We start from the raw sequence: 57399 nt of genomic DNA on the forward strand, positions 1-57399 counted from the left end.
CGCAGGTTCTGCTTCTGCAATCCCAGCAGCGGGACTGTTGTTCCGGCCATGGCCCGTCCTCAGTGTTATAGGTCGACTGTTTACAGTTGGTAGTCGTCTGATGATACGGCAGAAAGCACGGCTCCGGCGGGGACCGGTGCCGTGCTTTCTGAATTATTGCCGGCCACCGCAGGCGGTCAGCTGAGTTCGGCCAGGACCTTTGCCACGATGCGGTCAACGGCCAGGCCATATCGGTCATGCAGGGTGGGCAGGGCGCCGGCGTCGAGGAACTGATCCGGCAGCGCCACGGGAACCACGCGCTTGCCCACTCCGGCGGTGACGACGGCGGAGGCCACCGTTTCGAACAGGCCGCCGATCACAGAGTGGTTTTCCAGCGTGACGGCGAGGCGGTCGGTGTTGATCTCGGCGAGGACCGTCGCGGCGTCGAACGGCTTGATGGTGGGGGCATGGACGACGGCGACGTCCACGTTGTGCGCGGCCAGCGCCTCGGCCGCCTGAAGCGCACGCATGGTCATAAGTCCGCTGGAGATGAAGACGACGTCATTGCCCCCGCGCAGGACTTTCGCCTTGCCGAGTTCGAACGTGTAGTCGTACTCGTCCAGGACGGTAGGGACGTTGCCGCGCAGCAGGCGCAGGTAGGTGGGCCCTTCGATGGCCGCCAGCTGGGGGACGGCTTGTTCGATGTCGAGGGAGTCGCACGGGTCCACGATGGTCAGGTTGGGCATGCCGCGGAAGATCGCCATGTCCTCAGTGGCCTGGTGGCTGGGGCCGTAGCCGGTGGTCAGTCCGGGAAGGCCGCCGACGATGTTGACGTTGAGGTTCGGTTCGGCGGCGTCCAGGCACAGGAAGTCGTACGCGCGCCGCGCGGCGAACACGGAGTACGTGGACGCGAACGGGACCAGGCCCGTCTCGGCCAGGCCGGCCGCGGCGCCGAAGAGCAACTGCTCGGCCATGCCCATCTGGAAGAACCTCTCGGGGAAGGCCTGGGCGAAGATGTGCATGTCCGTGTACTTGCCCAGGTCCGCGGTCAGTCCCACGATCTTGTGGTTCTCCTGCGCGGCCTTGACCAGGGCGTGCCCGAACGGCGCGGATGCGGTCTTCTGGCCCGGGTCCGCGAAGGAAGCGATCATCGCCGAGGTCTTCAGCTTCGGCTTGGCGGCTGTGGTGGTGTCGGGGGCCTCGGTTGTGGTGCTCATGCTGAAGCCTTTCCTTCGTAGCCGGCGGTGAGTTGTTCGCGGCAGGTCTGCCATTCGTGTTCTTCGATGCGCATGAAGTGCGCCTTTTCGCGGTCCTCGAGCAGCGGAACGCCGCGGCCCACCTTCGTGTCGCACAGGATCACGGAGGGTCGTCCGAGGGCGGCGGCCTGGGCGGCGGCGTTGTCGAACGCGGCCAGCAGGGCGCCGACGTCGTTCCCGTCCACGCGCTGTGTGTACCAGCCGAACGCCTCCCACTTTTCGGTGACGGGCTCCGTGCGGAGCACGGTGTCGGTCTTGCCGTCGGCCTGCAGGGCGTTGATGTCGACCATGGCGGTGAGGTTGCCGAGCTGGTGGTGGTGTGCGCCCATCGCCGCCTCCCACGTGGAACCCTCATCGAGTTCTCCGTCGGAGAGGAAGTTGTAGACTCGGGCGTCCGAATCCTGGTACCGCAGGCCCAGGGCGGCGCCGACGGCGATGGAGAGGCCGTGGCCGAGCGAGCCGCCGGAGATCTCCATGCCGGGCGTGTAGGTGGACATCCCGGACATCGGCAGCCGGGAATTGTCCGAGCCGTAGGTCTCCAGTTCCGTGACGGGGATGATCCCTGCCTCGGCGAGGGCCGCGTAGTGGCCGATCGCGTAGTGCCCGGTGGAGAGCAGGAACCGGTCCCGCCCGTCCCATTCGGGGTCGGCGGCCCGGAACCGGAGCTGGTCCGCATAGACAACTGCCAGCATGTCCGCCGCGCCGAGGGCCTGGCCGACATAGCCCTGGCCCTGGACCTCGCCCATGTTCAGGGCGTGGTGCCGGATCCGGAACGCGGCCCCCTCGACCCGTTCAAGGCGTTCTGCCCCAATGTCGAAGGCCTTGCCTTCGGTTGCTTTTTCCTGTGTGAGAACCACAATTCTGCCTTTCAAGAGTGACGTGATGAGTTTGCGGGAGGCCTGCGACGGCGTCCGGGACGGTTCGGTCCTATGCGCTCACGTGGGCGGGGGTGCTTTTGGTGGCCTCGTCCGCGAGCTGGCGTTCGCGCTTGCCCCAGGTTTCCCGGGTGGCGAGGGCGGCCCAGAGTCCGATGGCGGCGTAGGTGCCGAAGAGCAATGCCGGGCCTATCCAGCCGAAGCTGACGAACAGCAGGGTGGTGATGAACGGGGTGAAGCCGGAGATCGTGGCCGAGATCTGGTAGGCCAGCGAGGCGCCGGAGGCGCGGGTCTTGGCCTGGAAGAGCTCCGGGAACCAGGCGCCCTGGGCGCCGGCGAGCGAGTTCTGGCAAACGGCGTAGGAGATCACGAGGGTGGCGATGATGAAGATGAACAGGCCGGTGTTGACCAGGAGGAACATCGGCACGGCGAACGCCACCGCGAAGGCGCAGGACCAGATGTAGAGCGGGCGCCGGCCGATCCTGTCAGTCAGGCGGGCCCAGGCCTGCGTGGCGAAGATGCCGATCGCGGAAGCAATGCACAGCGCCACGAGGGTCTGGGTCTTGTCGGCCAGGTGCTGGCTGTTCAGGTAGGAAATCATGTACGTGATGGACACGGCATAGCCTGCGGTCTCGGCGATGCGGAGGCCGATGCCCTTGACGATGTTGCGCCAGTCGGTCTTGAGGACCTCCGTGATGGGCGACCTCACGAGCTCGCCGCTGTCCTTGACCTCGTCGAAGACCGGGGACTCCGGAACCTTGGAGCGGATGATCAGGCCGACGACGACCAGCACGATGCTGGCGAGGAACGGAATGCGCCAAGCGAGTTCGCCGCCGAGCTGGACGCTGAAGAGGAACACCAGGTTGGCCAGCAGCAGCCCGACCGGGAAGCCGGCCTGGACCATTCCGGTGTACTTGCCCTTGGACTTCCACGGCGCGTGCTCGTAGCTCATCAGGATGGCGCCGCCCCACTCCGCGCCGAAGGCCAGGCCCTGGACGATCCGGACGAACACCAGCAAAGCAGGAGCCATCAGGCCGACCTGGCCGTACGTGGGAAGCAGGCCGATCACGAAGGTGGCGACGCCCATCAGGATCAGGGAGGCCACCAGGACGGGCTTGCGGCCGACCTTGTCACCGAGGTGGCCGCCGATGATCCCGCCGATCGGGCGGGCCGCGAAGCCGACGCCGAGGGTGGCGAAGGCAGCCAGGGTACCCGTCACCGGATCGCCGGTGGGGAAAAACGCGGTGCCGAAGTACAGGGCCGCGGCCGTGCCGAATCCAATGAAGTCGTACGTTTCGATGACCGCGCCGACGCTGGAGCCGATCGCGACGCGCCGGGCCTCCTTCGTGCCATGCACCGGGCCCTGCATGCTGAGAGCTTCGTTGCTCATGAGTTTTCGTCCCTTTCGATGAGCGAGGGCACCTGGCTCCAACGCTGTCGACTGTTAACACACCTGACTCGAACAATAGTGACGCAGGTCATGGTCGATGTCAACAGTCGATGTTGAGGGTTGACTGTCGACAATCATCGGGCATACAGTGATTCGCATCACCCTGCAGATCAAGACGATCAACGCCGTTGCTCAACTGGCCACCGGCGGATCGCCCTGTAGGCCCGGCAACGCAAACCCCACGTTTTCCAACAAGGAGCATCATGAGCCACACCGTCCAACGCACCGCCGTCCTTACCGGGGCGACCTCCGAGCGAGGCATCGGCATTACCACTGCCCGCCGCTACGCCAGCCAGGGATGGGCGGTCGTGATTCTGGACCTCGATGGCGAGAAGTCTGCCAAGGTCGCCGCAGAAATCGGCAACGAATTCGACGTCCCCGCCTTCGGCCACGAAATCGACGTCGCCAACGAAGCCTCCGTCATCAACGCCCAGGCCGCAGTAGCGGCCGAAGTCAATCAGGGCAGCCTTCCCCCGGTGGGTGCCCTGGCCAACATCGCAGGCATCACCTCCCCGGTCCCGTTCCTCGACACCACCCTTGAGCTCTGGCACAAAATCATGGACGTCAACGCCACCGGCACCTACCTCGTGACCAAGGCGTTCCTGCCGGACATGATTGCCAACGGCTGGGGCCGAATCGTAAACATGTCCTCTGTCTCCGCGCAGCGTGGCGGGGGTGTGTTCGGCAAGGTTCCCTACTCCGCCGCGAAGGCCGCCATCCTTGGCTTCACCAAAGCACTCGCCCGCGAACTCGGCGCCACGGGCGTCACCATCAACGCCATCACCCCCGGGGCCGTTGACACCAACATCCGCGTCGGCAGCACTGAGGAACAGGAAGCCGCCATCAACGCCGGCATCCCCCTTGGCCGAAACGCCACCACCGAAGAAGTGGCAGCAGTCATCACCTTCCTGTCCTCCCAGGACTCCGCTTACCTCACCGGCACCACCATCGACATCAACGGTGGAAGTCACCTCCACTAACGGGTCCCGGCGCCCACAGGAGCCTGCCATGACAAGTGGCTTTTCAAAGGTCTCTCAGATTCACCAAAAAACCGTGGCCGGTTCCCGCGACGTCCACTCCGGCCGTACGAGGAAATCCCCGTACCAGGCGCCGGAAACGAGGTTCGGAGATAGTTGCTGACCCATACCCCTACCATGACTGGAGTCGGCTGGTCGGGACACCGGTGGAAATCCGTAAGGACTTCTCAGTGGTCCGGGCAGGAATTGTTGACGATGTCATGCCCGATTCTTCCGCACTGTGGCTGGCTCCCGACAGCAGCAAAGGACGAGAACTTTTCGCCGCAGCGGAAGGCTACCAAGTGTGGATCCAGCCCCAGAAACTCGACGGAAAGCTTTGCTACAAATTGGCGGCGGAACACCTTCCGCCGCCTACCACCTAAGTCCTACGCCAAACCAGACCGCCGAGAACCGGTCTCATCCGTTCCGCCGCTCACGCCAACCCATGGCCAACGTCTCGGTGACTGCTCGCACCTTGACGGGGACTCATTTCCGGGCGGACAGTCGAGCAGAACCAGATCGTACTCCCCCGCGACGCTGGCAAGCAGTTTGGCCAGGGCCAGCTGGGCAGCGTCTCGGTCCTTCTGGGCTTTGGCTCCAAGGAATGCCGCGGCATCGTCGAGATGGGGGCCACCGGCAAATGACATCAAGGTTGGCTCGGACGCCGGTCAGCAGGTCGGGTTGTTCCCCGAAACGCAGCGAAGCCGCACGCATTGCCGCGCCGGCGCCCCTACGCCGGCGAGCTTCTACCCAGGGAATACCAGAGGTCAGCATCGAAACACGGCTGATTTCGGCTGATCGACGCTGAAACGTCGGGTTCATCCGCTAACGAAAAAACCCCGCCGTTCCCGTGTAAACACTGGGAACTGCGGGGTTCTAGCTGGTGGCTCCGACCGGCGTCGATCCGGTGACCTTTCGATTTTCAGTCGAACGCTCTACCAACTGAGCTACAGAGCCTAGGTGACGCGTCACCTTGACAGCCGGAACTTCTTCCGGCAATCAGAGCGACCCTGACGGGACTTGAACCCGCGACCTCCGCCGTGACAGGGCGGCGCGCTAACCAACTGCGCTACAGGGCCTTGCTTGTTTACTGCTAGTTTCTTGCTGTTTGCGGTATCGCTACCGCAATTTTTCAAGGCCTTTAGCCTACCAGACTTTTTCATCCGGCTTGACCCGTTCCTTGCGTACCCCCAACGGGATTCGAACCCGTGCCGCCGCCGTGAAAGGGCGGTGTCCTAGGCCGCTAGACGATGGGGGCCAGGACGCCATCCGGTTGAGCACATCAGGGCAAAAATTAAGGGCCGAAGCCTTTCGTTTTTGTCCTCGCGGGTTCCTCCGAACTGGACTATAAAACTATAAGGGCAGACCCCCGGTTTATCCAAAATCAGCCTTCCCGCCGCTGCAAGGGCCGGGCAAGATGGACTGATGGATGCCGTTGCCGCCCTCAATGAGATCGCGTTCTGGCTGGAACGCGAACTGGCCCCCACCTTCAAGATCCAGGCGTTCCGCAAGGCAGCCGCGGTGATCGGCGCCCTGGAGCCGGACGAGGTCGCGGCGCGGGCGCGCAACGGCAGGCTGAAGAGCATGAAAGGGATCGGGGACAGAACCTTCGACGTCATCAGCCAGGCGGTCGACGGCGGCGTACCCGACTACCTTGAGGGACTGCGGCAACGCGGGGAGCAGCCCCTCGCGAACGGCGGCGCCGAACTCCGCTCCGCCCTGCGCGGGGACCTGCACAGCCACAGTGACTGGTCCGACGGCGGGTCCCCGATCGGGCTCATGGCGGACGCCGCCCGCACGCTGGGCCGGGACTACCTTGCCCTGACGGACCACTCCCCCAGCCTCAAGATCGCCAACGGCCTGAGCACCGAACGCCTGCGGGAACAGCTGGACGTAGTCGGGGCGATCAACGGGGACGGCGGGGGCTTGCGTCTTCTGGCCGGGATCGAGGTGGACATCCTGGAGGACGGCACCCTGGACCAGACCGCGGACATGCTGGACCGACTGGACATCGTGGTGGCGAGCGTCCACTCCAAGCTGCGCTCCGACCGGCGCACGATGACCGAGCGGATGCTGGGCGCCATCCACGACCCGCATACGAACATCCTCGGCCACTGCACCGGCCGGCTGGTGCAGGGGTCCAGGGGAACGCGGCCGCCGTCCGCATTCGACGCCGAGCGGGTGTTCGCGGCGTGCGCGGAGAATGATGTCGCCGTCGAAATCAACTCCCGGCCCGAACGGCAGGACCCGCCGGACGAGCTGATCCGGCTGGCTCTCGAAGCCGGTTGCCTTTTCAGCATCGACAGTGACGCCCATGCGCCGGGCCAGCTGGATTTCCTGCAGTACGGCGCCGAGCGCGCGGCCGCGAACGGCGTGCCCGCCGGGCGGACTGTCACCACCTGGCCCCTGGACCGGCTGCTGGAGTGGTCCGGGCGCGGGAAATAGCGGCCGGGCACGTACCCTGGGCGCCGTGGGCGCCGCGTCCTAACCGTTGCCCGCCTGCGGCTGGCCCGGGGCCGGTGCCGGCTGTTGGGCCTCGGGCCGCCACGGCGTGAGCGTGGGCAGCCAGCGCGGGACGTTGCCGCGGTACTCCGCGTAGGCCGCACCGAACTTCCGCGTCAGCGCGGGCTCCTCGTACAGCCGGACGAAGGCCACCACCGGCACCGCGCCGATGCCCAGGGCAGCAAAGAGCTTCGGCTGGCCCAGCAGCAGTCCCTGCCCTGCGACGGCCGCCGCAATGGACACGTACATCGGATTCCGCACATAACGGTAGAGCCCGCCGACCACCAGCTGCCTGGGCGGGGCAAATGGCGCGGGGGTTCCGATGCCCTCCACGGCGAAATGCACGAAGGAGTTCGCGATCACCGCCGCGCCCGCGCCGATCAGCAGGGCGCCCGTGAGCCGCGCCGGCGCCCCGCCGGGGACCGGGGCCTTCACTTCCCAGCGGGTCAGGAGCCACGGCACCAGGGCGGCGGCCGTTGCGGGGGCAACCGCGAAGGCGGCTGTACCGATGGCGGCAAGCTTTCTCTCGCGGGCCGAAGCTGAGGATGCTGTCATACCAGCCATGGTGAACCCGTCACACCGGGCGGGCAAGGGCCCACCGGCCGCGGACCGGCGCTCGGAGTCAGGTGACCAGCAGCCCTGCCAGGGTGAACATCACGACGGCGATCCCGGCGTCGAGCACCCGCCATGCGGCCCGCCGCCGGAACAGCGAGGTCAGGAACCGCGCGCCGGCGCCGAGGGCCGTGAACCAGGCGATGCTTCCAAGACCGGCTCCGGCGGCGAACCACCAGCGCCCGGACTCGCCCTGGGCCGCCGCGAGGGAGCCGAGCAGCAGCACCGTGTCCAGATAGACGTGCGGATTAAGCCAGGTGAAGGCCAGGCACGTGCCAAGGACGGCCGCCCGGCTGCCGGCCGGCTTGTCACCGGGATGGTCCATCTGCTCCCCGCGGACCGCGCGGCTGGCGGCGAGCGCCCCGTAGGCGAAGAGGAAGGCGGCGCCGGCCCAGCGGATCACCACGAGGGCCCCCGGCGCCCGGTCCAGGAGGACGCCGATGCCCGCGACGCCCAGCACGATGAGCACCAGGTCAGAGACTGCGCAGACCGCCACCACCAGGGCAACGTGCGAACGCTGGATGCCCTGGCGGAGCACAAACGCGTTCTGCGCGCCGATCGCGACGATGAGGGACAGTCCGGCAGAGAGGCCGGAGAACAGGGGCAGGATCACCACTCCACGGTAGGCGCCCGATCAAGATGAAACCAGTTAAAGATTCTCCTGGTGCATAAGATGAGCTAATGATCGATATTTCACCCGAGCAGGCCCGGACGCTGGCCGCGATCATCACCCACGGAAGCTTCGACGCCGCGGCCGCCCACCTGTCCGTGACGCCCTCGGCCGTCAGCCAGCGGATCCGCGCCCTCGAGGCCGCCGTCGGCCGGCCGGTTCTGACCCGGGTCCGGCCGGCAGGGCTCACGGAGTCCGGCCAGGCGGTGGTGCGGTTCGCCCGGCAGCTGGAACTGCTTTCCGCGGACCTCGCCGAGGAGCTCCAGCCGGACGAGCCCCAGGGGCGAACGCGCCTGACGCTGGTGATCAACAGCGATTCGCTGCACACCTGGGCGCTGGCCGGCCTGGCGGCGGCCGGCGACACCGTCCAGCTGGAGATCCTGCGCGAAGACCAGGAGCACTCGCTGGACCTGCTGCGCGCCGGCGCAGCTGCGGCCGCCATCACGGCCACCGCCAAACCGGCTGCCGGCTGCATCTCCCGCCGGCTCGGCGTCATGCGCTATCTGCCGGTCTGTACGCCGGCCTTCGCCGCAGCCTGGTTCGGCCGCGGGGCAGCGGAAGAAGGGCTGGCGACGGCCCCCGTGATCGTCTTCGACCGCAAGGACGACCTGCAGGACCGGTACCTGCGGCGGGTCAGCCGAAACCTCCAGCCGCCGCGGCACTATGTGCCCGCGGCCCACGAATTTGGCGAAGCCATCCGGCTGGGCATGGGCTGGGGCATGATGCCCGAGATCGAAATCGGCGAAGACCTCGGGAGCGGCACGCTCGAGACGCTCGCTACCCGCGGGCAGGTGGACGTCACCCTCTACTGGCAGCAATGGCGGCGCGGCTCGGCGGCGCTGGCCGGCGTCGCGGGCGCCGTCCAGGCGGCGGCACGCGTCCTCCGCTGAGGCGCTGCCGTACCCCCCGACGGGACCTTGGCCGCAGCCTTAGCCGCAACTTTGGCGGTAAACCGCGGAGACGTGGCCGATTTCCGCCAGTACTGACCGCGCGGGAACGGTTAGATTGGCAGCATGGCAACAACCGAAACAGGCTCACCGCGCCCGGACACCACACGGCCGGCCGGGGCACATGACGTGCCCTCCCAGGCGGCCACCCCCGCCCCCGCATCCGCACCGCTCGAGCCGAACAGCCCGCCGCGCCCGATCGCCTCAAGGCAGCCGGCTCCGATCAGCCGGCTCGGCATCGCCGCCGTCGTGGTCACCGTGGTCCTCTGGGCCTCCGCGTTCGTGGGCATCCGGGCCGTAGGCCCGAGCTTCTCCCCCGGCGCCCTGACCCTAGGACGGCTCTCGGTCGCCGCCGTCGTGCTGGGCCTCCTGGTGGTGCCGAAGCTCAGGGGACTGCCCCGGGGCCGCGAATGGTGGCCTATCCTGGGCTACGGCGTCATGTGGTTCGGCGGCTACAACGTCGCGCTGAACGCCGCCGAACACATGCTCGACGCCGGCACGGCCGCCCTCCTGATCAACGTCAACCCCATCCTGGTCGCCGTGATGGCCGGCGTGATCCTGAAGGAAGGGTTCCCGCGCTGGCTGATCATCGGCAGCCTGATCGCGTTCGGCGGCGTTGCCGTGATCGCCCTCGGTTCCGGCCAGCGGTCGACGGCGGACGTGGCCGGTGTGCTGCTGTGCCTGCTCGCTGCGGCGCTGGCGGCCGTGAGCGTGATCGTCCAAAAGCCGGTGCTCCGCAAGTTCCCGGCCGCCCAGGCCACGTGGTTCGGCATCATGGTGGGCGCCGTCTGCTGCCTGCCGTTCAGCGGCCAGCTGGTCACCGAACTGCAGGCCGCACCCCTGCCGGCCACGCTGGGCCTGGTCTATCTGGGCATCTTCCCCACCGCGATCGCGTTCACCACCTGGGCTTACGCGCTCTCCCTGATTGACGCGGGGCGCCTCGCCGCCACCACCTATCTGGTTCCGGGCACCACCATCTTGATCTCCTGGCTGGTACTCGGCGAGATTCCGACCATCTGGGGCCTGGTGGGCGGCGTGATCTGCCTGGTCGGCGTGGGGCTGACCCGTCGCCGGTCCCGCTAAGGGTTTCCCGATGCCTTCATCCCTCCCGCCCGGCCTGCCCATCGTTCCGGACCGCGGGGACGGCGGTGACGGCGGCGACGGCCGAGACGCGGAGGCTGGACCGTTCCCCGTGTCCGAGGCGGATTTCGAGGCGGCCGTGAGCGACGCCCTGGAACGGATCCCGCCGGAGCTGGCGGACACGATGGACAATGTCGCGATCTTCATCGAGGACGACTACACCCCGCAGCCCGGGGAAGACCCGGACACCGTGCTTCTGGGGCTGTATGAGGGCGTTCCGCTGACCGAACGGGATTCCTGGTGGGACGCCGGTTCCCTGCCGGACCGGATCACGATCTACCGCCAGCCCATCCTGGACATCTGCGCCTCCCGGGAGGACGTGATCGAGGAAGTCACCGTCACCGTGGTGCACGAGATCGCGCACCACTTCGGCATCAGCGACGCACGCCTGCACGAGCTCGGCTGGGGCTAGCCTTAGAGGCATGGGACACGACCACAGCCATTCACACGGCATCACCGCCACCGGCACTGCCAAGCACCGGAAGCGTTTGGTCGCCGTCCTGGCCATCACTCTCGCCGTCGTGCTCGTGCAGACGATTGGCGCCGTCGTCTCCGGCTCCCTGGCCCTGCTCGCCGACGCCGGGCACATGCTCTCCGACGCCGCCGGCGTCTTCATCGCCCTGCTGGCCGCGTGGATCGCCGCGCGGCCCGCCAGCGACCAGCGCACCTACGGCTACCAGCGCGCCGAGGTCCTGGCCGCGCTGGCAAACGCCCTGGTCCTGATCGTCATCTCGGTGGTCATCTTCACCGAGGCGATCCGCCGGCTGGGATCAGCGCCAGAGGTCCATACCGACGTCATGCTCTTCGCAGCGGTCCTCGGCGCCGTCGCCAACCTGGCGTCGCTGCTGATCCTGCGCGGGGCCCAAAAGGAGAGCCTCAACGTCCGCGGCGCCTACCTGGAGGTCCTGGGCGATCTGCTGGGGTCCTTCGCCGTCATCGCGGCCGCGTTGGTCATCATGGTGACCGGGTACCGGGCGGCAGACACCATTGCGTCGATCCTCATCGCCCTCATGATCCTGCCGCGGGCCTGGCATCTGCTCCGCGACGTGGTGGACGTGCTGCTCGAAGCCACCCCCAAGGGCGTGGACGTCCAGATGATCCGCGAGCACATCCTGGCGGTAGACGGCGTGGTGTCCGTCCACGACATCCACATCTGGACCATTACGTCCGGCGTCCCCGTCTTCTCCGCCCACGTGGTGGTGGAGGACGCGGCGCTCGGGGCCCGCGGCGCCGACCGGGTCCTCGACAAGCTCGCCACCTGCCTGGGATCGCACTTCGACACGGAGCACTGCACGTTCCAGCTCGAACCCGCCACCCATTCGGAGCACGAGGCCCACCAGCACGCCTGACCGCCGGGAGCCCGGGGCGCCGGCGTAGCCACCGGGATTCCGGCTGCCTGGCGGACGGCCCGGACTGTTGCCGGCGTTTCTGCCGCCCGACACACCCTCCACACACGTGACCAAATGACACCATTGTTGTTTATGTTATTGGTGTGACTCGTGTTGCCAAAGTGGCCATTGGCACGTAGCCTCATGCCTGCTGGATGATCCGCAGAGGGGCTTTTTCACGTGCCACATCCAACCTCGCTCATTCCAGCCTGAGACTTCAGCGAGGTTTGCCCATGAGCTGGACCGGATCCGGTCGCAAGACAGCTGCGCTCTGCACTGCCGTTGTCCTCCTTGGAACGCTCGCGCTCCCGGCCCAGGCTTCGCCGCGGGCTTCGCTGACTGAAACCGCAGGTCCGGCCGCGGCGGGCCGGGTTCCGGCCTCCCCGGAGATCCCCTCCCCGGAGGAGATCGCGGCCGCCAAGTCCAGTGAAAGCGCGACGGCGGCGGAAGTCACCCGGATCGACGGGCTCCTGGCCGATGCTTCTGCCGCCCAGGAAACCAGCCTCGGCGCGTCGCTGCAGGCCAACAACGCGTACGGCGAGGCCCTCGTGGAGCTGGCCACCCGACGCGAGGCAGCGGCCGTAGCGGCCGCCAGGGCTGCCGCCGCCGGGGCGCAACAGGCCAAGACCCGCAAGCAGATCGGCCAGCTGGCGGGCGATCTGTACCGCAACGGCGGCCTGAACCCTGCCCTCAGCAGCTTCGTCAGCGGCACCGGCCAGGCGCTCGAAGACGCCGCCACTCTGGAGGCTGTCACGGCCGGCCGCGCGCGGGCGTTCCAGTCCGCGGAAACCGCGGCCGCCGCCGCACAATCGCTGACCGAATCCGCAGCGGACGCCAAACGTGCCGCCGATGAGGCCGCCACAACGGCGGAAGCCCGCAAGGCAGACGCCGATCGCGCCGCCGCGGCCCAGCGGCAGGCCGTGGCTGATGCGAAAGCACAGCGCAAGGCGCTCGTCGGCCAGCTGGCAAACCTCAAACACACCACGGCCGCGCTGGAGTCGGCCCGGGTGGACGCCCTGGACCGCCAGCGCCAGCAGGAGCAGCTGGCGGCACTGACCGCGGCCGCCAACGCGGAGCCACAGCCGGGCGCAGCCTCTCAGCCCGCCTCGGCCTCACAGCCGGCCCCCGCGGCGCCGGGAGGGGACACTTCGCCCGGCCAGCAGCCGGCAGCCCCGGTTCCTGCCGCTCCCGCCGCTCCCGCGCCGGCTCCCCAGCCCGCGCCCGCCCCGGCTCCAGCTCCTGCGCCGGCTCCTGCGCCGGCCCCGATTCCCGTTCCGGCACCTGCGCCGGTTCCGGCCCCCGTTCCGGCGCCCATTTCCGGCGGCTCAAACCAGACGGCGATCTCCGTGGCGCTCGGGAAGACCGGCTCGCCGTTCTTCTACCAGTACGGCGGAACCGGGGCCTACGGCTTTGACTGCTCGGGCCTGGTGCAAAACGCGTTCGCGGCGGCGGGAAAATACCTGCCCCGCACGGCCTCAGAGCAGTTCGCACAGGCCCCCGTCCACGTTCCGCTTTCGCAGGCGCAGCCCGGCGATCTGCTGGTATGGGGCTCGGCTCCGGGCTTCTACCACGTGGCCATCTACCTCGGCGGCGGCCGCGTGGTCCAGGCCCTAAACCCCGACGCCGGCATTACCGTGACCGATGTTGCCGCCATGTCCGGGATGCAGCTCTACGGCTACGTGGCGCGCTACTGAGTCCCGCTCGTGGGCGCCCCAGTCCCGACTGCGCAGTCCAGAATGCGCGGTCCCGAATACGGAGTCCCGAAACTAGGAAAGCACGTCCTTGGTGACGAACCTGGCATAGGCCAGCGCCCCGAAAACGGCGACGTAGCCGCCCTGCAGGACCGCGTTGACGGCGAAGGAGTCCCAGGAAAGGGGCTGGCGCAGGAGGTCACCAAAGTCCAGCCAGTAGTGGCTGAACAGCCAGGGATGCAGCCATTCGAGTTGCGGCAGCGCGTCCAGGACCTGCGAAACGACCGAGAGCACCACGGTGGCCGCCATGGCCCCCACCGGAACGTCGGTCAGGGTGGAGATGAACAGCCCAATTGCCGATAGCCCGAGCAGCGAAACCGCCAGGTAGGCGGCAATCAGCAGGAGCCGGAGCACTGCCTCGCCGGTGCCGATCGTGTCGCCGGAAAGCAGGGTCACCGGTCCCACCGGGAAGAGCGCGGCGCCGATTCCGGCCCCGACCAGGGCCACCACGAGCGGGGCCACAACCACGAAAAGCGCCGCACCGACATATTTGACGAGCAACAGGCGGATCCGCCCGGCCGGAGCGACCAGCAGGTACCGCAGGGTGCCCTGCCCGGCCTCGCCGGCGATCGTGTCGCCGGCCACCACGCCGACGGTCAGCGGAAGAAATAGCGGCACGGACACCACCATGGCCGTGACGCCCACGAAGAGACCGTTCTGGGTGATCCGGTCCAGGAACGCCGGGCCGCGGCCCGCGGGAACGGCGGAGGAGACCCGCACCGCCACGGCGATCAGGACCGGGATGGCCGCCAGCGCGCACAACATCGCCCACGTCCGGCGGCGGCGGAACAACACCCCGAGCTCGGAGGCCAGCAGGCCGCCCGCCACGGACCGGCGCCGGACCGGCGGAGCCGTCGCGCCGGCGGCACCGGCGGTGTCAACGGCCCCGGCGCCGGCAGTATCTCCGCCCGGAGCGCCCAAGGATGAAGTGTCACTGGACAACGTCGAACCCCTCCCCCGTCAAGGCGACAAAGCGGTCCTCGAGGCTGACCTGTTCGGTCGCGAAGCCGCGGACCCGGACTCCCGCCGCCACGAGGGCAGCCACCACGGCTTCCGGGCCCGCCGGTTCGCCCGGTCCTACGGCGTCCCCCGCCGTCCCGTGCGCTCTTCCGTACTGCGTGTGTCCCGGCTGGGCGGTTTCCGGCCGCACGGCGCTGTCTCGGCTGGCGGTCTCGGGCCAGCCCGCCGGCAGCGGTGCGACGAGAACGGCGCCTGCCCCGGAGGCAGCGCCGCCGGAGGGTCCGCCGCCGTCGGGACTCAACGTGGCGGCGAGGCCAAGGCCGGCCAGCACCTGAACCGCGGCGCCGGGGTCCGGAGTCAGCACGCGGATCCTCGCCTGCCCCGCACCGCGCAGGTCCGCAAGGGTCCCCTGCGCCACAAGTCGCCCGGCGCTCATGATGGCCGCATGGGTGCAGATCTGTTCGACTTCGGCCAGCAGGTGACTGGAGACGAATACCGTGGCGCCTTCGGCCGCGAGCGATCGCACCAGGCTCCGCACTTCCCGGGTGCCCTGGGGGTCCAGTCCGTTGGTGGGTTCGTCCAGCACCAGCAGTTCCCGCGGGGCCAGCAGGGCATTGGCGATCCCCAGCCGCTGCTTCATCCCCAGCGAATAGGCGCGGACCTTCTTGTCCGCCGCATGCGTCAAACCCACCCGTTCCAAGGCCGACTGGACCCGGGCGCGCCGCGTGGCGGCCGCGGCGTAGGGGTCCGCGGCGTCCATGCGGCGGAGGTTGGCGGCACCGGAGAGGAACGGGTAAAAGGCCGGTCCTTCGACGAGGGCCCCGACCCGGGGCAGGACGTCATTGAGTTTCCGGGGCATCTCCGCACCCAGGACGCGCGCAGTGCCGCCGGTGGCCGCGGCCAGGCCCAGCAGGAGCCTGATGGTGGTGGTCTTCCCCGACCCGTTGGGGCCCAGGAAGCCGAAGACCGCACCCTTCGGCACGGCCAGATCGACGCCGTCGACGGCTACCTGCTGACCAAACCGCTTGGTCAGGCCCTTGGTCTCAATGCTCAGCTCAACAGTCGGCGTGGCCCCCGGCCCGGCGTCGCTCACGCGGCCGTCACCGGACGGCCGCCAAATACGGTGCCCGTATTCACTTCTGCGCGGCGGCGGCCAGGAGCCGCGCGGCCGGCACGGAACCGGCGAAGACCCGGCCGTCGTCGAGCACCAGCACGTTCACCAGGGCCGTGGACAGCAGCCGTCCGCCTCGGACCGGGACGGTGGCCTGCTGCAGCAATGCCGTGGCGTCCGACGCCGGGCCGGCCGCTCCCGGCGGGAACGCGATCACCGAGTCCCAGCCGGAGCCGGTGACTGCCGGTTTGTGGGTGCTGTTCTTGGCCGGGGACGTGGCGTGCCCGGAGTCTTGTCCGTGCTTGTGCTCCTGGACGGCCATCTCCTTGACAGTGGCGCCCGGCGGCGGGCTGAACTTAAAGACGGAGGCGTCGGGGGCCCCGAGGGTCAGGCTGGTGTAGGCGACGCGGAAGGCCGGATCGGCCTGTCCGCGGGCCTTGATCTCGACGCTCAGCGGGAGCCCGGTCTGACCGTCCACCGCGACCGCGACCGATGCGACCAGGGTCGCGTCGGACTTCGGCGTCAGCACCAGGTTATAGGCGGGCCGGCCGGCCACCCGGACGTCGGCGCCCACCTTGACGGCCGTGCTGGGATCGATCTTTGCCAGGAGCACAGCGGCCAGCTGATCGGGAGTGGCTGTGGCGTCCGCGCCACTAGGGTGACCGGCGGCATCGGCCGGGATCTGGGCATGGGCGGCGGTGTTGTCCTTGGAGTTGTAGAACCAGACCTCGTTGCCGTGGCGAGTGGCGTCCCGTTCCGCCAGCCGGTCCATCACCTGGACGCGGGCGTTGTCCGGCCCGTCGCGATAAACCCTAGCCGTGTGCGGCCCTGTCAGCAGCTCGAGCCACGCGGTGCTGGACGAGTCCGTGCCGGCTCCGGTTTTGGGGAGCTCGGGAAGGCCGAGCTCGGAGGATTGCTCCAGGGTTCCGGAGAGGGCGGGCTCGCCGTGCTGGGCGATCAGCTTCAGCACCTGCTCCGGAGTTTTGGCCGGCAGGGGATTCCCCGCGCTGGCCGGCAGGGACCCGGCCAGGACCCCGGCGGCGATGACCGCAGGAACAGCGGCGGCGGGCAACCAGCGCAGCCAGGTGCGCGTCCGTACCCTGGTCATTGGGACCGCACCCCAAAACTACGCGCCCCAAAACTACGCGCCGCAAATCGTGACGTCCCGACTATCCGGGGCTGAGGAATGCGCGCTCCAGTGCAGCTCATACGTCAAGGGTACGCCTGAGCCGGGCCGTGCGGTTGCCCTGCACCGGCACATTATTGTCCTGCCTCATCACGGCGCTCGTGGACCCCACGGCGCCAGGCAGAAGCGGGTTCAGTGGGGCCCGTCGGCCGTCGGCTTTGCCGGCGTCACGGTGCCCGCCGCGCCGTCGACCGTGACGTTCTGGCCGGTGGCAATCCGCGCCGTCGCGTCCGGGACGCCCACTACCGCGGGGATGCCGTATTCCCGTGCGACGACGGCGCCGTGGGAGTTGGGGCCGCCCATTTCCATCACGAGTCCGCCGGCCGTCAGGAACAACGGCGTCCAGCCGGGATCCGTGGACGGCGCCACGAGAATTTCGCCCGGCTCCAGGTGCGCGCCCTGCGGGTCCAGAATCACACGGGCCCGGGCAGTGACCGTGCCGGCCGAGGCCGGAGTCCCGGACAGCGTCCCGGCCGTCTGCACGGCTTCGGACTGCACGGCTTCGGACTGCACGGCTTCGGGCTCAGTCCCGTCGGAGAGCAGGACGCGGGGAATGTGCCGCCGGCCCAATTCGGCCTCGTAGGCCTCCCGGCGCTGCCGCACCACCTCCCGCAGTGCGGCGCCGCGCAGCCCCCGGCGCGCCTCGGCCAGGTCAAGGAAGAAGATATCGTCCGACGCCTCGATGGTCCCGGCCGCTGCGAGTTCGGCCCCCACCGCCGCAAGCTGCTGACGGACGGAGCCGAGGGCTTCAACGAGGTGGTACTTGGGCAGTTCACGCAGCCCGGCGAACATCCGGGTCCGCCTCAGCGCGGCCCGCACGATCGATCCGCGCAGGCGGCTGCGCCGCCCCGCCGCAGCCACGAGCCGCTCGGTCTGCGCCTCCGCGGCGCGCGCCGCCTTGTCGAACTGGCGGTCAGGGGCGAGCGCCGGGTCGTCCACGCGCAGGTAGTTGGCCAGGACCCCGAGGATGTGGGTCGGGTCATCCGACCAGCGCGGCATCCCGAGGTCGATCTCCGCAACGGCCCGGTGGCCGTACCGGCTCAGGAAGCCTGACAGCCCGGACTGCGCGACGCCGGGAAGCTCCCCGGTCCGGTAACGGCTGGCCAGCTCGGGCAATGCCGCCGCCGTGAACACCGCCGCCGACGCCGGGTGGTTGCGGATGGCGGCAGCCAGGCGCCAGAGGTCCAGATCCATTTCGGTGGTCACATTGTTGGGCAGGCCCCGCAGGACCTCCTGCAACTCGCCGTTCCCCGGACTGCCAGCGAGTTTCCCGGCCACGGCCAGCAGGGCGAATCCCAGCGCCGGCAGGGGCAGGAGGGCAGGAACCACCGGGAAGACGTTCCGGCCGAGGATCCGCTCAACGTGGTCCAGCCGCTGCGCGGCAGTGGCACCGGAGGGCACCTGGAGCGAGGCCCTGAGTTGCTCGCCCACCCTGTCGGCCCGGCGCAACGCGTCCTCGGGCCGGAGCAGGCCGCGGATCAGCGTTTCGAGAACCCTCGCCCGCGCAGCCACCGGGACGACGTGGCGCAGCAGCGGCCACGGCGAGGTGGTGATGACGGAGAACCTGGGTTCGGTGAAGAGCTGGCGCAGCACGGCGGCCGAACGCGCCTCCATGATGTCGAACACCCGGGGAACGATCGTGCGGCCGGCCGTGCTCCTGACCACGGCCGTCAGGTCGAAGAACATGCGCTGTCCGGCCTCCGTATACGGCGAGGGCCCGTCCCGGGGCTCCGGCACCGGAAAGTGCGCCGCACGGGCCACGGAAGACGCAATCAGCCGGATGCCTGCGAGTCCCATCGGCGTCACGGGCCGGGTCAGCCCCTGGGCCAGGCTGAAGCAAAGATAGACGCGCGGCCCCGGCCCGGAGGGCCGCTTGTCAGGCATCGGATAGAGCGTGGTGATGGGCCTGGACTGCGTCAGCCACACGGCACCGTCCTGGCCAATGGCCCATTCGAGGTCCTGCGGCGAACCGAAATGCACTTCGGCGCGGCGGCCCAGGAGTTCCAGGGCGGCCAGTTGGGCGTCGTTCAGGCTGGGCGCGGACACGGCGTCGGCTTGCGCCACCCGTTCGGTTCCGCCCCCGGGCAGCGCACGGATGAGCAGTCCCTTATCCCCGATCCGGCGCTCCAGGATCTGTCCCGTGGCGCTGTCGAGCACGAAGTGATCCGGGTTGACGGCCCCGGACACCACCGCCTCCCCCAGCCCTGGGCTGGCGTCGATGACGGCCTCGTGCCGCCGCCCGGTCACGGGGTTGGCCGTGAACAGGACCCCCGCCACGGCCGCGTCCACCATGCGCTGGACCACCACGGCGAGGGAGACGGCGGAGGGGCCGATCCCCTGCACCGCCCGGTACGTTACGGCGCGGTCTGTCCACAGCGAGGCCCAGCACCGGCGGACGGCATCCAGGACGGCATCCTCGCCGACCACGTTCAGGAACGTGTCCTGCTGGCCGGCGAAGCTGGCAAACGGCAGGTCCTCTGCGGTCGCGGAGGACCGCACCGCGACGGCAGCGTCCGCGCCCAGCGCCGCATAGGCGGCACGCACGGCGGCGACGATCCCGGCAGGGACCTCGGCGTCGAGCACCAGTGCGCGGGCCTCGGCGGCCAGCGCCGCCAACGCGGCCAGGTCATCGTGGCCGGTCGCGGCAAGGGTCCGGTGCACCTCCGCCAGGGCCGGCGACGCCGTGGCTTCCGCGTAGGCCCGGGTGGTGAGGCAAAAGCCGTCAGGAACCGGAAGGCCGGCGCGTGTCAGCTCGCCGAGGTTGGCCGCCTTGCCGCCGGCCACGGTCAGCATGTCCTGGCCGAGGCATTCCAAGGCCAGGACCGGCTGGTCCAGGGCCTGGTCCGCCGTCACGGGGTGCTCCATCTACAGACAGTCCTTCCGTCGTCGGGCCCGGGCGCCGGGACGTCAGGAGTCGCCGAGCATCGGGCCGAAACTGGCCCGGTCCGCCAGCCGGGGGTCGTCGCGGTCCGGCACCACCATGACGGGCCCCTTGGCGTGGTGGAGGACGCCGTCGGTGGTGGAGCCCAGCAGCATTCCGGTGAAGCCGCCGCGCCCGCGGGTGCCGAGCACCAGGAGTTCCACATGCCGGCTGGCGTCGACAAGGATGTCGACGGGAGAGCCGTCCACGAGTTGCGTTTCCACCTGCAGGGTGGGGAAATGGCTCCGCAGCCAGGCCACGCCGGCGTCAAGCTGGATCTTGATGTCGGCGAACAGGGCATCGCGGTCCATCGGGGTGGGCACCCACGCCAGCGAGCCGGTGTATTGCGGCACGGCGCACACCAGCCGCAGCCGGGCGGAGAGCCGTTCGGCCTGGGCCGCGGCCTCGAGTACCGCGACGCGGGCCTGTTCGGAACCGTCGACGCCGGCCACCACGACGTTCTCGACCGGCTGGTGGCCGGACTTCGCCCGTTCAGCCAGAACATGCTTGTCCCTCGTGGTTTCACCCAGGCGGTCCGCGCAGATCAGGGGCACGGTGACCGTGGGGCACTTCGCGTGGGCGGGCAGTGCGCTGCTGACGGAGCCGAGCAGCCGGCCCACAAACCCGCCTCGGCCGCGGCTCCCGAAGACCAGAAGCTCCGCGGTTTCGCTCATTTCCAGCAGCACACCGGACGCGTCCCCGTTTTCCACGGAGGCGTCGACGTCGATGTTGTACCCGGCGACCTTGTCGAGGGCGTGCTTGAGAATAGCCTCGGCGCCTTCACGGATCACGGAGTCGTCCACGGTGGCGTAGCCGCCGTCGAGTCCGGACGCGGCGAAGATCGGAACCGAATAGGCGGTCACGATATGCAGCGGGCGGCGGCGGCGCTCGGCCTCGCGGGCTGCCCACACGAGGGCGCAGTGGCTGTGGTCCGAACCATCCACGCCAACCACGATTCCCCGAGGAGGCGCCGGTTGGCTGCCGGTCTCCCATTCCGGCTCCGGATGCACCTGTTCACGGCCCATGGGGTCCGCCTCCTCGCGATTCTTGCATGATGTTGCGGCTATTCTGCCAGAAGTACCTGCGCCCGGCGTGCACCGGCGAGGCGGCCCGGAACCTGCGCGCACGAACCCCTGATTTTCTTCACTATTCTCGGTTAATTGCCAACACACAAGACGGCTTCCGGGGTCCCCGGACGGCCCGGCGTCGAAGGATTTACGCAGAGTTAACACGCCGCCGGACGGCCGGGTTTTCCGGGGTTTCTGTATGGTTCGCGAAACAAGCCGGCCACGGAAACCGCGGAAATCGTGGCGAATCGGCCAATGTCCTACCTCCCCTATCCACGGGCGGGAATCTTAGGTATTCTTCGAGGCGTTGCTGAACCGAGACTGGAATTTCAGAACGCAGCCGCTGGGGCTGCGGAACCGGTCCGAAGTCAGCGTCCGGGGTTTACCCCGCGACTGGCACCATTTCGAGGAGGTACCCTGCAGTGTCGAGCATGCCTTTGTACGGCGGGATCGAGCGGACCACGGCCGTAGTCATCGGTACGGGGCTCTCCGGCCTGGCTGTCGCCAGCGAGCTCCAACGCCGCGGCGTCGCGTCCATCATCGTGGACGGGCTCGACCTCTTGGGTGCCGGCCATCCGGCCAATACCTCCTCGCTCCAGCGCTGCGACGCGGCGGATGCCGCCAGCCTCAAAGAGCGCAACGAAATCCTGCGGCACCTGCGCAACTACGCGGCAAGCCACAAGCTCGACGTCCGGAACAACATCCGCGCCCTGCAGCTGGACCACCTCGAGGCCGGGACGGACGGAGCGCCCACGGAGAAATGGGCCGTCCAGACCCCGGGCGGGGTCCTCCTGGCCGATCACCTGGTCCTGACCCGCTGCGCCCACAGCCAGCTGCGGCGCATGCTCTCGGAGCTTGGCATGGCCGCCGGGCAGAACCTGATGGCGGCGATGCATGCCCTGGGCATGTACCTCGTGGGGGTGGGCGAGCTCATTACCCCCACGCCGAAGGAAGTCCTGCGCCAGGCCAAGGTGGTAGGGCAGGCAATCTCCGCCAAGGTCTATCCGGACGGCGTCCCCACGCTGCTGCCCGGCGGCTTGGCCCTGGCGGCCCTCGCCTGACGGGAGCCCGCCGTCCGGGACCCCGCGGGGACCGGCGCAACGCGGGGTCACTCCGCGCCCATCACAGGGCGCCGGACGGGCGCTCAGTGACCCCTCGTTGCTTTTAGTTCAGCTGTCGGTGTTGTTGTTGGTGTCAGTGTTTGTGTCGGCGTCCGGCGTGAGGCGGCGCTTGGCCATCAGGCCCAAGGCCACCAGGATGCCGACGCCCACGACGACGAAGCCCATGACGCTCCACGGGAATGGCGGTGACACCGTCGACGTCGACACCGGGGTCGGCGTCGGCGTGATGCCCGGCTGGGCGGTGCCCAGCGTGGGGACCGCGGCAGCCGCCGTCGTGCCCTTGGCCGCAGCCGTGGCGGTGAAGGTGAAGCTGCCCTCGATCGGGTGGCCATCGGAGCTGGCCACCCGCCACCGAACCGTGTACCGCCCCGCGGGCGCGCCCGGCCTCAGCTTCTGCGCGGCGACGTTGTCCACAATCTCCACCGGACCGTCCGCCCAGTTGGCGCCCGTGGCATCGGCGACCAGGATCTGCGAACCCAGGGCCAGCGGATTGTGGTCGAACGTGACCGAGACCCGCTCCGGCGGTGCCGTAAGGGTTGCGCCGTCGGCAGGGCTCGTGGACTCCGCGGTATCGTGCGCCGACGCCGGGCCCACCGTGCCCAGCATCAGGGCAACGAGGACGACGGCGCCCAGCAGGGCGCCTCGAAGCTGTCGGAAAAGGCGCATGGGCAGGCTACTCCTAGTGTTGTCTTCCTTACAGACTAGGCGAAAACGCAGGGTTGGCCGCCGGGCGCCCAATAAGCTTAGGTAACACCCATCACTCCCGGAGGACTAATGCAAGGACTAATGCTCAAGCAGGGCTCCGCACTCGACCGGTATTTCAAGATTTCCGAGCGCGGGTCGAACTTCTCGCGGGAGATCCGCGGAGGGTTCGCCACCTTCTTCGCCATGAGCTACATCGTGGTGCTGAACCCGCTGATCCTCTCCGGGCCGGATTCCACGGGCGCAACGCTCGGCTTCCCCGCCGTCGCCGCCGTCACCGCCCTCGTCGCCGGCATCCTCACGATCCTCATGGGCGCGTGGGCCAAGCACCCCTTCGCCCTGGCGACCGGGCTGGGCGTCAACGCGTTCGTCGCCGTCACGGTGGCCACGAACCCCGGCCTGTCCTGGCCGGACATGATGGGCCTGGTGGTGCTCTCGGGCGTCACCATGCTGATCCTGGTCCTCACCGGATTCCGGACGGCCGTGTTCAAGGCCGTCCCCGACGGACTGAAGACCGCGATCGTGGTCGGCATCGGCCTGTTCATCGCGCTGATCGGCCTGGTCAACGCGGGCTTCGTGCGCCGCATCCCGGATGTCGCCGGCACCACCGTACCGGTGGGGCTGGGCTTTGACGGCAAGCTGGTGGGCTGGCCCACCTTCGTGTTCGTCTTCGGCCTGATCCTGACCATCGCCCTGGTGGTCCGCAAGGTCAAGGGCGCGATCCTGATCGGCATCGTCGCCTCGACCATCCTGTCCGTGATCCTGGAAGCCACGCTGCACATCGGCCCCAGCTTCGACGGCAAGACCCACAACCCGCAGGGCTGGTCCCTCGTCGCACCCAAATTCACCGAATGGGCAGCCCCCGACCTGTCGCTGATCGGCAAGGCCAACCCCTTTGGCGCCTTTGAGCACCTCGGGTTCGTGGCGGCAACACTGCTGGCGTTCGTGATCCTGCTCAGCATCTTCTTCGACGCCATGGGCACCATGGTGGGCCTGGCCACCGAGGCTGGCACCATCGACAAGGACGGCAACATCCCCAACGTGGACCGTGTGCTGCAGGTGGACGCCCTCGGCGCGATCATCGGCGGCGGCGCCTCCGTCTCCTCGAACCAGATCTACGTCGAATCCGGTGCCGGCATCGGCGAAGGCGCCCGCACCGGCCTGGCGTCCATCGTCACCGGCCTGCTGTTCCTCGTGGCCATGTTCTTCACCCCGCTGATCAACCTCGTGCCGTTCGAAGCCGTGGCCCCGGCCCTGGTGATCGTCGGCTTCATGATGGTCTCGCAGGTGGGCAAGATCGACTGGCAGGACCTGGGCATCGCGATCCCGGCCTTCCTGACGTTCACCCTCATGCCGTTCACCTACTCGATCGCCAACGGCCTGGGCGCGGGCTTCATCACCTTCGTGCTGATCCGTCTGTTCCAAGGCCGCGCCCGCGAAGTGCACCCGCTCATGTGGGTTGTCGCGGCAGCATTCACGCTGTTCTTCGCGATCGGTCCGATCGAGGCGGCCCTGGGCATCCACTAGGGTTCTCCCGCCTTTTCCTCCATGCGCCGGGACGGCAGGTGGCGGCAACGTTTTTCGAAGAACGTTGCCTCCGCCTGCCGTCCCGGTGCTGTTTAAGCGGCCGCCTGAGGGGTTTCCGGGATTCCGGACGCTCCCACGGCGGAGCGGCTGGTTTTCGGCTGCCAACTGGGGTGAGCTAGGACCATGGATTCTCCTGCGCTCACCGTTGATGTCCCGCCGCAGCCCTGGACCGGGAGGTTCGATGGCGACGGAGCCGAGCACCGCCGCTGGTGGCAGGCGGTGACCCCGTACGCGCCGGCCGCCAGGGCAGCCACGTCCTCCCCCGGCGCACGGCCCGCCGTCATCCTCGGCTTCGGCAGCGACGAGGGCGTGCGCCGCAACAAGGGCCGCACCGGCGCCGCGGCCGCCCCCGCCGCCATCAGGGCCGCCCTCGGCCCGCTCGCCTTCCACCTGGGCCGGGACGTGCACGACGCCGGCGACGTCACCGTGAGCGACGGGTCCCTGGAAGCCGGCCAGGCCCGCGCCGGGCTGGCCATCTCCCGGCTGATCGATGCCGGGCAGCTTCCCGTGGTGCTGGGCGGCGGCCATGAAACCGCGTTCGCCAGCTACCTCGGCGTGGCCGGCTCCGCCGCCGTGCGCGACGGCCTGCGGGTGGGCGTGCTGAACCTCGACGCGCACTTCGACCTCCGCGACGAACCCGTGCCGAGTTCGGGCACCCCGTTCCTGCAGATGGCCCGCGCGGAAGCCGCCGCTGGACGCGAACTGCGGTACGCCGTCGTCGGGATCTCCGAGCCGAACAACACCCGGGCGCTGTTCCGCACGGCGGAGGACCTCGGCGTGGAGTACCTGCTGGACGAGGACTGCTCCGCGGACGCCGCACAGGCATTCGTGGCGGGGTTCCTGGCGCGGGTGGACGCGTTGTACCTGACGATCGATCTGGATGTCCTGCCGGCCTCCGTCGCCCCCGGCGTGAGCGCCCCCGCAGCCTACGGTGTGCCGACGCCGGTGATCAGCGCGGTGTGCCGGCAGGTGGCCGCGAGCGGGAAGCTCCTGCACTTGGATGTTGCGGAGCTGAACCCGGAGTTCGACATCGACGCCCGCACCGCCAAGGTGGCCGCCCGGCTGGTCAACACGCTGCTGCGGTAGGCGCCGGAAAGCAAAGGCCGCGCCTCAAATAGGCTGCGGAACAATGAGGCTGCGGAACAATGAGGCTGCGGAACGCAGAAAGTCCCCGCCCCTTCCCGGCCCGCGAAGTGCGGAGCCGGGGAAGGGCGGGGACTTTCTCGTGCGTGCTAGCTGCGGCGCACCTGCACGCCGTCGGACTGCAGGAAAAGCTGCGTCTCTGACGGCCCGGCCGGACCCAGCCAAAGCACATGTCCGCTCGGTGACACTTCTTCGACCTCACCGGCTGCAATGACCTGTGCGTGCTTGACTATTTCGACCTGCTCGCCGACCCGGAGGGCGCTCCAATCGGAAACCGTGGTGGAGGATGCAAGGCGTCTGGACAGAACCGTGCCGCGTGCTTTCATTGAACTTCTACCCCTTTGTATGTGTTCTTTGCCACAACTTCGTTGGTGCGGACTTTCCATTTGTACTACAGTTCCCGGGCCCCCGACCTCCGTGTCGCCAAAGATTTCGGGGGCACCGGGAATTGGTCAGCTGCAGTGCACTTTGTTTCTTCTCAGGCGAGATTTCCGACGGCGGATTCGGCCGCCGCCCGGACGGCACCCGACGCCACCAGGGCGTCCGCCGCTTCGAGTTCCGGCGACAGGAACCTGTCGGTGCCGGGACCGTCGACGACGTCGCGCAGCGCGGCGATCACGGCCGTGCCCGCCGGGCCCGGGGTCAGTTCGCTGCCGGAGACCTGGGTGCGGATGTCCAGCGCCCGGGTCGAGGTCACGAGTTCGATCGCCAGGACGCGGCGCAGGTTCTCCACCGCGCGGCGCAGCTTGCGGGCCGCGTGCCAGCCCATGGAGACGTGGTCCTCCTGCATCGCCGAGCTCGGGATCGAGTCCACCGACGCCGGGACGGCCAGCCGCTTGTTGTCCGAGACCAGCCCGGCCTGGGTGTACTGGGCGATCATGAGGCCCGAGTCGACGCCGGGGTCCGCGGCGAGGAACGCGGGCAGCCCGTGCGAGCGGGCCGGGTCCAGCATCCGGTCCGTCCGGCGCTCGGCGATGGAGCTCAGATCCGCGACGGCGATTGCCAGGAAGTCCAGGACGTAGGCCACCGGGGCGCCGTGGAAGTTGCCGTTGGAGCTGACCCGGCCGTCCGGCAGGACCACCGGGTTGTCGATCGCGGCGGCCAGTTCGCGGGAGGCGACCAGGGCGGCGTGGTCCACGGTGTCGCGGACGGCGCCGGCCACCTGGGGGGCGCAGCGCAGCGAGTAGGCGTCCTGGACCTTGGTGTCGTTGATCCGGTGCGAGGCCACGATCGGGGAGTTGGACAGGACCCGGAGCATGTTGTCCGCGGAGGCGGCCTGGCCCGGGTGCGGCCGGAGGGCCGCGTGCAGCTCGGGCAGGAACACCTGGTCCGTGCCGAGCAGCGCCTCGACGCTGAGCGCGGCGGTGATGTCCGCCGTCGTGAGCAGCTGGCGGATGTCCGCGATGGCCATCAGCAGCATGCCCAGCATGCCTTCGGTGCCGTTGACGAGGGCCAGGCCCTCCTTTTCGGCCAGGGTGACGGGTTCGATCCCGTGCTCGGCGAGGAGCTCCGCGACCGGGCGTCCGTCCTTGCTGCCGTACAGCGTGCCGTCGGGGCCGGTCGCTTCGCCTTCGCCCATGAGGACCAGGGCGCAGTGGGACAGCGGCGCGAGGTCGCCGGAGCAGCCGAGCGAACCGAATTCGCGGACCACCGGCGTGATGCCGGCGTTGAGGACATCCACCATGGTCTGCAGGACCACGGGGCGGACGCCTGTGCGGCCCGAGGCGAGGGTCTTGGCGCGCAGGAACATGATGCCGCGGACCACTTCGCGTTCCACGGCCGGGCCCATGCCGGCGGCGTGGCTGCGGATCAGGGACTTCTGCAGTTGGGTGCGCAGCTCGTTGGGGATGTGCCGGTTGGCCAGGGCACCGAAGCCCGTGGAGATGCCGTAGGCCGGGATCTCGCTGTGGGCGAGGCCGTCGATGTGGGCGCGGACCTTGGCGACCGTGTCCAGGGCTTCCTGGGCGACGGTCACCTTGGCATCATGGCGGGCGACGGCGACGACGTCCTCGGGGCTGACACCGCTGGAGCCGAGGGTAACGGTGAGCGGTTCGTGAGTCGTAAGAGTCATTGAAATCTACCTAGGTCTAAGTGTTGGTTCGGCGTCCCCGTCGATTGCTCCGTTGCGGCCCTTTTCAAGGCTCAAAACGGCGTTTACGGAGCAATCGACGAGGTTTTGCGGGCTGGTTAGCGCGACTCTGACATGGGGATGCGGACGCCGCGTTCCTTGGCGACCTCGACGGCGCGGTCGTAGCCGGCGTCGACGTGGCGGATGACGCCCATGCCGGGGTCATTGGTGAGCAGGCGCTCCAGCTTTTCCGCGGCGAGGTCGGTGCCGTCGGCGACGGAGACCTGGCCTGCGTGGATCGAGCGGCCGATGCCGACGCCGCCGCCGTGGTGGATGGAGACCCAGGTGGCGCCGGAGGCGGTGTTGAGCAGGGCGTTGAGCAGCGGCCAGTCGGCGATCGCGTCGGATCCGTCGGCCATGGCCTCAGTCTCGCGGTACGGGGATGCAACGGAGCCGGAGTCCAGGTGGTCGCGGCCGATGACGATTGGCGCCTTGACCTTGCCCTCCTTGACGAGCTGGTTGAACAGCAGCCCGGCCTTGGCACGTTCGCCGTAGCCCAGCCAGCAGATGCGGGCGGGCAGTCCTTCGAATTCAACGCGGTCCTGCGCCGCGTCGATCCAGCGGTGCAGGTGCTTGTTCTCGGGGAAGAGCTCCTTGATGGCCTTGTCCGTGACCGCGATGTCCTCGGGGTCGCCGGAGAGGGCCACCCAGCGGAACGGGCCCAGGCCCTCGCAGAACAGCGGGCGGATGTAGGCCGGGACGAAGCCGGGGAACTCGAAGGCGCGGTTGTAGCCGCCCATGCGGGCCTCGTCGCGGATGGAGTTGCCGTAGTCGAAGACCTCGGCGCCGGCATCCTGGAACTCGACCATGGCCTGGACGTGCTTGGCCATCGAGGCCTGCGCCTTCTTGGTGAAGCCTTCCGGGTCCGCCGCGGCCTCGCGGTGCCATTCCTCCACCGTGATGCCCTCGGGCAGGTAGCTCAGGGGATCATGTGCGGAGGTCTGGTCCGTGACGATGTCCACGGTGAGCTCGCCCGCATTGTGGCGGCGCAGGATTTCGGGGAACACCGTGGCGGCGTTGCCGACGTAGCCGACGGACCAGCCGCGGCCCTCCTCCTTGGCCTTGAGCACCTTGGCGATCGCGGCGTCAAGGTCGGTCTCCACCTCGTCGAGGTAGCGCTTGCCGAGCCGCCTCCGGAGGTGGCTTTCGTCGACGTCGACGATCAGGCAGGCGCCGTCGTTCAGCGTGACGGCGAGCGGCTGGGCGCCGCCCATGCCGCCGCAGCCGCCGGTGAGCGTCAGGGTGCCGGCCAGCGTGCCGTTTTCGTCCCCGGTGAGCTTGCGGGCGATCGCGGCGAACGTCTCGAACGTGCCCTGCAGGATGCCCTGGGTGCCGATGTAGATCCAGGATCCGGCGGTCATCTGGCCGTACATCATGAGGCCCTCGGCCTCGAGCCGGCGGAATTCGGGCCAGTTCGCCCAGTCGCCGACGAGGTTGGAGTTGGCCAGCAGCACGCGCGGGGCCCACTCGTTGGTGCGGAAGACGCCGACCGGCTTGCCCGACTGGACCAGCAGGGTCTCGTCCTTCTCCATGGTTTCCAGGGTGCGGGTGATGGCGTCGAACGCGGCCCAGCTGCGGACCGCGCGCCCGGTGCCGCCGTAGACGACGAGGTCATCGGGGCGCTCGGCGACCTCGGGGTCGAGGTTGTTCATGAGCATGCGCAGCGGGGCTTCCGTCTGCCAGCTCTTGGCGGTGAGCGCGGTGCCGCGGGCTGCTTTGACCGGGCGGGCACCGGTGGTGAAATCGGCGGGTGCCATGAGGGGCTCCTTTGTGGCTGGATATGGTGCTGGATGTTGTCTGTGCTGGAGGGTGAAGGGTGTTTGCTGAATGAATCGGGGCAATGAGCTTCTGTATCTACTAAAGCCTGTTCGCGGCCCCGTAAACAGGGCCTGCGGAAGGGTGCTGTCCGGGATTTCAGACGCCTCCGGGGACCCTCCGTTACCGCTCACGCTCCCCCGTTGCGCTATGAGTTATCGCGCCCAAAACGCCCGAATAGGAGCGATACGTGACAGAGCAACAGGAAGGGTGGGGCGGGGCGGCGGGTCAGGCGGGGCGGCCGTGGATCCGGATCGAGAGCTCGTCGGCGACTTTCTGGATCCGGGCGGCCAGGACCGGCCACTGGTCCGCGGGCAGCTTGTCCTCGAGGAAGGTCACGGCGACGGCGGCGGTCGGCCACCCGACGTGGTCCGTCACGGCGGCGGCGATCGAGCCGAAACCGGGCGTGACCTCGCCGTGCTCGGTGGCGTAGCCGCGCTGCCGGACCTGGTCCAGGTGCGAGGACAAGGCGGAGTACTTCATGATGGGCGACTCGGTTTCGTGCCGGGCGGTGAACGCGGCGGCGTTCGGGTACAGCGCCCGCACCTGCGACTTCGGCAATGCGGCAAGAATTGCGCGGCCGCTCGCGGTGAGATGGCTGGGTAGCCGGACCCCGACGTCGGTCACGAGGGACGGCCGGTTCTTGGCCCGCTCCTCCACGATGTAGAGCACGTCGCGGCCATGCAGCACGGCCAGATGCGCGCTTTCGCCGATCGCATCCACGAGCGAGGCGAGCATGGGACGGCCCAGCCGGGACAGCGGCTCCTGGCGGGAGTACGCCGAACTGAGCTCGAAGGCGCTGATGCCCAGGCCGTAGCGCTGCTCCTCGTGCAGGTGCAGCACGAAGCCGTTCGCCTCCATGACCCCGAGCAGGTGGTACACGCTGGAGCGCGGCAGGTCCAACGCTGTGGCAATGTTCGACGCCGCCATCGGCCCCCGCTTGGAGGCCAGCAGTTTGAGGATGCGCAGGGTGTTTTCCGCCGCCGGCACCTTCGAGGCCACTTTGGCGCCAGCGGCCCGGCGGGCCGCTTTGGGCGCCGTCGGGGCCGCTGGCCCCGCGACAGCGACCACGGGGACGGTCTCAGCAACGGTCTCAGCAGCAGTCTCAGCAACGATCCCGGCTACGGTCCCGGCCTCGGGGACGGTCTCGGCGGCGCTTTGGGCTGCAGGCCTTGGGGCGGGGGTGCTCTGCGTGGCCTCGGGCTGGTGGCTCACGGCGGGGCTGATGGCTGGCATGGGTCCTCTTCGAAAAATCCGGCGGTGTCCGGTATCCCGTACTTAAGCATGCGCCCGGCAGGAGGGCCCCGCCAGACCTTTGCCCGCACGCGCTGTCTGGAATCCCGGACAATTGTCATTTTCGCAGGTCCGCCCGCGCTGGCCCACGCGGCCCGGCGGAAGGACTACGATCTGGAACATGGAGCAGACGTGGGAGCCATCCCAGGACGGCGTCCTGGTGCTTCCGTCGGGCAGGAGCGTCCGCGGCCGCGGGCTGCATTACTCGCTGCCCCCGGGCCCGCTTCCTGAGTTCGGCCTCTACCTGCTGGGCCAACAACCGCCTCGGGTGGAGTGGGAGTCCAGATGGCTGCTCTGGCCCGACCTGCTGCTGCCGGCCGACCGGCAAGACGCCCTGGACGCCTTCCGGGAGGCGTGGCGCCGGGCCGAGTCCGAACGGGTTGAGGTGGCCTGCTGGCGCGGCATCGGCAGGACCGGCACCGCGCTGGCGTGCATCGCCATCCTGGACGGAGTCCCGCCGGGCAAGGCGGTGGCCTACGTGCGCCGCCAGTACCGGCGTCGGACGGTGGAAACTCCGTGGCAGCGACGGTATGTGGCCCGCTTCCGGGCGGAAACCGCTTAGTCCGCATCCAAGCCGGGGCGCCGCTCAAATGGTGACGACTGCCTTCCCGCGGACCTTGCCGTCACGCAGGTCCCGGATCGCTGCCGGCGCGTCGGCCAGGGCGTAGCACTTGCCGACGACGGGCGTCACCGAGCCCGCCTCGATGAGCCCGGTAAGGACCCGGAGGTCCTCCCCGCGCTCGACTGACATCACGCCCTTGAGCCGTTGGCCGACGAACGCGGACAGCAGTCCCGCGCGGAGGGAGCGTTCAAACCCGCCTGTCAGGCGGCCGCCGCCCTCCCCGCCGACGATGGCGAGTGTTCCTTTCGGCGCGAGCGCCCGCCGCAGGACGGAGAGCGGCCGGTTGCCGGCGGTGTCGACAATCAGGTCGTATTGCCTGGCCCCGTCGGCGAAGTCGTCGTGGTTGTAGTCGATGACATGGTCCGCGCCGATCGACAGGACCAGATCGGTTTTCACGGTGCTGCACACCCCGGTCACCTGCGCCCCGAACGCCTTGGCGAGCTGCACCGCGTACGTGCCGACGCCGCCGGCCGCGCCGATGACCAGGACCTCCTGCCCGGCCTGGACCCTGCCGGCGTCCCGGAGCGCCTGCAGGGCCGTAACAGCCGAGATCGGGACCGCGGCCGCCTGCTCGAAGCTGAGGTTCTTCGGCTTCAGGGCCAGCTTGTCTTCCTTCGCGCATGCGTATTCGGCGAAGGAACCCTCGCAGGTGCCGTACACCTCATCGCCCGGCCGAAAGCCGACCACATTCCTTCCGACGGCTTCCACCCGGCCCGCCACGGCCCGGCCCCGGATGCGGGTCTTCGGTTTCGTCAGCCCGAAGCCGATCATGCGGGTCAGGTACGGCAGCCCCGTCATGAGGTGCCAGACCCCCTGGTCGACGCCGGCGGCCCGGACCCTGACCAGCACGTCGTCATCGCCGGGCACGGGAGCGTCAACGTCACGCAGTGCCAGCACCTCAACGGAACCGTAAACATCCTGGACGATCGCTTTCATGGTGCTTCTCCTTCAGAGTCGGGCCGATGTTCGCGCCGAAGCGGCAGATCTCCTTGTCCCGCTGGTCCTTCAGGCCGGCATCCTTCCCGGACAGGGCTCGGATCACAATGTACTCCGCCCGTGCCTGCTCCCCGAGGGGGTTTCCCCACCTTTGCCACCACGACGCCGGAACGCGCCGCTGTCGCGGGACCACACGCCGTCGGGCCCCGGCAAAGGTGGGGAATCCCGGCGGCGGGGTGCCGCATAGTCTGAAATCGAAGACACGAGCTTCCGGTGAGCCTCATCACAGCCGCCCCGGACATGGTCTGCTGGATGGCGATCCCCCTCCCAATGACGAGAAGGTATTCGCATGCAACAAGCCAACACCGCCGCGAGGCCGGCACCTGCCGCAGAGGCCGCCGTCGGCGCCACCGCCCTCGGCGCAGCCGTCGATTCAGTACTAAGCCGGGGCCTGAACGTCCGCCACATCCGCTTCATGGCCCTGGGCTCAGCGATTGGCACGGGGCTGTTCTACGGCTCCGCGTCCGCCATCCAGAAGGCCGGACCTGCCGTCTTGTTCGCCTACATGATTGGCGGCGCCGCCGTTTTCATGGTGATGCGGGCCTTGGGTGAAATGGCGGTGCGGCATCCGGTGTCCGGGTCCTTCGGCCAGTACGCAAGCCGTTACCTGGGACCGCTGGCCGGGTTCGTGACGGGCTGGACCTACGTTTTCGAAATGGCGATCGTGGCCATCGCGGATGTCACCGCCTTCAGCATCTACATGGGGTTCTGGTTCCCGGGCGTGGAGCGCTGGGTGTGGGTCCTGGCCATCATCTTCTTCCTGGCGGCCCTGAACCTGCTCAGTGTCAAGGTCTTCGGCGAGTTGGAGTTCTGGTTCTCCCTGATCAAGGTGGCGGCCATCATCGCCATGATCGCCGGCGGCGCCGCGATCATCGTCTTCGGCTTCCAGACCGGCGGCGCCACCGTGGCACCCGGGCTCGGCAACCTCGTGGATCATGGGGGCCTCTTCCCCCACGGATTCGAAGGGCTCCTGGCCTCCTTCGCGGTGGTGATGTTCGCGTTTGGCGGGGTGGAAACCCTGGGCATCACCGCCGGTGAAGCCGCCGACCCCAAAAAGGTCATCCCCAAGGCCGTCAACACCGTCCCCGTGCGGGTCCTGCTGTTCTACGTCCTGACCCTGGGCGTGCTGATGAGCCTGTTCCCGTGGGACGAGATCGGCAGCAACGGCAGCCCCTTCGTGCAGATCTTCAGCAGCCTGGGCATTCCGGCCGCGCCCCACATCCTCAACGCCGTGGTCATCACGGCGGCGCTCTCGGCCGTCAACAGCGACATCTTCGGCGCCGGCCGGATCCTCTTCGGCCTGGCCCGGCAGGGCCACGCTCCGGCGAGCTTCGGCAAGGTCTCCCGGCACGGCGTGCCGTGGATGACCGTGGTGATGATGACAGGCATCCTGCTGGTGGGGGTGGTCCTGAACGCCGTAATCCCGGAGGACGTGTTCCTGATCATCGCCTCGATCGCGACCTTCGCCACCGTCTGGGTCTGGGCCATGATCCTGGCCTCCCATGTCGCCATGAAGCGTGAGATCGCGCGCAAGGGCCTGCCGGCGTCGGAGTTCCCCTCCCCGTGGTGGCCCGCCTCTTCCGTGCTGACCATCGCGTTCATGGCCCTCGTGATCGTGATCCTGGGCGCCTTCGAGGACACCCGCGTGGCGTTGTATGTGGGCGCGGTCTGGCTCGGTGTCCTGGTGGTTGCTTACCGGCTTTGGGTCCGCGGCCACGGCCGGGTCCGGGCCGAACTCGCCGACGAGACGACGCAGCTTCCGCAGGTCTCCGCGGGGCAGTAATGGCGCAGCTCCCCCGACGTCCCGGCGGCGTTCCGGTGCCCAGCAGCACAACGCGGGGTCAACTGGGTCAACTAGCGCCCGTTAATGCCCTTCGAATGGGCCGTAGCTGACCCCGCGTTGGTTTGAGCGGCGACGGTCTACCGTGCCGACCAGCCGCCGTCCATCGTGTAGCTGGCGCCGGTGACCATGCCGGCGTCGTCCGAAGCCAGCCACGCCACCAGTGACGCCACTTCCGCCGGCTCCACGAGGCGTTTGACCGCTGATTCGGTCAGCATGATCTTGGCGAGGACCTCGGATTCCGGGATGCCGTGCACCTTGGCCTGATCCGCGATCTGCGACTCGACCAGCGGGGTGCGGACGTAGCCGGGATTGATGCAGTTGGAGGTGACCCCGTGCGCGCCGCCCTCGAGGGCGGTCACCTTGCTCAGTCCCTCCAGTCCGTGCTTCGCCGCGACGTAGGCGCTCTTGAACGGCGATGCGCGGAGCCCGTGGACGGAGGACAGGTTGATGATGCGGCCGAAGTTGTTGGCGTACATGTGCGGCAGCGCGGCCCGGATCAGCAGGAACGGCGCCTCGAGCATGAGGGTGATGATGCGGCGGAAGTCGGCCGGATCGAACTCCTCGATGGGGCTGATCCGCTGGATTCCGGCGTTGTTGACGAGGATGTCGCAGTCCAGGCTGAGCGTCTGGAGGGATTCGACGTCGAGCAGGTTGACGGCCCAGGAGGTGCCGCCGATCTCGTCGGCGAGGGCTGCGGCGGCGGACTCGTCCACATCCGCGATCACCACCTTGGCCCCGCGTGCGGCCAGGGCGCGGGCGCTGGCTGCGCCGATCCCGCTGGCCCCTCCGGTAACCAGTGCCTGACGTCCGTTCAGCGTGTTTTCCATAACTCAGCCTTCCGTTTCAAAAATTCAATGAGGCGGCCGGCTCCAGCGTGGCTGGAGCCGGCCCAAACTCAAGCGGCCCAATTACTCAAGCAACCCAGTTACGCAGGCAGCTCAGTAACTCAAGCAGCTCAGCGTGCGACTGCTACGGCCAGGCCTTCGCGTTCGGCGTCGACCCTGTCCACTTCCTCGAGGGCGATCCCCTTGGTTTCCTTCAGGGTGAGCACGGCGACGATGGTGATGGCGCAGGCAATGAGAAGGTAAATCGCGGTGGGCACCCACGAGCCGGTGTCCTTCAGCCACTGCGTGGCCAGGAGCGGCGCCAGCGAGCCGGCGAAGATCGAGGTGACCTGCGAGCCGAGCGAGACGCCGGCGTAGCGCATCCGGGTCGGGAAGAGCTCGGACATGATGGCCGGCTGGCCGGCGTACATGAAGCCGTGCAGGCACAGGCCGACAGTCACGGCCAGGACGATGATCACCGGGTTGCGGGTGTCGAACATCGGGAAGGCGAAGAAGGGCCAGGTGGCGCCGCTGATGGCACCGATCAGGTAGACCGGCTTGCGGCCCCAGCTGTCCGCCAGGCGGCCGATCTGCGGGATGATCAGGAAGTGCACGAGGTGCGCGATCAGCAGGGCAAGCAGCAGCGAGGACGTGTCGTACTTGTCCACCGTCTTGAGGTAGACAATCGAGAAGCTGACCACGAGGTAGTACATGATGTTTTCCGCGAACCGGAGGCCCATGGACTGCAGGATGCCCTTGGGGTACTTGCGGATGACCTCGCGCACGCCGTAGCTGACCGCCTGCTCCTTCTCCATCTGCGCCTTGGCTTCCAGGAAGATCGGCGATTCGGAGACGTTGGTGCGGATGTAGTAGCCGACGAAGACGATCACGGCCGAGAGCCAGAAGGCCACGCGCCAGCCCCAGCTCAGGAACTCGGCACTGCTAAGCACGTTGGACATGATGTAGAGGACCAGGGTTGCCAGCAGGTTTCCCACCGGCACTGCGGCCTGGGGCCAGCTGGACCAGAAGCCGCGGGACTCGTTGGGGCTCTGCTCTGCCACGAGCAGCACGGCGCCGCCCCATTCGCCGCCCAGGGCGAAGCCCTGGATGAAGCGCAGGAGGACCAGCAGGGCCGGTGCGAGGTAGCCGATGGTGGCGAAGCCGGGGAGGCAGCCCATCAGGAAAGTCGATACGCCGATGATGACGATGGTGAGCTGCAGGGTGGGCTTGCGGCCCAGCTTGTCGCCGATCTGGCCGAAGACGATGCCGCCCAGCGGGCGGGCCACGAAGCCGACGGCGTAGGTCAGGAACGCCTGGATGATGCCGTCCAGGTCATTGCCGGTGGCGGGGAAGAAGTATTTGCCGAACACCAGGGTGGCGGCGGTGGCATAGAGGAAGAATTCGTACCACTCGACGACGGTTCCCACCATCGATGCTGCGACGATTTTCTTGAGCCCGGAACCCTTGGATGCGGGTACGGCCGGGGTTGTTGCAGAGCGTTCGTTTACGCTCATCTGGTTCTCCTTTAGTGTCCACGGTGACACGCGCTGTGACGCACAGCACTGAAATGGCTCCATTGAGTATCGCTGCACATTTACGGCGATTCAATGACCAAACCGGCACCCCATGTGTGCAGAATTGCAGATATGAACGCCAATCCCGATGACCTGCTGGTCCTGCTGGCAGTCTCCCGTTCAGCGAAATTCACGACGGCGGCCCAGACCCTCGGCCTCAACCACACAACGGTGTCGCGGAGGATCGGCGCCCTGGAGAAGGCCCTGGGCGGCCGGGTGCTCTCACGCGCGGCGGGCGGCTGGGAGCTCACCGAGCTCGGCGTCGAGGCCGTGCGGGTGGCCGAGCAGGTGGAAAGTGCTGTGCGCACCCTGGACCAGCCCGGCCACACTCCGGACCTCATCACCGGCGTGGTCCGGATGACCGCCACGGACGGCTTCAGCGCCTACATCGCTGCACCGGCCGTGGCCCGGCTCCGCCGCGACCACCCCGGCCTCAGCGTGGAGATCATCACCGTGACCCGCCGGGCCCTCCAGCAGCGTTCCGGCCTGGACATCGAGGTGGTGGTCGGCGAGCCCCAGGTGCACCGGGCAGAAGCCGCGCAACTCGGGGAGTACATGCTCGGAATGTACGCCTCCCGCAGCTACCTGGCCGAGTACGGAACCCCGACCACCGTCGAGGAGCTGACGGCCCACTCACTCGTGTACTTCGTCGATTCGATGCTGCAGGTGGACGACCTGGATGCCCCGCGGCGGCTGGTGCCCGCCATGCGGGACGGGCTGAGCTCCACCAACGTCTTTGTCCACGTGGAGGCCACGCGTGCCGGCGCCGGCATCGGGTTCCTGCCCTGCTTCGCGGCCGACCTTCATCCGGACCTCGTCCGGCTCCTGCCGGAGGAATTCGCGGAGATGCTCCCCTACTGGATGGTGCTCCGGCCGGACTCGATGCGCCGGCCGGCCGTGGCAGCCCTCGTGCAGGCGCTTCGGGAGCAGACGGCCGCGCACCGCGATGCCCTGCTGGGCCGGGGCGGTACCGCACCGACTGCGACCCCATCGACTGCTCCGTAGGCGCCGCTATGGGGCCCCAAAATGGCCGTTATGGAGCAGTCGACGAGTCGGGCGGGGTCTCGGCCGGGGCCGGGGTCTCGGCCGGGGCGGAGCCTGCCGGGTCGTGGCGGACGGCGGCGCCGGCCGCGAACGCCCGCACCTTCTCGTCGTTCCAGATGTGAGCCGGCACGGCACCGCCGAGCAGGCGGCGCGCGAGGCCGGGATCGTCGTCGAACGGGCGGTCGCTCCCGGCCATGATCATGTTGCCGTAGCGCCGGCCCTTGAGCATGGCCGGGTCCGCGATGATCACGGTGTGCGCGAAGGCCTCCGCGATGGTGGCGGCGTCCTCGCGGGCATTCTTCAAATCAGGGGCATCACCGGAATTAGCCACGTACACGCCGCCCGGTGCCAGGACGCGCTTGGCGTGCCCGGCAAATTCAAGGGTGGTGAGCGGCCGCGGGGTCAGCGAACCGGCGAAGACGTCACGGATGATCAGGTCCCGGGTCTCCGGGGTCAAGGTCTCGGTGACTTCCCGCGCCTCGCCCACGCGCAGGCGCAGCAGCGGGGCTTTGGGCAGGTCAAACCAGCCCCGGACGTAGTCGGCCAGCTTGCCGTCCAGTTCCACCACCACCTGGCGGGCGTCGGGGTAGGCCGCGTGGAAATAGCGCGCCAGTGAGCATGCTCCCCCGCCGAGGTGCAGGGCGCGCAGCTTGGGCTTGGACTCCCGCGGCCAGCGCGACTCCACGAGGGCGGCGATCCAGCGCATGTACTCGAAGTCCAGGAACAGCGGATCCGCGAGGTCAATGTGCGAGCTCATGACGCCGTTGATGCGCAGGAGCCAGCCGCTGGAATTGTCCTGGTCCGGGATCAGCTCGCAGTCCCCGGTGTCGATGTAATACACCCCGGCCACGGGACCGGACGGGCGGGACCCTTTAGGCACGTCCACCACTCCCCGCTCGGCGGTTCCGGCGCTCCGGCCCCTCCCCCGCTTGGCCATCAGAGATCCCCCGCAGTGTCCATGCTTCAACCCTAGTTCACCTGCCGGGGCGGGCTTCACTGTCGGCGAGCCTGAGCCGATGGGCCCGACGCGGACCGGAGCGGAACGCGCCACCGGCGTCGTCCCCGGCTCAGCGCAGGTGACGCCGCAGGTCAGGGCGCAGGCCGGGGCCGATCGGCGTCGCTCAGCCGCCCCGACCTGTCCCCGCCGGAGGAAAAATAAACAAAGGATGCTTACTATTTTTTAGTAATCATGCTTACTATTTAATCTCCAGTTACTGCTGGTTGTGATCAACAGCCGATCGTGAAATGAGAGCGAAGATGACAGAGAACCAATGGCCACAAGACGGTAGCTACGGCACTCCTGTGGCCGCCCAGCAGACGTCCCTCCGGCCGGAAACCACCTTCCCGGCGGCCGCCAACGGCGGAACCTCGAAGACTGACGTAGCCAGGGACGAGGCAGCCGACGTGAAGCGGCATGCCGCGGATTCAGCGCAGAACGTGGCCGAAACAGCCAAGACCGAAGCCGCCAACGTGGCAACCGAGGTCAAGACGAACGCCCGGGACCTGCTCATTCAGGCCAAGTCCGACCTCACGGAACAGGCCGGTGCGCAGCAGCAGAAGGTTGCCGAGGGCCTGCGCTCGGTCTCGACCGAACTGCACACGATGGCGTCCGCGTCGGATCAGCCCGGCGTGGCCACCGACCTCGTGCGCCAGGCCGCCGAGCGGTCCTCCGCCGTGGCAACGTGGCTGGACGGCCGGGATCCCGGTTCGCTCCTGAACGAAGTGAAGTCCTTTGCCCGGCAGAAGCCCGGCACCTTCCTGCTGCTTGCCGCGGGAGCGGGCGTCCTGGCCGGCCGGCTGAGCCGCAGCCTCAGCGCGGGCGCCCCCGAGCCGACCGGAGCCGCAGCCGGCGGCACCGCCGCACCGGTCACCCGGGTTCCCGACACCGGGAGGGCGGTTCCGCCGCCGCCAGTGCAGATGCCGGCCCCGGAAACGACGACGGCGGGCTTCGCGGACACCTACCCGCCGAACCCGCTGGACGCCGACCCGCTTGGTAACGGCAGCCGGCAGGATCCCTGGGCCTCCGAACCGGTCGCCTCCGAACCCGTCGTGAGCGAACCGCTCCGGCAGGATCCGCTCCGCAGTGACCCCTATGGCAGCGACCCCTTTGACGGCGGCCGTCGATGAGCGAGATGCCACCTACTGCTGCGCACGCCAAGGCTGAAGCCTCGTCCTTGGGCGATCTCCTGGGCGAGGTCACGCGGGACATGTCCACCCTGATGCGGCAGGAAGTCGAGCTGGCCAAGGTCGAACTCAGGCAGTCCGCAACCCGGGCCGGCAAGGGCAGCGGCATGCTGGCCGGAGCCGGCGTGGCCGGCCACTTTGTCCTGCTGTTCCTGTCCCTGGCGCTCTGGTGGGCGCTCGGGGCAATCATGGGACTGGGCTGGTCCGGCGTCGTCATCGCCGTGATCTGGGCAATCGTTGCCGCCGTCCTGGCCTCGATGGGCCGCAAGGAACTCAAGGCGATCAAGGGCATGCCGCAGACCACGGAGACCCTGCAGGAAATCCCGCCCACGCTCAAACCCAACACCTAAATCCAGCGAGGAAACACGATGAGTGAAAACCCGGATGTCATCCGAGCAGATATCGAAGCAACCCGCGCGCGGCTCGGCACCAACGTCGACGCCGTAGCGGACAAGGTCACCCCGTCGCACATCGTCCAGCGGCAGAGTGACAAAGTGAAAGATGCCGTCTTCGGAGTGAAGGAGAAAGTCATGGGAGCAGCCGATGGGACCGCGGCCGGCATGCACTCCGCCGCCGGAAGCACCGGTGCGCACTTGGGTGACGCCGGCGCCGCGATCGGGGACGCCCCCGCGCAGGTCAAGACGAAGACCCAGGGCAACCCCCTGGCGGCGGGCCTCATTGCCTTCGGGGCGGGCCTCCTGGTCTCCTCCCTGATCCCGGCCAGCCAGAAGGAACGCGAAGCCGCGGATGCCCTGAAGACCGCGGCCGAACCGCTCACCACGGAACTGACCGAGGCCGCCAAGCACGTGGCTGAAGGACTCAAAGAGCCCGCCCAGGCCGCCATGGAGAACGTCAAGGCCACCGCCGCTGACGCCACCGAGCACGTCAAAGCCGAGGGCCAGGGCGCCGTCACCGACGTCAAAGATCGGACGGTCGAGGCCAAGGACAACGTCCAGCAGGTCTAGTCCCGCTTGAATCCGGCCGGGCGSCCGGCCGACGCGCTTAACCCGATGAAGGAAGATTTCCCATGGCCCAATACCCTGCCAAGGCAGAAAATGACACTATGAACTACGCCGAAAGCCAGGAAAGCAGCACCGCCAAGGCCCGCACGGCGCCAGCCCCGGACGACTCCCGCAAACCGGACAGCCCCACCGATGTGACCAAGCCATCGTGGAAGTACATCGCCAAAAAGACTCTGCGCGAATTCACGAAAGACCAGTGCCCCGATCTCGCCGCGGCCCTGACCTACTATTCGGTCCTCTCAATTTTCCCGGCGCTCTTGGCCCTCATATCCCTGCTGGGCATTTTTGGCCAGGCCCAGCAGACCACGTCCGCGCTCCTGGAAATCGTCCAGGGTTTCGCGCCCGCGGAAACAGTGAACGCCATCCGCCAGCCGATCGAGCAGCTCAGCAACTCCTCCGCAGCCGGGTTTGCGCTCGTGATCGGCATCCTCACCGCGCTCTGGTCTGCCTCCGGCTATGTCGGGGCGTTCGGCCGGGCCATGAACCGGATCTACGAAATTGACGAGGGGCGGCCGTTCATCAAGCTTCGGGGCACGATGCTCCTTGTCACCATTGCCACCATGCTGATCGTCCTCGTGCTTTCCGCCATGCTCGTCCTGAGCGGGCCGGTGGCCGAGTCCGTCGGTAATTTCATCGGCCTGGGCGGGGCGGTCCTGACGGCGTGGAACATTCTCAAGTGGCCGGTGATCCTGTTGCTCGTGATCCTGGCAATCGCCATCCTCTACTACGCCACCCCCAACGTGAAACAACCCAAGTTCCGCTGGATGAGCCTGGGCTCAGCCATCGCCCTGGTGATCTTCCTGCTGGCCTCAACTGCCTTCGGGTTCTATCTGGCCTTCTCCAACAGCTACGAAAAGACCTATGGTGCGATCGGCGGCGTCATCATCTCGCTGCTGTGGCTCTGGATCCTGAACATGTCCCTGCTGTTCGGCGCGGAGTTCGACGCCGAGACGGAGCGCGGCCGGCAGCTGCAGGCCGGGATCGCGGCCGAGGAGACCATCCAGTTGCCTCCCCGGGATACCAAACAGAGCGACAAGCTGCAGGCACGCGAAGAGGAGGACATCCAACGGGGCCGCGAACTGCGCGAGCAGCACGCCCCGGGGGACCAAAGCCCCTAGCCATTCCCGGCCCGCGGCGGTCTACTGGGCCTGCACGTACAGCCGGGCGAATGGGAGGCGTCCGCCGAGCCGGGAGGAACGATGGCGTCACCCGCGGGCCATGAAGCCGGCATCGTGGCGGTCGGCTACAGCGGGTCAGAGGCCGCCCGGCTTGCCGTCCGCTGGGCGGCCAGCTACGCCGCCGCGACCGGGCTCGCCCTCCGGGTGGTCCACGCTTGGGTGTGGCCGGTCTTCACCAAGAATCTGGGCCCCGTCAAAGGTGTGGCAGGCAGCGGGCTGCGCCACTCCGCCGAGGCCATCCTCGCCGAGGGTCTTGAGCTGGCCCGCAGCGCCCTGGAAGCATCCGGCGCCGCAACCGCCACGGCACCCGCGTCCGTCCCCGGGCCGGACCACACAACGCCGGCAGTCGAGGGCGTCATCGAGCCAGGGCTCGCGGCCCCCGTGCTGCGCCAGGCCGCCCGTGGCGCCCGGTTGCTGGTGGTCGGCAGCCGGGGACTTGGCGCCGTCCTGGACCAGGTGGCGGGCTCGGTGGGCATCGATCTGGCCGGGTCCGCCCCCTGCCCCGTGTTGGTGGTCCGGCGCGCACGCAATCCGGGGCACCCGGTCGTGGTGGGCGTTGACGCCTCGCCACGCAGCCCGGCCACGCTGGCCGAGGCCGTCCGGCTGGCGGAAGTCCTCGGCGCCCCGCTGCACCTGGTCCATGTGGACCGCGGCTCGGCACGGGAGGACCATGGCCGGCACGCCGTGCTCCCCGGCCAGGAACTGCTGGACCATGCCATCGACGAGGCACGGAGCCTGGCATCCGGGCTGAAGGTTTCCGGCGCCCTGCGCGGGGGCCATGCCGCCGCCCGGGAACTCCTCGCCGCCGCGGCCGACGCCGACGTCCTGGTGCTTGGGACCCACGATCCCGGGGCGGGCCTCGGGAACACGGTCTCCGCCGTCCTGCACAAGGCACCCTGCAACGTGCTGGTCAGCCGTTAGCCGCCGCGAAGCCGATTCCGGAGAGCAGAGACTGCAGAGAAGGAGGCCGCGGTGCGAGCCTGGCGGGTTGAACGTCCGGGGCCGATGTCCGGCGGACCCCTTGTGGCCGGCGACTGCCCCGAGCCCCGACCGGAGCGCGGGGAGATCCTGCTAAGGGTGCGGGTGTGCGGCGTGTGCCGCACCGACCTGCACCTGGCCGAGGGCGATCTTACGCCGCGGCACCCCGGCACCATCCCGGGCCACGAAGTGGTGGGCGAGGTGATCGGGCTCGGCCCGGAAGCGGCCAGGTTCGGCCTCGGCGAACGGGTGGGCGTGGCCTGGCTGGGCGGCACCTGCGGCACCTGCCGGTTCTGCGTACGCGGCCAGGAGAACCTCTGCTTGTCCCCCACGTTCACCGGCTGGGACCGCGACGGCGGGTATGCCGAACTCATCACGGTGGCCGAGAACTTCGCTTACCGGATCCCGGAATCGTTCAGCGACGAGCAGGCCGCGCCGCTCCTGTGCGCGGGCATCATCGGCTACCGGGCCCTGAGCCGGGCCGAGCTGCCGATCGGGGGCCGGCTGGGCATCTACGGTTTCGGCGGCTCGGCGCACCTGGCCGCACAGATCGCCCTCTACCGCGGGGCCCGCGTGTACGTCATGACCCGGTCCGCGGAGGCCCGCCGGCTGGCCCTGGAACTCGGCGCCACCTTCGTCGGCGGGGCTGAGGAGCAGCCGCCGGATCCGCTGGATGCCGCGATCCTCTTTGCCCCGGCCGGCGGCCTGGTGCCGGTGGGGCTGCGCGCCCTGGACCGCGGCGGGACACTCGCTGTCGCCGGCATCCACCTGAGCGACATCCCGCCCCTGCACTACAGCGAGGAGCTTTTCCAGGAGCGCCAGTTGCGCAGCGTCACGGCCAATACCAGGGCCGACGGCGAGGAGTTCTTCCGGATCGCCGCCGAGATCCCGCTGCGTGCCACGACGGTGGCGTACCCGTTCGACGCCGCCGATCAGGCCCTGCGGGACCTGGCGGCGGACCGGATCACGGGGGCGGCCGTGCTGCACATGGATCCGGCCCGTCAACGTGACCGCACGTAACGCGGCAGCCCCCTGAAGTAGCTGGCAGCAGGGGCCGTTCTGAGCCCCCAAAACGGCCCCTGCTGCGAGCTAGTTGGGCGGGCCGCCGCCGCGGAGGAACTCGTGCTCCTGGCCCGCCCGGAGCAGCACTTTCTCCGCGCCGACCCGCACCAGCACCGGCGGGGCGTCCCCGGGCGCCGCGGCGACCCGCAGCCGGTCCCTCCCGAGGTGCACGGCCAGCATCTGGTCGCGGTAGCGGACCTGGAATTCCACCCGGGACAGCTCGGCCGGCAGCCGCGGAGTGAAGTCCAAGGCGTCGCGGGTCACCCGGAGCCCGGCGAAGCTGCGCTGAACCACGTCGATCGACCCCGCCATGGCGCCCAGGTGGATGCCTGCGCGCGTGGTGCCGCCCTGGGTATCGTCCAGGTCCGTGTCCAGGGCTTCCCGGAAGGTCGCCCACGCCCGCTCCGGATCGTGCTGCGCCAGCACGGAGGCGTGGGTGACCCGGCTCAGGGTGGAGCCGTGCGCGGTGCGGGCCAGGTAGAAGTCCACGGTGGCCGCAATTTGCGCTGACTCGACGTCGTAGCCCATCCGGCGCAGGAACCCGAGGAGCTGCTCCTCGCCCAGGACATACAGAAGCATCAGGACGTCCGCCTGTTTGGCCAGCCGGTAGTGGTTGGCGCTGTCCCCTTCGGCTTCGAGGATCAGGTCGAGCCGCTCAATGTTCCGGTAGGCGCGGCGGTAGTGCTTCCAGTCAAGCTCCCGGAGTGCGCCGTAACCGTCAAACTGGCTGATGATGCCGCCGTCGTGGAAGGGCACGAACATGCGCCGGCTCAGGTGCGCCCAGTCATCGATTTCCGCTCCCGTGATGCCCAAACGGGACCGCAGCTCCTCCATGTCGAACCCCTGCACGGAATGCATGATCCAGACGGCCTGGTCGAACACCCAGGCGGCCATGATGTTGGTGTAGGCATTGTCGTCCAGGCCGCCGCCGGGGTTACCCGGATAGCCGGTGTGATACTCATCGGGCCCCATGACGCCCCTGATGTGGAACCGGTCCTCCGCGGAGTCGTGCACGGCCAGGGAGGCGAACAGCCTGGCGACGTCCACCACGATTTCGGCACCGTGCCGCGTCAGCCAGCCCCGGTCCTGGGTCGCTTCGAAGTACTGCCAGGCGTTGTAGGCGACCGCCAGGCCGACATGCCGCTGCAGGTGCGAGTAATCCGGCACCCAGTGCCCGGAGAGCTTGTTGAACAGGAACTTGGGTGTCTGCTCGGTGCCGTCGCTGCCGCTCTGCCAGGGAAAGAGAGCGCCGCTCAGTCCGGCCTTCCGGGCCGCGTCCCGCGCCGTCCCCAGCCGGCGCCAGCGGTAGTCGATCAGCTCGCGGGCCACCGCGGGCAGCCGGGAGTTCAGGACCGGCAGCACGAACAGTTCATCCCAGAAAACGTGTCCCCGGTAGCCTTCGCCGTGGAGACCGCGGGCCGGGACCCCGGCGTCGAGCTCGGCCGTGTGGGTGGTGAGGGTCTGCAGCAGGTGGAAGACGTGGAGGTTCAGGATGAGCTGGGCCTGGGACGGTGCGTCGGATTCGATGATGAACGGCGCCAGCAGGAGGCTCCACGCCGCCTCATGGTCCGCCAGCAGCGCGTCGAAGCCCTGGGGTGCGCGCGCCAGCACGGCGAGTGCCGCCGAGACCGGGGAGGCGATGGCGTGGTCCCGAGACGTGGCGACGGCCACCGTCTTGGTCACCGTGACGGGCACGGCGTCCGTGACCGGCAGGTCGAAGCGGTGGCCGTGCATGCCCCCGGCCGGCTCGGGAAGCCCGGCGGGAGTCCAGCCGGCCCCGGACCCCGGCTGCGGCGGCACGCCCCCGGAAATCCGGGTCCGCAGCGCCAGTGCGATCCCGATCCGGCTCCCGCTCGTCCGGGCTTGGACCGTCAGTTCCGCGGCGTCCGGGCCGGCCTCCGAGGAGGACACCGTCACCGCGGTCAGGTGGCGGTTGGCCAGCTGGGCGTCCTCGGGCACGTTGGAGTTGGTGACGCCGGTGTCGCAGCCGCTGCGGACGCTGAGGGTCCCGCTCCACCCCACGGCGGTCAGTGTGGTTTCCAGCGCGGCCAGGTGCGGCTCGGCCATGGACACGATCCGGCGCTGGAGTACCCGGAGCTGCCGCCCGGTGTCGTCTTCCAGGAGCGCGTCCCGGTTCAGCAGGGCGCGCTTGAGGTCCAGCGTGCGGCGTTCGCTGCGGAGGGTCAGCCCGCCGTCGGACCACCAGGGGCCGTCGCCTATCCTGACATCCAGCGGGAGCCAGTCCGGAACGTTGACCATGTGCTCGTCCACCGTCTCCTCGCCTTGGACGGTGCTCGCGAGGCTGTTGTAAACGCCCGCCAGGTAACTGCCGGGATAGTGGATTTCCCCCGCGCGGTGCTCGGGGGCGGCGCCGCGGGTGGCCAGGTAGCCGTTGCCGAGGGTGGTCAGCGCCTCCCGGTGGCCTTCATGGGCGGGGTCGAATCCTTCGTAGACCAGCAGCCACGGGTGGGTGATGACCAGCCCGATGTCCAGTTCGCTGACGTCTTCAACCACGACGTCGGCGCCCGCGGCTTCCAGCGCCGCCCGCCGCTCCCCGGCCCGGTCGAGGCCGACCACGAGCCCGAACCCTCCGCGCCGCCCGGCTTCCACGCCGGCTGCGGCGTCGGCGATCACCATGGCCCGGGCGGGGGTGATCTCCAGCCGGCGCACGGCTTCGAGGACCAAAGCCGGCGCCGGCATTCCGGCGACATCATGGTCCAGGGCCGTCTGGCCATCCACGATGTGGTCAAAGATCTCGCCAAGGCCCGCGGCGGCTACGATCGCGGCGGCGTTCCGGCTGGACGTGGCGAGGACCACGGGGATCCGGCCGGCCCGGAGCCGCTCGAGCAGCGCCACGGTGCCGGGGAAAACGGGCACGGGCCGGCCCGCGAGCATGGCTTCGAAAATTCCGTTCTGGCGCTGCGCGAGTCCGAACGTCGTCCATTCGGCCGGGCCGTCCGCGGGCGAGCCGCGGGGAATGGAAACGCCGCGCGAGGCCAGGAATACGGCCACGCCGTCCTCCCAGGTCCGGCCCTCGATCCAGCGTGCGAAGTCATCGTCCGCGAACGGCGCGCGCCGCGCGGCGGCGGGAAGCCGGGGGTCGATCATGACGTCGTCAAAGAGTTGTTTCCAGGCTGCCGCGCGGAGCTCTCCGGTGTCGGTCACGACGCCGTCGAGGTCAAAGATCACGGCATCGACGGGAGCCAGCGCGGCTGCAACTGTGGGCGACTCCGTCATGGCCCTGTCCTATCAGCGATCGGTGCGCCGCGACAGTGGCGTTCGGCCCGCTCTTAGCCCAGGAGTGCGTCGAGGGTGGTGAAGCCGTAGCCGGCCCGGCGGATGCGGCTGATCAGCTGGGGCAGGGCAGCGGCGTCCAGGGTGGTGCCGTCGTCGGGGTTGGAACCGATGTGCATCAGGACAATTTCCCCCGGCTGCAGGCCCGCCAGGACGCGGTCCGCCACGATCTGCGCCGTCACTCCGCCGCTGGTGCCTTTCCAGCCCAGGGTGTCGACGCTCCAGCGCACCGGAAGGTAGCCAAGGTTGTTGACGGTGGCGATGGTCCTGGCATCGCGGTCGCCGAAGGGAAACCGGAAGAGCGGCCGCGGGTCCGCCCCGGCCGCCCGGATGGCCTGTTCGGCCGATCGGACCTGGTCCTTGATGCCGGCGTCGGGCAGCCCGGTGAAGGCCGGATGCGTCATGGAATGGTTGCCCACCCGGTGCCCGCCGGCGACGATCGCCGCCACGCCTCCGGGGTTCGCGGCGGCCCAGCTGCCGGTGAGGAAGAACGTGGCCCGCACACCCGCGGCGTCGAGACTCTGCAGGATGCTGGGCAGTCCGGCAGCGTTGGCGCCGGCGTCGAAGGTCAGGGCCACTACGGCCCCGGCGCCCGGGATGGTCTCGACGTCGTGGCCCGCGAGCGCGGCGGGGAACCGCGCCGCGGGCGGTACCGGAGCGGGAGCCGTCGGCGCGGGGACCGTCGGTGCCCGGGCCGGCGGTGCCGGCGGCGGGACGGGAACCGGCTCGGCCGGAACTGGCACGCTGGTGTCCGGGGCCGGCGATGCCGAGGCCGGTTCGGGGGACGGGGAAGGAAGGGGCGCGGTCCCGGAGGAACTTGCGCTGGCGGGTCCGGATGCCGGTGCGGTGACGGGCGCGGATGGGGGCGGTGACGCCGTCGGCGCCCCCTGAAGCAGCACGACCGCGGCCCAGCCGGCCAGCAGCAGCGCAACCACCATGGCCGCGATTACCAACAGCCGGCGGCGCCGGCCCGCGGTCATGGACCCCATGCTTCACCTTGGCACCGCGCGCCACGGCAGGCTAGGGCTCAAAGGCCCCGCCCGTGCCGCAGTCTAGGAGGCCGCCGGAATCAGGCCGTCCGCCCGGTACCGGTCGAACAGCTGCAGGAAGGAGTCTTCCGTGCGGCGGTACCCGGTGAAACCGGCGAGCCTGCTCTTGCTCATGTCCGTGACCACCTCGAGGTTCCGGCCCAGGTCGCCGTCCGTGTGCCACCATGATGCCACCCGTGCCACATCGGGCTCGGCCAGCCCATGGCGGGCGGCGATGTCCGCCCACACGCCTTCCATGCCGCGCATCTGCTGCTCCAGGGGGCGGGGTTCGTTGGCGTAGCCCACCGGCTCGACACCGAAATAATCGGCCAGCGCGGGCCACATGCGCCGCCAGCGGAAGACGTCGCCGTTGACGATGTTGTAGGCCTCGTCGCCAGCGTTGTCCGCTGTGGCCGCCCAGATCATGTGGTCCGCCAGCAGCCCGCTGTCGGTCATGTCCGTGAGGCTGTTCCACTGCGTCTCGGAGCCCGGGAAGATGAACGGTTGGCCCAGTTCCTTGCAGATGGATGCCTGAACGGCGAGGGTGAGTCCCATGTTCATGGCGTTCCCGACTGCATGCCCGATCACCGTGTGGGCCCGGTGCACGGACCAGCCAAAGCCCTGCCTCGCGGCCGCCGCCCACAACTCGTCTTCCTGGGCGTAGTAGAAGTTCGGCGTCGGCAGCCTGGGCTCGCTCTCCCGGAAGGGGGTGTCCGGCATTTCCCCGGCCGCGTACGCTTCGAACGGGCCCAGATAGTGCTTCAGCCCGGTCATGAGGGCGACGTGCTTGACGGGCTTGCCGCTGAGGCTGGCGAGGACGTTCCGCAGCATGCCCGCGTTGGTGTCGATGTTCTCTTGTTCGGTATTTCTCCTGGACCAGGCGGTGTAGAACACGTGGGTGGGTGAAACACCCGCCAGGGCCCCGCGGAGGTCCTCCTCGGACGTCAGGTCCGCGCTCACATGGCGTACGTCGCGGCGGCGGAGGGGATTGCGGGAGAGCCCCACCACGTCCCACCCCTCCTCGGCGAGCCGGCCCACCAGGGCGGATCCGGCAATTCCGCTTGCTCCCACCACGAGAGCCCTCCGTGTGTCGACGGTGTTGGAACTGCTTCGCACGTCATTCCTCCTGGCATCGCTTGTACTGCGCCGCGGGCCCGCTACAATTATTGGGCTCCTGCGCGCCGGCCCGCTTGGTCGGGACGGGTGCTCCTCCAGCCTCTCATGCCGAGGTTCGGGGACGGTCCGCGAGGCCGTCGCGGCAAGCCGGCCGTGGCCGCGCAGTAGGATTCAGGGAGACGCCAAACCTGATACGAAGCTAAGGCGGAACATCCGTGAAATTCGTGCTCCGGTATCCGCTCGTGGCCGGGACCCTCCTTGTCCTGCTGGCGGTGCTGGTCTTGCTGTTCGCCGGGCAGGAAGGCATAGCCCGGGCCGCTGCGAGCGTCTATGCCCTGGCCGTGGCGGCCTACCTCGCCGTCGGAATGGTGCGCCGGCTCGCTGGCGGACAGTGGGGCATCGACATCCTCGCCGTCACGGCCATCGTCAGCACCGTGCTCGTGGGTGAGTACGTCGCCTCGATGATCATCGTGCTCATGCTCGCCGGCGGCACGGCCCTGGAGGACTACGCTGCTGGCCGGGCCAAGGGCGAGCTGACGGCCCTGCTGGAGCGGGTGCCGCAAACGGCCCACCGGGAGCGCAACGGCCCCGCCGCCGCCGGAATCGACACAGGCGGAACAGACACAGCCGGAACCGACACAGGCGGTTCCCCCGCCGCCGGAATCAATACCAACGGAACCCGCACAGACGGCCAGCAGGAGGACGTGGCGGCCACCGACGTCGAAATCGGCGACATCCTGCTGGTCAGGCCCGGCGAGGTGGTGCCGCTGGACGGCATCCTGCTCTCCGAGTCCGGATCCTTCGATGAATCCTCGCTCACCGGGGAAAGCCTGCCGGTGGAGCGCTCCGCCGGGGAAGGCCTCATGAGCGGGTCATTGAACGGTGAGGCGGCGGTCCGGATGCGGGTCACGGCACGCATGGAGGATTCGCAGTACAGCCGGATCGTCGCCCTCGTGAAGGAGGCGGCGGAGAGCAAGGCGCCCATGGTCCGGCTGGCGGACCGCTACGCCGTGCCGTTCACGGCCCTCGCCTACGTGCTCGGCGCCGCGGGCTGGATCATCAGCGGCAGCCCGGAACGCTTCGCCGAGGTCCTGGTGGTGGCCACGCCGTGCCCCCTGCTGATCGCCGCCCCCGTGGCCTTCCTGGGCGGGATGAGCCGCGCCGCCCGCTCCGGCGTCATCGTCAAGTACGCCGGAGTGCTCGAACAGCTGAGCCGGATCAAGACGGTCGCCTTCGACAAGACGGGAACCCTGACCTACGGCCGCCCGGCCCTGGTGGCCATCCGCACTGCCGGGACCCTCTCGGAAGATGAGGTCCTGGAGCTGGCGGCGTCCGCTGAACAGTATTCCTCGCACGTGCTGGCCGCTTCGGTGATGGACGCCGCCCGGTCCCGGGGCCTGTCCTTCGCGTCCGCCACCGAGGCCACCGAATTCGCCACCCACGGGGTGCGGGCCTGGTTCGACGGCCAGGACGTGGTGGTGGGCAAGCCCGCGTTCGTTGCGGAATGGGCGTCCGGCGTAGCTGAGGCGGAGCTGGCCAGCGGCGAGCTCGCCATTTACGTCGGGGCCGGCGGCAAGTTTGCCGGCGCCCTGGTGATGAGCGATCCCATCCGCAAGGAGACCCGCCGCACCCTCGGCGAACTCAAGGCCCTGGGCGTGGGACGGACAGTCATGCTGACCGGCGACGCGCTGGCCACCGCCCGGCACATCGCGGACGAGGCGGGCCTCACCGACGTCCGCGCCGAGTGCCTGCCGCCGGACAAGGTCGAGGCCGTGAAAACCCTGCCGGACCGTCCGGTCATGATGGTCGGCGACGGCGTCAACGATGCCCCCGTCCTTGCCGTGGCCGACGTCGGAATCGCCATGGGCGCCCGCGGCTCGACGGCGGCCGGCGAGTCCGCCGACGTCGTGATCATCATCGATGACCTCTCCAAGGTGGCGTCGGCCGTCCGGATCGGACAACGCACCGTGCAGGTGGCCCTGCAGAGCATCTGGATCGGCATCGGACTGAGCGTGGCCCTCATGCTGGCCGCGGCCGCGGGCTACGTGCCGGCCATCGTCGGCGCCCTGACCCAGGAACTGGTGGACCTCGCCACGATCCTCAACGCCCTGCGCTCCCTCGGACCCGGCCGCCGCAGCGCGGGCAGCCCGGTGCGGCGGGAGGAAGGCGCGCGGCGTGCCCCGCTACGGGGCTGACTCTGTTCCGGCTGGCGCCGGGGCTGACTCTGTTCTGGCTGACGCCATTTCCGCCTCCGCGATCCGCGGCACGGTCTTGAGGTAGCTGTCCGGGTTCAGCGAGATCGAATCGATCCCTTCCCGCACCAGGAACGCGGCGAATTCCGGGTGGTTGCTGGGGCCCTGGCCGCAGATGCCGATCTTGATGCCGGCGGCGTGGGCCTTCCGGATGGCCTCGCTGATCATGGTCATCACGGCCTCGTCCCGCTCATCGAATAGCGCCGCGAGCTGGCCGGAATCGCGGTCCACGCCCAGGACCAGCTGCGTGAGGTCGTTGGAGCCGATCGAGAACCCGTCGAAACGCGTGGCGAACTTCTCGGCCAGGACCACGTTGGACGGGATTTCGCACATCATGTAGACCTGCAGCCCGTTGCTGCCGCGGACCAGGCCGTGCTCGGCCATCACGGCAAGGACCTTGTCCGCCTCCTGCGGCGTGCGGCAAAACGGCACCATGACGATCACGTTGGCGAACCCGAGCTTCTCGCGGACCCGCTTGAGCGCGGCGCATTCGAGCGCGAAGCCCTCCCGGTAGCGGGCATCGTAGTACCTCGAAGCGCCGCGGAAGCCAAGCATGGGGTTCTCTTCCGGCTCCTCGAAAGCGGCCCCGCCGAGCAGGTGGGCGTATTCGTTGGTCTTGAAGTCGCTGAGCCGGACAATCACGGGGCGGGGATAGTACGGTGCGGCAATCTTGGCGATGCCCAGCGACAGGGCATCCACGAAGTACTCGGCCGGGTCCGCATAGGCCTGCGCCAGTTCCCGGATCTGCCGTGCCTCGGCGGGGTCCGAGACCCGTTCGGGATGGACCAGCGCCATGGGATGCACCCGGATCAGGCTGCTGATGATGAACTCCATCCGGGCGAGCCCGACGCCGTCGGCCGGCAGCCGCCACCACTGGAATGCCGCGGCCGGGCTGGCGATGTTGACCATGACGGCGGTGCGCGTTTCGGGCAGCGCGCCGAGATCCACGTCTTCCGTTTCGAACGCCAGGGTGCCGTCGTAGACGCGGCCCAGATCGCCCTCGGCGCAGGAGATGGTCACGGCCCGGCCCTCGGCCAGGACGGCCGTCGCGTTGCCGGTTCCGACGACGGCGGGCACGCCCAGCTCGCGGCTGACGATCGCCGCGTGGCTCGTGGGGCCGCCGTGGTCCGTGACGATCCCGGCCGCCCGTTTCATGATGGGCACCCAGTCGGGGTCGGTCATTTCGGTCACGAGGATGGCGCCGTCGCGGAACTTGGCGATGTCCGCCGCAGTCCGGATGACGCAGGCCGTGCCGTGCGCGATCGAGTCGCCGATGGCCGATCCGGCGGCCAGCACCGTCCCCTGTTCCAGCAGGTGGTGGATGGTGAAGTGCGGCCCGGTCCGGCGCGACTGGACCGTCTCGGGCCGGGCCTGGACCATGAAGAGTTCCCCGGTCTCCCCGTCGCGGGCCCACTCCATGTCCATCGGCCGGCCGTAGTGGTTTTCGACCGTGACGGCCCAGCGGGCGAGGGCGAGAATCTCGGCGTCGCCCAGCACGAAATCCCGGCGCTCGGCCGCCGAGGTGTCCACCATCCGGGTGCGGGCGCTGCCGCCGCGGGCGTAGACCATTTTCCGGGCCTTGGAGCCGAGGGATTTTTCGATGATCGGCGTGATGCCTTCCGCTGCCGCGGAGTCCGTGAGGAGCGGCTTGAAGACCAGGTACTTATCCGGGTTGATGGTGCCCTGGACCACGGTTTCGCCGAGGCCCCAGGCCGCACTGATGACGGCGGCCCGGGGAAAGCCCGAATCGGTGTCGATCGAGAACATCACCCCGGAGGCCCCGACGTCGGAGCGCACCATCCGCTGAATGCCGATCGAGAGGGCGACGTCCATGTGGTCGAAGCCTTTGACCTCACGGTAGCTGATGGCCCGGTCCGTAAAAAGGGAGGCGTAGCAGCGGCGGCAGGCGTCCAGCAGTTCCCGCTCTCCCGTGACGTTCAGGAAGGTCTCCTGCTGCCCGGCGAAGCTCGCATCCGGCAGGTCCTCCGCGGTCGCGCTGCTGCGCACGGCGACGGAGAGCCGGTCCAGCCCGGCCCGCTCCCCCAGGCTCCGGTAATGGGCACGGATGGATGCGGCAATGTCGTCGGGGAACTCGCTGGCCAGAAACATCTCCCGGACGGCCTCGCCGGTGGCACGCAGAGTGGCGTCCCCGGACCGGTAGGCAGCGATGCGCGCCCGCATGGCGGCGTCGATCCCGTTGGCCGCGATGAACGTGCGGTAGGCAGCGGCCGTGGTGGCGAACCCGTCGGGGACGCGTACCCCCCGGCTTTGGAGGGTCCGGATGAGCTCGCCGAGGGAGGCGTTCTTGCCGCCCACCCGCGGGACGTCCGCCATGCCGATCTCGTCAAACCACATCACGGGCGATTCAGCCATGTCAGCACTCCTGTGCGTTGTCGATGGACCCATCCTGCGTGGGACGGGCGCCCGGGGTCAGGGGCTTTGGACCCGCGTGCCGCCGGTTCCGGTGCCGCGGGGCCCGGCGCCGCCGCGGGGTCCGGCGCCGTCGGCGGACCCCGCCCGGCGGTGACGGACGATCTTGTACAGCCAGTCGGCGACCAGGACGACGGGGATCGCAGCCAGCGCCACCGCCAGCCCTCCCGGCGTCGGAGGGGCCTGGCCCAGCAGCGTCGCCAACGGCCCGAGGAACAGGAACACGCACAGCAGCCCCAGCTCTGCCAGCACAGCCCACAGCAACAGCCTGTTGGTGAACCAGCCCAACCGCCAGGGCGGGACGGTAGCGCTGCGGCAGGCGAAGGCGTTCGCCAGTTGGGCCAGGACAACCGTGGTGAAGGCCGCGCCGGACGCCGCCATGAGCACGTCGGCGGGCGGCAGTTCCGCGCCGAGCCGCCATCCCGCGCCGAGCAGCACCACCGTGTACGCCGTCATCTCCATCACCGCCTCCACCGGCCCCAGGAGCCCAAACACCCGGAACATGAGGGCGCGGTCCATCAGGTGCCGGCGTTCGGGCGGCCGTTTCAGCGTCCCCTTGCTGGGCGCCTCGCTGCCCAGGGCCAGGGCGGGCAGCAGGTCGGTGCCGATGTCCAGGGCCAGGATTTGCAGCACGCCCAGTGCCAGGGGGAAGCTTCCGCCGGACAAGGCCCAGATGACAAAGGGGGTGAGCTCGGCGACGTTGTCTGTCAGGTGGTATGTCAGGAAGCGCCGGATGTTCGCATAGGTGGCGCGGCCCTGCTCCACCGCGGCGATAATCGTGGCGAAGTCATCGTCCAGCAGCACGAGGTCGGCGGCCTCACGGGCGACGTCGGTCCCGCTCAGTCCCATCGCGACCCCGATGTCGGCCTGCTGCAGGGCCGGCCCGTCGTTGACGCCGTCGCCGGTCATGGCCAGGACATGCCCGCGGCCCTGCAGCAGACGTGCCACCCGGAGTTTTTGTTCCGGCGTCACCCGGCTGACCACCACTCCGTCGCGGTCCAGCAGCTCTGCCAGGACGGCGTCGTCCTCGGGCAGGTCCGGTCCCTGCAGGACGGTCTCCGTGGGACCGAGCAGCCCCGTCTCCCGGGCAATCGCGGCGGCGGTAAAGGCGTGGTCGCCGGTCACCATCGCCACCTTTATTCCGGCGTCGCGGGCCGCGGCGAGGGCCACCTTCACTTCCGCCCGGGGAGGATCGTGCAAGCCCATCAGGCCCAGCAGCGTCAGTCCGGTCTCAGCGTCTTCCAACCTGAACGTGGCGCCCGGCGGCCCCGGCAGGCCGCGCTGGGCGACGGCGAGCACGCGCAGGCCATGCGAAGCCATCTCATCGACCATGTCCCGCGCCCGGGCCTGTTCCGGGTCCGGGACCGGGACCCGGGCCCCGGTTGCCGTGCCGCTGCCAGCGCACTGCGGGATCACGGACTCCGGGGCCCCCTTCACGTAGAGGGTGGTGCCAACGATTGCCGACTCCCGCAGCCTGCGGGGGTCGAACGCGAACCGGTGCGACGGCGTCGGCTGCTCCGCGTGTCCGCCCCCGTCAGGGAGACCGGCCGCGAGGCGGGCGGCGAGCGCGTCAATGGCGGCCTCCATTGGGTCCCCCTCCGCAATCCACCGGCCCTCGTGGAGGACGGCCCGACCCACCGAGGCGGCGCGCGCCGCCACGCTGAGCTGCCGGGCCGCTTCCCCGCCGTCGCCGGCAATATCGGCTTCGGGGCCGTAGCCCTGACCGTTGACGGTCAGCAGCCCGGCCGGCGTCCAGACCTCGACGACGTTCATCCGGTTCTGTGTCAGGGTGCCGGTCTTGTCAGTGCAAATGAAGGTCGTGGAGCCGAGGGTCTCTACGGCCTGGAGGTTGCGCACGAGCGCGTTGCGCTTGGCCATTCGCTGCGCGCCGACAGCCAGCGAGAGCGTGACCGTCGGCAGCAGGCCCTCGGGGACCAGCGCAACGGCCACCCCGATGGCGAACAGGAAGGCATCGCGCCAGGAAATGCCGACAAAGAGGGAGATGACGAAGAACAGGGCGCCGATGCCCAGGGCCATGGTGGCGATGATGCGGACGATTCTTTGCAGCTCCAGTGCCAGCGGGCTGGTCGGGGCTTCGACTTTGCCCGTCAGTGCTGCGATCTCCGCGAGGCGGGTCTGGCCGCCTGTCACCGAGACCACGCCTTCAGCCTGCCCGTTGACCAGGAATGTCCCGCCGAAAGCGGTATCGCCCGGGGATTTGCTGACGGCCTCGCTTTCGCCCGTGAGCATCGACTCGTCGACCTCGCAGCTGGCGGCAACGGCCAGTCTGAGGTCCGCGGGAATGCGGTCGCCGGCTACCAGCACCACGACGTCGTCCGGCACGAGTTCGGTGGAGTGGACTTTGATCACGCGGCTGTCCCGGCGGACCGAAACCATGGCCGGGAGCAGTTCGCGGAGCTTGGCGGCGGCGTGCTGGGCCCGCTCCTGCTGGATGTAGGCGAACACCCCGTTAACCACGATCACCACCACGACGGCGATGCCCAGTTCCGGCAAGCCGGCAACGAACGCGAAGACGGCCGCCACCCAGAGCATGATCGCGAAGAAGTGCGTGAACTCGGCCAGGAGCCTCCGCCAGCCGGGCACCGGACGGGGCTCGGGCAGCTTGTTGGCGCCGAATTGTTTCAGCCGCCGGGTGGCTTCGTCGGCGCTGAGGCCGGCCAGGGCTGACAGCGAGTCCTGCCCCGCCGCGGGGTTCACGCCTGCGCTCCGCCCCTCACGGGCGCCGCCGGCCACCGGCACTGACCAGGTACCTCATGGATTGAGCATTCCTCCGGCCGCATCGGCGGGTAAGGGCCAAAGGTCATCTCGCGCCGGGCCCGGGCGCTGCGCAGTTCTTGGAGAATGCTGCGCTAGTCGCCGCTGGAGCCCGTCCCGAACTCGCTTTGGATCCGCGCCCGGGCGCCGCGTTCAACCAGGGTGGGGATGAAGGTCCGGATCCGCCCGCTTTCCAGGGCCCGAAACTCCTCCCTGACGATCGAGGCGACGTGCAGCCGCGGAACGTGCGGAAAGCGGGCCGCCAGGCGGTCAACAACCTGGTCAATGCTGGGTTCTTTCGCAGCGTCGGTCACTTCATCAGTGTGGAGCGGGCCAGTCCGGGCGTCAATGAGTCCCTGCGTCAAGGACTTTCTGCCTCAATGAGTCCAGCGCCAATGGATCGTTAGCCGGCAGGCGGCAGCAACCGGCCCAGGCTTTGGAGGTAGGTGCCAAAGCCGTGCGGTGCCCGGGCGTGGATGCGGCCGGAGGTCATGACCCGGGCGCTGTCCGTCGCCGTGACGGTGAAGGCCCGGCTCCGGAGGTTGTGGACCAGTGTGC

Annotated in this window: 47 protein-coding genes and 3 tRNA genes (2 of these 50 running past the window's edge); 20 read left to right on the plus strand and 30 right to left on the minus strand. The window is 69.0% G+C overall.

Annotated elements, in window-relative coordinates:
• The 4 genes from AB4Y72_RS06230 to AB4Y72_RS06245 form a co-directional block, all read right to left on the minus strand.
• Positions 1–50: the 5' end (the start) of a GntR family transcriptional regulator gene (locus AB4Y72_RS06230; protein WP_441425280.1), read on the minus strand. The gene continues 610 nt to the left of window position 1, outside the view; only the first 50 of its 660 coding nucleotides appear in the window; its start codon is at positions 48–50; the stop codon falls past the left edge of the window.
• A 126-nt stretch (positions 51–176) separates the two neighbouring features.
• The gene (locus tag AB4Y72_RS06235) at positions 177–1196 is read right to left on the minus strand and encodes a transketolase family protein (protein WP_441425281.1); all 1020 of its coding nucleotides are present in this window, start codon (positions 1194–1196) and stop codon (positions 177–179) included.
• A complete protein-coding gene (locus tag AB4Y72_RS06240; RefSeq protein ID WP_441425510.1) occupies positions 1193–2047 on the minus strand; it encodes a transketolase in 855 nt (284 codons plus the stop codon). The genes AB4Y72_RS06235 and AB4Y72_RS06240 overlap by 4 nt, the downstream gene beginning before the upstream one ends.
• 115 nt (positions 2048–2162) lie before the next feature.
• Complete coding sequence (locus AB4Y72_RS06245; protein WP_441425282.1) at positions 2163–3500, minus strand: MFS transporter; 1338 nt, start codon at positions 3498–3500, stop codon at positions 2163–2165.
• Positions 3501–3763: 263 nt separating this feature from the next.
• On the opposite strand from AB4Y72_RS06245, the gene AB4Y72_RS06250 reads away from it, so the two are divergent.
• Complete coding sequence (locus tag AB4Y72_RS06250; RefSeq protein ID WP_441425283.1) at positions 3764–4540, plus strand: SDR family NAD(P)-dependent oxidoreductase; 777 nt, start codon at positions 3764–3766, stop codon at positions 4538–4540.
• Positions 4541–5457: 917 nt separating this feature from the next.
• Here AB4Y72_RS06250 and AB4Y72_RS06255 read toward each other — a convergent pair.
• The 3 genes from AB4Y72_RS06255 to AB4Y72_RS06265 form a co-directional block, all read right to left on the minus strand.
• A tRNA-Phe gene (locus AB4Y72_RS06255) sits at positions 5458–5533 on the minus strand.
• A gap of 48 nt (positions 5534–5581) precedes the next feature.
• A tRNA-Asp gene (locus tag AB4Y72_RS06260) sits at positions 5582–5655 on the minus strand.
• Between the two features lie 106 nt (positions 5656–5761).
• Positions 5762–5834 (minus strand) — tRNA-Glu (locus AB4Y72_RS06265).
• 167 nt (positions 5835–6001) lie between these two features.
• Here AB4Y72_RS06265 and AB4Y72_RS06270 point away from each other — a divergent pair.
• Positions 6002–7021, plus strand: coding sequence for a PHP domain-containing protein (locus AB4Y72_RS06270; protein ID WP_441425284.1), 1020 nt, complete (start codon positions 6002–6004; stop codon positions 7019–7021).
• Between the two features lie 39 nt (positions 7022–7060).
• On the opposite strand, the gene AB4Y72_RS06275 is transcribed toward AB4Y72_RS06270, so the two are convergent.
• Positions 7061–7633, minus strand: coding sequence for a methyltransferase family protein (locus AB4Y72_RS06275; protein WP_441425285.1), 573 nt, complete (start codon positions 7631–7633; stop codon positions 7061–7063).
• Between the two features lie 67 nt (positions 7634–7700).
• The gene (locus AB4Y72_RS06280) at positions 7701–8303 is read right to left on the minus strand and encodes a LysE/ArgO family amino acid transporter (protein WP_441425286.1); all 603 of its coding nucleotides are present in this window, start codon (positions 8301–8303) and stop codon (positions 7701–7703) included.
• A gap of 68 nt (positions 8304–8371) precedes the next feature.
• On the opposite strand from AB4Y72_RS06280, the gene AB4Y72_RS06285 reads away from it, so the two are divergent.
• The 5 genes from AB4Y72_RS06285 (at position 8372) to AB4Y72_RS06305 (ending at position 13529) form a co-directional block, all read left to right on the plus strand.
• Complete coding sequence (locus AB4Y72_RS06285; RefSeq protein ID WP_441425287.1) at positions 8372–9250, plus strand: ArgP/LysG family DNA-binding transcriptional regulator; 879 nt, start codon at positions 8372–8374, stop codon at positions 9248–9250.
• Between the two features lie 123 nt (positions 9251–9373).
• The gene (locus AB4Y72_RS06290) at positions 9374–10390 is read left to right on the plus strand and encodes a DMT family transporter (RefSeq protein WP_441425288.1); all 1017 of its coding nucleotides are present in this window, start codon (positions 9374–9376) and stop codon (positions 10388–10390) included.
• A gap of 10 nt (positions 10391–10400) precedes the next feature.
• Positions 10401–10859: a metallopeptidase family protein gene (locus tag AB4Y72_RS06295; RefSeq protein ID WP_441425289.1), complete on the plus strand. Its 459-nt coding sequence runs from the start codon at positions 10401–10403 to the stop codon at positions 10857–10859.
• Between the two features lie 10 nt (positions 10860–10869).
• A complete protein-coding gene (locus AB4Y72_RS06300; protein ID WP_441425290.1) occupies positions 10870–11796 on the plus strand; it encodes a cation diffusion facilitator family transporter in 927 nt (308 codons plus the stop codon).
• 272 nt (positions 11797–12068) lie between these two features.
• Positions 12069–13529 carry a C40 family peptidase gene (locus AB4Y72_RS06305; RefSeq protein ID WP_441425291.1) on the plus strand — a complete coding sequence of 487 codons (1461 nt, stop codon included), beginning with the start codon at positions 12069–12071 and terminating at the stop codon, positions 13527–13529.
• Between the two features lie 72 nt (positions 13530–13601).
• Here the strand turns inward: AB4Y72_RS06305 and AB4Y72_RS06310 are convergent, their stop codons facing one another.
• From AB4Y72_RS06310 to AB4Y72_RS06330, 5 genes are all read right to left on the minus strand, one after another.
• Positions 13602–14507 carry an ABC transporter permease gene (locus tag AB4Y72_RS06310; protein WP_441425292.1) on the minus strand — a complete coding sequence of 302 codons (906 nt, stop codon included), beginning with the start codon at positions 14505–14507 and terminating at the stop codon, positions 13602–13604.
• A gap of 10 nt (positions 14508–14517) precedes the next feature.
• Complete coding sequence (locus AB4Y72_RS06315; RefSeq protein ID WP_441425293.1) at positions 14518–15639, minus strand: ABC transporter ATP-binding protein; 1122 nt, start codon at positions 15637–15639, stop codon at positions 14518–14520.
• A 40-nt stretch (positions 15640–15679) separates the two neighbouring features.
• A complete protein-coding gene (locus AB4Y72_RS06320) occupies positions 15680–16765 on the minus strand; it encodes a LolA family protein (RefSeq protein WP_441425294.1) in 1086 nt (361 codons plus the stop codon).
• Positions 16766–16975: 210 nt separating this feature from the next.
• Positions 16976–19708 carry a PEP/pyruvate-binding domain-containing protein gene (locus AB4Y72_RS06325; protein ID WP_441425295.1) on the minus strand — a complete coding sequence of 911 codons (2733 nt, stop codon included), beginning with the start codon at positions 19706–19708 and terminating at the stop codon, positions 16976–16978.
• Positions 19709–19750: 42 nt separating this feature from the next.
• Complete coding sequence (locus tag AB4Y72_RS06330; RefSeq protein WP_441425296.1) at positions 19751–20788, minus strand: universal stress protein; 1038 nt, start codon at positions 20786–20788, stop codon at positions 19751–19753.
• Positions 20789–21261: 473 nt separating this feature from the next.
• On the opposite strand from AB4Y72_RS06330, the gene AB4Y72_RS06335 reads away from it, so the two are divergent.
• Complete coding sequence (locus AB4Y72_RS06335) at positions 21262–21891, plus strand: FAD-binding protein (RefSeq protein ID WP_441425297.1); 630 nt, start codon at positions 21262–21264, stop codon at positions 21889–21891.
• Positions 21892–21999: 108 nt separating this feature from the next.
• On the opposite strand, the gene AB4Y72_RS06340 is transcribed toward AB4Y72_RS06335, so the two are convergent.
• Complete coding sequence (locus AB4Y72_RS06340; RefSeq protein WP_441425298.1) at positions 22000–22617, minus strand: copper resistance CopC family protein; 618 nt, start codon at positions 22615–22617, stop codon at positions 22000–22002.
• A 120-nt stretch (positions 22618–22737) separates the two neighbouring features.
• On the opposite strand from AB4Y72_RS06340, the gene AB4Y72_RS06345 reads away from it, so the two are divergent.
• Both AB4Y72_RS06345 and hutG read left to right on the plus strand, forming a co-directional pair.
• Positions 22738–24180 (plus strand): NCS2 family permease, encoded by a 1443-nt coding sequence (locus AB4Y72_RS06345; protein ID WP_441425299.1) that lies wholly within the window; start codon positions 22738–22740, stop codon positions 24178–24180.
• Positions 24181–24363: 183 nt separating this feature from the next.
• Positions 24364–25326: a formimidoylglutamase gene (gene hutG / locus AB4Y72_RS06350; RefSeq protein WP_441425300.1), complete on the plus strand. Its 963-nt coding sequence runs from the start codon at positions 24364–24366 to the stop codon at positions 25324–25326.
• Positions 25327–25472: 146 nt separating this feature from the next.
• Here hutG and AB4Y72_RS06355 read toward each other — a convergent pair whose 3' ends face one another.
• From AB4Y72_RS06355 to AB4Y72_RS06370, 4 genes are all read right to left on the minus strand, one after another.
• Positions 25473–25709 carry a hypothetical protein gene (locus AB4Y72_RS06355; protein ID WP_441425301.1) on the minus strand — a complete coding sequence of 79 codons (237 nt, stop codon included), beginning with the start codon at positions 25707–25709 and terminating at the stop codon, positions 25473–25475.
• A 152-nt stretch (positions 25710–25861) separates the two neighbouring features.
• The gene (hutH, locus tag AB4Y72_RS06360; protein WP_441425302.1) at positions 25862–27454 is read right to left on the minus strand and encodes a histidine ammonia-lyase; all 1593 of its coding nucleotides are present in this window, start codon (positions 27452–27454) and stop codon (positions 25862–25864) included.
• Positions 27455–27570: 116 nt separating this feature from the next.
• Positions 27571–29268 carry a urocanate hydratase gene (gene hutU / locus AB4Y72_RS06365; protein WP_441425303.1) on the minus strand — a complete coding sequence of 566 codons (1698 nt, stop codon included), beginning with the start codon at positions 29266–29268 and terminating at the stop codon, positions 27571–27573.
• A gap of 286 nt (positions 29269–29554) precedes the next feature.
• Positions 29555–30562 (minus strand): IclR family transcriptional regulator, encoded by a 1008-nt coding sequence (locus tag AB4Y72_RS06370; RefSeq protein ID WP_441425304.1) that lies wholly within the window; start codon positions 30560–30562, stop codon positions 29555–29557.
• A 178-nt stretch (positions 30563–30740) separates the two neighbouring features.
• Between AB4Y72_RS06370 and AB4Y72_RS06375 the strand changes: the two genes are divergently transcribed.
• Positions 30741–31181: a protein-tyrosine phosphatase family protein gene (locus AB4Y72_RS06375; RefSeq protein ID WP_441425305.1), complete on the plus strand. Its 441-nt coding sequence runs from the start codon at positions 30741–30743 to the stop codon at positions 31179–31181.
• A gap of 24 nt (positions 31182–31205) precedes the next feature.
• Here AB4Y72_RS06375 and AB4Y72_RS06380 read toward each other — a convergent pair whose 3' ends face one another.
• Positions 31206–32177, minus strand: coding sequence for an NAD(P)-dependent alcohol dehydrogenase (locus AB4Y72_RS06380; protein ID WP_441425306.1), 972 nt, complete (start codon positions 32175–32177; stop codon positions 31206–31208).
• A gap of 349 nt (positions 32178–32526) precedes the next feature.
• On the opposite strand from AB4Y72_RS06380, the gene AB4Y72_RS06385 reads away from it, so the two are divergent.
• Positions 32527–34020 (plus strand): amino acid permease, encoded by a 1494-nt coding sequence (locus tag AB4Y72_RS06385; RefSeq protein WP_441425307.1) that lies wholly within the window; start codon positions 32527–32529, stop codon positions 34018–34020.
• Positions 34021–34157: 137 nt separating this feature from the next.
• On the opposite strand, the gene AB4Y72_RS06390 is transcribed toward AB4Y72_RS06385, so the two are convergent.
• Both AB4Y72_RS06390 and AB4Y72_RS06395 read right to left on the minus strand, forming a co-directional pair.
• A complete protein-coding gene (locus AB4Y72_RS06390; RefSeq protein WP_441425308.1) occupies positions 34158–34907 on the minus strand; it encodes a 3-hydroxybutyrate dehydrogenase in 750 nt (249 codons plus the stop codon).
• 128 nt (positions 34908–35035) lie between these two features.
• A complete protein-coding gene (locus AB4Y72_RS06395; protein WP_441425309.1) occupies positions 35036–36418 on the minus strand; it encodes an MFS transporter in 1383 nt (460 codons plus the stop codon).
• A gap of 132 nt (positions 36419–36550) precedes the next feature.
• Here AB4Y72_RS06395 and AB4Y72_RS06400 point away from each other — a divergent pair, with 132 nt between their 5' ends.
• A complete protein-coding gene (locus AB4Y72_RS06400) occupies positions 36551–37483 on the plus strand; it encodes a LysR family transcriptional regulator (protein ID WP_441425310.1) in 933 nt (310 codons plus the stop codon).
• Positions 37484–37511: 28 nt separating this feature from the next.
• On the opposite strand, the gene AB4Y72_RS06405 is transcribed toward AB4Y72_RS06400, so the two are convergent.
• Positions 37512–38459: a spermidine synthase gene (locus AB4Y72_RS06405; RefSeq protein WP_441425311.1), complete on the minus strand. Its 948-nt coding sequence runs from the start codon at positions 38457–38459 to the stop codon at positions 37512–37514.
• A gap of 320 nt (positions 38460–38779) precedes the next feature.
• Between AB4Y72_RS06405 and AB4Y72_RS06410 the strand changes: the two genes are divergently transcribed.
• From AB4Y72_RS06410 to AB4Y72_RS06435, 6 genes are all read left to right on the plus strand, one after another.
• Positions 38780–39649, plus strand: coding sequence for a hypothetical protein (locus tag AB4Y72_RS06410; protein WP_441425312.1), 870 nt, complete (start codon positions 38780–38782; stop codon positions 39647–39649).
• A gap of 5 nt (positions 39650–39654) precedes the next feature.
• Positions 39655–40056: a phage holin family protein gene (locus AB4Y72_RS06415; protein WP_441425313.1), complete on the plus strand. Its 402-nt coding sequence runs from the start codon at positions 39655–39657 to the stop codon at positions 40054–40056.
• Positions 40057–40074: 18 nt separating this feature from the next.
• Complete coding sequence (locus AB4Y72_RS06420; RefSeq protein ID WP_441425314.1) at positions 40075–40671, plus strand: DUF3618 domain-containing protein; 597 nt, start codon at positions 40075–40077, stop codon at positions 40669–40671.
• A gap of 62 nt (positions 40672–40733) precedes the next feature.
• Positions 40734–41846, plus strand: coding sequence for a YihY/virulence factor BrkB family protein (locus AB4Y72_RS06425; protein ID WP_441425315.1), 1113 nt, complete (start codon positions 40734–40736; stop codon positions 41844–41846).
• Between the two features lie 81 nt (positions 41847–41927).
• Complete coding sequence (locus tag AB4Y72_RS06430) at positions 41928–42827, plus strand: universal stress protein (RefSeq protein WP_441425316.1); 900 nt, start codon at positions 41928–41930, stop codon at positions 42825–42827.
• Between the two features lie 51 nt (positions 42828–42878).
• The gene (locus tag AB4Y72_RS06435; RefSeq protein WP_441425317.1) at positions 42879–43904 is read left to right on the plus strand and encodes a zinc-dependent alcohol dehydrogenase family protein; all 1026 of its coding nucleotides are present in this window, start codon (positions 42879–42881) and stop codon (positions 43902–43904) included.
• 69 nt (positions 43905–43973) lie between these two features.
• On the opposite strand, the gene AB4Y72_RS06440 is transcribed toward AB4Y72_RS06435, so the two are convergent.
• The 3 genes from AB4Y72_RS06440 to AB4Y72_RS06450 all read right to left on the minus strand — a co-directional run bounded on the left by AB4Y72_RS06440 (position 43974) and on the right by AB4Y72_RS06450 (position 49384).
• On the minus strand, positions 43974–47183 hold the full coding sequence (locus AB4Y72_RS06440; RefSeq protein WP_441425318.1) for an HAD family hydrolase: 3210 nt from the start codon (positions 47181–47183) through the stop codon (positions 43974–43976).
• A gap of 53 nt (positions 47184–47236) precedes the next feature.
• The gene (locus AB4Y72_RS06445; protein ID WP_441425319.1) at positions 47237–48229 is read right to left on the minus strand and encodes a polysaccharide deacetylase family protein; all 993 of its coding nucleotides are present in this window, start codon (positions 48227–48229) and stop codon (positions 47237–47239) included.
• Positions 48230–48292: 63 nt separating this feature from the next.
• Entirely contained in the window at positions 48293–49384 is a 1092-nt protein-coding gene (locus AB4Y72_RS06450; protein WP_441425320.1) for an SDR family oxidoreductase, read from the minus strand.
• 215 nt (positions 49385–49599) lie between these two features.
• Between AB4Y72_RS06450 and AB4Y72_RS06455 the strand changes: the two genes are divergently transcribed.
• Entirely contained in the window at positions 49600–51579 is a 1980-nt protein-coding gene (locus tag AB4Y72_RS06455; protein ID WP_441425321.1) for a heavy metal translocating P-type ATPase, read from the plus strand.
• On the opposite strand, the gene ppsA is transcribed toward AB4Y72_RS06455, so the two are convergent.
• The 4 genes from ppsA to AB4Y72_RS06475 all read right to left on the minus strand — a co-directional run.
• Positions 51568–54009: a phosphoenolpyruvate synthase gene (ppsA, locus tag AB4Y72_RS06460; RefSeq protein WP_441425322.1), complete on the minus strand. Its 2442-nt coding sequence runs from the start codon at positions 54007–54009 to the stop codon at positions 51568–51570. The two genes, AB4Y72_RS06455 and ppsA, sit on opposite strands and share 12 nt — an antisense overlap.
• Positions 54010–54066: 57 nt before the next feature.
• A complete protein-coding gene (locus AB4Y72_RS06465; RefSeq protein ID WP_441425323.1) occupies positions 54067–56784 on the minus strand; it encodes a cation-translocating P-type ATPase in 2718 nt (905 codons plus the stop codon).
• Positions 56785–56936: 152 nt separating this feature from the next.
• Complete coding sequence (locus AB4Y72_RS06470) at positions 56937–57155, minus strand: three-helix bundle dimerization domain-containing protein (protein WP_441425324.1); 219 nt, start codon at positions 57153–57155, stop codon at positions 56937–56939.
• 89 nt (positions 57156–57244) lie between these two features.
• Positions 57245–57399, minus strand: the 3' portion of a protein-coding gene (locus AB4Y72_RS06475) for a glycosyltransferase (RefSeq protein WP_441425511.1). Its footprint extends 637 nt past the window's final position; the window shows 155 of its 792 coding nt (coding positions 638–792); its start codon lies off the right edge, out of view; it ends in the stop codon at positions 57245–57247.

It is taken from the genome of Arthrobacter sp. YAF34, assembly GCF_052113245.1.
Taxonomy (GTDB): domain Bacteria; phylum Actinomycetota; class Actinomycetes; order Actinomycetales; family Micrococcaceae; genus Arthrobacter.

Bases quoted from the DNA above. Each gene is read 5' to 3' on its own strand.
- AB4Y72_RS06290 (WP_441425288.1), top strand. From the start codon at position 9,374: ATGGCAACAACCGAAACAGGCTCACCGCGCCCGGACACCACACGGCCG.
- AB4Y72_RS06445 (WP_441425319.1), bottom strand. From the start codon at position 48,229: ATGGGGTCCATGACCGCGGGCCGGCGCCGCCGGCTGTTGGTAATCGCG.
- AB4Y72_RS06275 (WP_441425285.1), bottom strand. From the start codon at position 7,633: ATGACAGCATCCTCAGCTTCGGCCCGCGAGAGAAAGCTTGCCGCCATC.
- AB4Y72_RS06245 (WP_441425282.1), bottom strand. From the start codon at position 3,500: ATGAGCAACGAAGCTCTCAGCATGCAGGGCCCGGTGCATGGCACGAAG.
- AB4Y72_RS06325 (WP_441425295.1), bottom strand. From the start codon at position 19,708: ATGGAGCACCCCGTGACGGCGGACCAGGCCCTGGACCAGCCGGTCCTG.
- AB4Y72_RS06370 (WP_441425304.1), bottom strand. From the start codon at position 30,562: ATGCCAGCCATCAGCCCCGCCGTGAGCCACCAGCCCGAGGCCACGCAG.
- AB4Y72_RS06430 (WP_441425316.1), top strand. From the start codon at position 41,928: ATGGCGTCACCCGCGGGCCATGAAGCCGGCATCGTGGCGGTCGGCTAC.
- AB4Y72_RS06340 (WP_441425298.1), bottom strand. From the start codon at position 22,617: ATGCGCCTTTTCCGACAGCTTCGAGGCGCCCTGCTGGGCGCCGTCGTC.
- AB4Y72_RS06285 (WP_441425287.1), top strand. From the start codon at position 8,372: ATGATCGATATTTCACCCGAGCAGGCCCGGACGCTGGCCGCGATCATC.
- hutU (WP_441425303.1), bottom strand. From the start codon at position 29,268: ATGGCACCCGCCGATTTCACCACCGGTGCCCGCCCGGTCAAAGCAGCC.
- AB4Y72_RS06250 (WP_441425283.1), top strand. From the start codon at position 3,764: ATGAGCCACACCGTCCAACGCACCGCCGTCCTTACCGGGGCGACCTCC.
- AB4Y72_RS06300 (WP_441425290.1), top strand. From the start codon at position 10,870: ATGGGACACGACCACAGCCATTCACACGGCATCACCGCCACCGGCACT.
- AB4Y72_RS06390 (WP_441425308.1), bottom strand. From the start codon at position 34,907: ATGGAAAACACGCTGAACGGACGTCAGGCACTGGTTACCGGAGGGGCC.
- AB4Y72_RS06410 (WP_441425312.1), top strand. From the start codon at position 38,780: ATGACAGAGAACCAATGGCCACAAGACGGTAGCTACGGCACTCCTGTG.
- ppsA (WP_441425322.1), bottom strand. From the start codon at position 54,009: ATGGCTGAATCGCCCGTGATGTGGTTTGACGAGATCGGCATGGCGGAC.
- AB4Y72_RS06440 (WP_441425318.1), bottom strand. From the start codon at position 47,183: ATGACGGAGTCGCCCACAGTTGCAGCCGCGCTGGCTCCCGTCGATGCC.
- AB4Y72_RS06415 (WP_441425313.1), top strand. From the start codon at position 39,655: ATGCCACCTACTGCTGCGCACGCCAAGGCTGAAGCCTCGTCCTTGGGC.
- AB4Y72_RS06420 (WP_441425314.1), top strand. From the start codon at position 40,075: ATGAGTGAAAACCCGGATGTCATCCGAGCAGATATCGAAGCAACCCGC.
- AB4Y72_RS06355 (WP_441425301.1), bottom strand. From the start codon at position 25,709: ATGAAAGCACGCGGCACGGTTCTGTCCAGACGCCTTGCATCCTCCACC.
- AB4Y72_RS06375 (WP_441425305.1), top strand. From the start codon at position 30,741: ATGGAGCAGACGTGGGAGCCATCCCAGGACGGCGTCCTGGTGCTTCCG.
- AB4Y72_RS06425 (WP_441425315.1), top strand. From the start codon at position 40,734: ATGGCCCAATACCCTGCCAAGGCAGAAAATGACACTATGAACTACGCC.
- AB4Y72_RS06305 (WP_441425291.1), top strand. From the start codon at position 12,069: ATGAGCTGGACCGGATCCGGTCGCAAGACAGCTGCGCTCTGCACTGCC.
- AB4Y72_RS06405 (WP_441425311.1), bottom strand. From the start codon at position 38,459: ATGGCCAAGCGGGGGAGGGGCCGGAGCGCCGGAACCGCCGAGCGGGGA.
- AB4Y72_RS06400 (WP_441425310.1), top strand. From the start codon at position 36,551: ATGAACGCCAATCCCGATGACCTGCTGGTCCTGCTGGCAGTCTCCCGT.
- AB4Y72_RS06395 (WP_441425309.1), bottom strand. From the start codon at position 36,418: ATGAGCGTAAACGAACGCTCTGCAACAACCCCGGCCGTACCCGCATCC.
- AB4Y72_RS06345 (WP_441425299.1), top strand. From the start codon at position 22,738: ATGCTCAAGCAGGGCTCCGCACTCGACCGGTATTTCAAGATTTCCGAG.
- AB4Y72_RS06235 (WP_441425281.1), bottom strand. From the start codon at position 1,196: ATGAGCACCACAACCGAGGCCCCCGACACCACCACAGCCGCCAAGCCG.
- AB4Y72_RS06320 (WP_441425294.1), bottom strand. From the start codon at position 16,765: ATGACCAGGGTACGGACGCGCACCTGGCTGCGCTGGTTGCCCGCCGCC.
- AB4Y72_RS06270 (WP_441425284.1), top strand. From the start codon at position 6,002: ATGGATGCCGTTGCCGCCCTCAATGAGATCGCGTTCTGGCTGGAACGC.
- AB4Y72_RS06335 (WP_441425297.1), top strand. From the start codon at position 21,262: ATGCCTTTGTACGGCGGGATCGAGCGGACCACGGCCGTAGTCATCGGT.
- hutH (WP_441425302.1), bottom strand. From the start codon at position 27,454: ATGACTCTTACGACTCACGAACCGCTCACCGTTACCCTCGGCTCCAGC.
- AB4Y72_RS06380 (WP_441425306.1), bottom strand. From the start codon at position 32,177: ATGAAAGCGATCGTCCAGGATGTTTACGGTTCCGTTGAGGTGCTGGCA.
- AB4Y72_RS06385 (WP_441425307.1), top strand. From the start codon at position 32,527: ATGCAACAAGCCAACACCGCCGCGAGGCCGGCACCTGCCGCAGAGGCC.
- AB4Y72_RS06295 (WP_441425289.1), top strand. From the start codon at position 10,401: ATGCCTTCATCCCTCCCGCCCGGCCTGCCCATCGTTCCGGACCGCGGG.
- hutG (WP_441425300.1), top strand. From the start codon at position 24,364: ATGGATTCTCCTGCGCTCACCGTTGATGTCCCGCCGCAGCCCTGGACC.
- AB4Y72_RS06330 (WP_441425296.1), bottom strand. From the start codon at position 20,788: ATGGGCCGTGAACAGGTGCATCCGGAGCCGGAATGGGAGACCGGCAGC.